General features: G+C 34.4%; 55 protein-coding genes, 2 pseudogenes and 1 riboswitch (2 of these 58 cut by a window edge). Of the genes and pseudogenes, 12 read left to right on the top strand and 45 right to left on the bottom strand.

Going from position 1 to position 57,671, the window contains the following annotated elements; translation table 11 throughout:
- Positions 1 to 54, bottom strand: partial view of a hypothetical protein gene (locus DN392_RS19665; RefSeq protein WP_142292442.1) — the beginning only. 312 nt of this gene lie to the left of the window's left edge; 54 of the gene's 366 nt are visible here — the first part of the coding sequence; the start codon lies at positions 52 to 54; the stop codon falls past the left edge of the window.
- A 132-nt stretch (positions 55 to 186) separates the two neighbouring features.
- Between DN392_RS19665 and DN392_RS19660 the strand changes: the two genes are divergently transcribed.
- Positions 187 to 762: a hypothetical protein gene (locus tag DN392_RS19660; RefSeq protein WP_088081789.1), complete on the top strand. Its 576-nt coding sequence runs from the start codon at positions 187 to 189 to the stop codon at positions 760 to 762.
- A gap of 208 nt (positions 763 to 970) precedes the next feature.
- Positions 971 to 1,091, top strand: a riboswitch (glycine riboswitch).
- 107 nt (positions 1,092 to 1,198) lie between these two features.
- Positions 1,199 to 2,566, top strand: a complete 1,368-nt coding sequence (locus DN392_RS19655; protein WP_048563066.1) for an alanine/glycine:cation symporter family protein — start codon at positions 1,199 to 1,201, stop codon at positions 2,564 to 2,566.
- 49 nt (positions 2,567 to 2,615) lie between these two features.
- Here the strand turns inward: DN392_RS19655 and DN392_RS19650 are convergent, their stop codons facing one another.
- Entirely contained in the window at positions 2,616 to 3,140 is a 525-nt protein-coding gene (locus tag DN392_RS19650) for a DinB family protein (protein WP_061672459.1), read from the bottom strand.
- A 14-nt stretch (positions 3,141 to 3,154) separates the two neighbouring features.
- Positions 3,155 to 3,922, bottom strand: coding sequence for a DUF3891 family protein (locus DN392_RS19645; RefSeq protein WP_046959363.1), 768 nt, complete (start codon positions 3,920 to 3,922; stop codon positions 3,155 to 3,157).
- Between the two features lie 204 nt (positions 3,923 to 4,126).
- On the opposite strand from DN392_RS19645, the gene DN392_RS19640 reads away from it, so the two are divergent.
- Positions 4,127 to 4,399: an HU family DNA-binding protein gene (locus DN392_RS19640; protein ID WP_001043960.1), complete on the top strand. Its 273-nt coding sequence runs from the start codon at positions 4,127 to 4,129 to the stop codon at positions 4,397 to 4,399.
- Between the two features lie 39 nt (positions 4,400 to 4,438).
- Here DN392_RS19640 and DN392_RS19635 read toward each other — a convergent pair whose 3' ends face one another.
- The 10 genes from DN392_RS19635 to DN392_RS19590 form a co-directional block, all read right to left on the bottom strand.
- On the bottom strand, positions 4,439 to 4,981 hold the full coding sequence (locus DN392_RS19635) for a cold-shock protein (RefSeq protein ID WP_088321184.1): 543 nt from the start codon (positions 4,979 to 4,981) through the stop codon (positions 4,439 to 4,441).
- A 35-nt stretch (positions 4,982 to 5,016) separates the two neighbouring features.
- Positions 5,017 to 5,766 carry a 4'-phosphopantetheinyl transferase Sfp gene (sfp, locus tag DN392_RS19630; protein WP_061672457.1) on the bottom strand — a complete coding sequence of 250 codons (750 nt, stop codon included), beginning with the start codon at positions 5,764 to 5,766 and terminating at the stop codon, positions 5,017 to 5,019.
- A gap of 58 nt (positions 5,767 to 5,824) precedes the next feature.
- Positions 5,825 to 7,267, bottom strand: coding sequence for an MDR family MFS transporter (locus tag DN392_RS19625; protein WP_000644770.1), 1,443 nt, complete (start codon positions 7,265 to 7,267; stop codon positions 5,825 to 5,827).
- On the bottom strand, positions 7,267 to 7,491 hold the full coding sequence (locus tag DN392_RS19620) for an MbtH family protein (RefSeq protein ID WP_000184070.1): 225 nt from the start codon (positions 7,489 to 7,491) through the stop codon (positions 7,267 to 7,269). Before DN392_RS19620 ends, DN392_RS19625 begins: the two co-directional genes overlap by 1 nt.
- Positions 7,488 to 14,648 (bottom strand): amino acid adenylation domain-containing protein, encoded by a 7,161-nt coding sequence (locus DN392_RS19615; protein WP_088321181.1) that lies wholly within the window; start codon positions 14,646 to 14,648, stop codon positions 7,488 to 7,490. The genes DN392_RS19620 and DN392_RS19615 overlap by 4 nt, the downstream gene beginning before the upstream one ends.
- 33 nt (positions 14,649 to 14,681) lie before the next feature.
- Positions 14,682 to 15,575, bottom strand: coding sequence for an isochorismatase family protein (locus DN392_RS19610; RefSeq protein WP_061672455.1), 894 nt, complete (start codon positions 15,573 to 15,575; stop codon positions 14,682 to 14,684).
- A gap of 30 nt (positions 15,576 to 15,605) precedes the next feature.
- Positions 15,606 to 17,222, bottom strand: a complete 1,617-nt coding sequence (locus tag DN392_RS19605) for a (2,3-dihydroxybenzoyl)adenylate synthase (RefSeq protein ID WP_000948425.1) — start codon at positions 17,220 to 17,222, stop codon at positions 15,606 to 15,608.
- A 12-nt stretch (positions 17,223 to 17,234) separates the two neighbouring features.
- Positions 17,235 to 18,434, bottom strand: a complete 1,200-nt coding sequence (dhbC, locus tag DN392_RS19600; RefSeq protein WP_064470571.1) for an isochorismate synthase DhbC — start codon at positions 18,432 to 18,434, stop codon at positions 17,235 to 17,237.
- 26 nt (positions 18,435 to 18,460) lie between these two features.
- A complete protein-coding gene (gene dhbA / locus DN392_RS19595) occupies positions 18,461 to 19,246 on the bottom strand; it encodes a 2,3-dihydro-2,3-dihydroxybenzoate dehydrogenase (RefSeq protein ID WP_088321179.1) in 786 nt (261 codons plus the stop codon).
- Between the two features lie 645 nt (positions 19,247 to 19,891).
- The gene (locus DN392_RS19590; protein WP_000748914.1) at positions 19,892 to 21,094 is read right to left on the bottom strand and encodes an L-lactate MFS transporter; all 1,203 of its coding nucleotides are present in this window, start codon (positions 21,092 to 21,094) and stop codon (positions 19,892 to 19,894) included.
- A 478-nt stretch (positions 21,095 to 21,572) separates the two neighbouring features.
- Here DN392_RS19590 and DN392_RS19580 point away from each other — a divergent pair, with 478 nt between their 5' ends.
- Entirely contained in the window at positions 21,573 to 21,758 is a 186-nt protein-coding gene (locus DN392_RS19580) for a YkvS family protein (RefSeq protein WP_000646791.1), read from the top strand.
- Between the two features lie 58 nt (positions 21,759 to 21,816).
- Here the strand turns inward: DN392_RS19580 and DN392_RS19575 are convergent, their stop codons facing one another.
- Positions 21,817 to 22,116, bottom strand: coding sequence for an ArsR/SmtB family transcription factor (locus DN392_RS19575; protein WP_000214798.1), 300 nt, complete (start codon positions 22,114 to 22,116; stop codon positions 21,817 to 21,819).
- 330 nt (positions 22,117 to 22,446) lie between these two features.
- On the opposite strand from DN392_RS19575, the gene DN392_RS30465 reads away from it, so the two are divergent.
- The gene (locus DN392_RS30465) at positions 22,447 to 22,620 is read left to right on the top strand and encodes a hypothetical protein (protein WP_001142749.1); all 174 of its coding nucleotides are present in this window, start codon (positions 22,447 to 22,449) and stop codon (positions 22,618 to 22,620) included.
- Between the two features lie 123 nt (positions 22,621 to 22,743).
- On the opposite strand, the gene DN392_RS19570 is transcribed toward DN392_RS30465, so the two are convergent.
- The 4 genes from DN392_RS19570 to DN392_RS19555 form a co-directional block, all read right to left on the bottom strand.
- Positions 22,744 to 25,833, bottom strand: a complete 3,090-nt coding sequence (locus DN392_RS19570) for an AAA family ATPase (RefSeq protein ID WP_061672176.1) — start codon at positions 25,831 to 25,833, stop codon at positions 22,744 to 22,746.
- Positions 25,830 to 26,987, bottom strand: a complete 1,158-nt coding sequence (locus tag DN392_RS19565) for an exonuclease SbcCD subunit D (protein WP_000765140.1) — start codon at positions 26,985 to 26,987, stop codon at positions 25,830 to 25,832. Before DN392_RS19565 ends, DN392_RS19570 begins: the two co-directional genes overlap by 4 nt.
- A 15-nt stretch (positions 26,988 to 27,002) precedes the next feature.
- Positions 27,003 to 27,242 carry a DUF2584 family protein gene (locus DN392_RS19560; RefSeq protein ID WP_000667351.1) on the bottom strand — a complete coding sequence of 80 codons (240 nt, stop codon included), beginning with the start codon at positions 27,240 to 27,242 and terminating at the stop codon, positions 27,003 to 27,005.
- Positions 27,243 to 27,425: 183 nt separating this feature from the next.
- Positions 27,426 to 27,683: a hypothetical protein gene (locus DN392_RS19555; RefSeq protein WP_001145039.1), complete on the bottom strand. Its 258-nt coding sequence runs from the start codon at positions 27,681 to 27,683 to the stop codon at positions 27,426 to 27,428.
- A gap of 316 nt (positions 27,684 to 27,999) precedes the next feature.
- Here DN392_RS19555 and DN392_RS19550 point away from each other — a divergent pair, with 316 nt between their 5' ends.
- Positions 28,000 to 29,055, top strand: a complete 1,056-nt coding sequence (locus tag DN392_RS19550; protein ID WP_000134919.1) for an enoyl-CoA hydratase/isomerase family protein — start codon at positions 28,000 to 28,002, stop codon at positions 29,053 to 29,055.
- A 227-nt stretch (positions 29,056 to 29,282) separates the two neighbouring features.
- Entirely contained in the window at positions 29,283 to 29,915 is a 633-nt protein-coding gene (locus tag DN392_RS19545) for a LysE family translocator (protein ID WP_000572322.1), read from the top strand.
- A 70-nt stretch (positions 29,916 to 29,985) separates the two neighbouring features.
- Here the strand turns inward: DN392_RS19545 and DN392_RS19540 are convergent, their stop codons facing one another.
- The 8 genes and pseudogenes from DN392_RS19540 to DN392_RS19505 form a co-directional block, all read right to left on the bottom strand.
- On the bottom strand, positions 29,986 to 31,446 hold the full coding sequence (locus tag DN392_RS19540; RefSeq protein WP_000633366.1) for a CoA-acylating methylmalonate-semialdehyde dehydrogenase: 1,461 nt from the start codon (positions 31,444 to 31,446) through the stop codon (positions 29,986 to 29,988).
- 36 nt (positions 31,447 to 31,482) lie between these two features.
- Positions 31,483 to 32,373: an NAD(P)-dependent oxidoreductase gene (locus DN392_RS19535; RefSeq protein WP_000719430.1), complete on the bottom strand. Its 891-nt coding sequence runs from the start codon at positions 32,371 to 32,373 to the stop codon at positions 31,483 to 31,485.
- A gap of 16 nt (positions 32,374 to 32,389) precedes the next feature.
- Positions 32,390 to 34,099, bottom strand: coding sequence for an acyl-CoA dehydrogenase family protein (locus DN392_RS19530; protein ID WP_061672174.1), 1,710 nt, complete (start codon positions 34,097 to 34,099; stop codon positions 32,390 to 32,392).
- Positions 34,100 to 34,253: 154 nt separating this feature from the next.
- Positions 34,254 to 35,162 (bottom strand): methylisocitrate lyase, encoded by a 909-nt coding sequence (prpB, locus tag DN392_RS19525; RefSeq protein ID WP_000312649.1) that lies wholly within the window; start codon positions 35,160 to 35,162, stop codon positions 34,254 to 34,256.
- A gap of 18 nt (positions 35,163 to 35,180) precedes the next feature.
- Positions 35,181 to 36,617, bottom strand: coding sequence for a 2-methylcitrate dehydratase (gene prpD / locus DN392_RS19520; protein WP_000598116.1), 1,437 nt, complete (start codon positions 36,615 to 36,617; stop codon positions 35,181 to 35,183).
- Positions 36,618 to 36,715: 98 nt separating this feature from the next.
- Positions 36,716 to 37,837, bottom strand: coding sequence for a citrate synthase (gene mmgD, locus DN392_RS19515; protein WP_002108333.1), 1,122 nt, complete (start codon positions 37,835 to 37,837; stop codon positions 36,716 to 36,718).
- 396 nt (positions 37,838 to 38,233) lie between these two features.
- A pseudogene (locus DN392_RS19510) lies at positions 38,234 to 38,424 on the bottom strand (hypothetical protein); the annotation flags it as partial.
- Positions 38,425 to 38,492: 68 nt separating this feature from the next.
- The gene (locus DN392_RS19505) at positions 38,493 to 39,638 is read right to left on the bottom strand and encodes an MFS transporter (protein WP_061672173.1); all 1,146 of its coding nucleotides are present in this window, start codon (positions 39,636 to 39,638) and stop codon (positions 38,493 to 38,495) included.
- Between the two features lie 236 nt (positions 39,639 to 39,874).
- Here DN392_RS19505 and DN392_RS19500 point away from each other — a divergent pair, with 236 nt between their 5' ends.
- Positions 39,875 to 40,156, top strand: a complete 282-nt coding sequence (locus DN392_RS19500; RefSeq protein WP_000270181.1) for a hypothetical protein — start codon at positions 39,875 to 39,877, stop codon at positions 40,154 to 40,156.
- 72 nt (positions 40,157 to 40,228) lie between these two features.
- Here DN392_RS19500 and DN392_RS19495 read toward each other — a convergent pair whose 3' ends face one another.
- On the bottom strand, positions 40,229 to 42,736 hold the full coding sequence (locus DN392_RS19495) for a transglycosylase domain-containing protein (RefSeq protein ID WP_061672172.1): 2,508 nt from the start codon (positions 42,734 to 42,736) through the stop codon (positions 40,229 to 40,231).
- Between the two features lie 465 nt (positions 42,737 to 43,201).
- Between DN392_RS19495 and DN392_RS19490 the strand changes: the two genes are divergently transcribed.
- Positions 43,202 to 43,411, top strand: a complete 210-nt coding sequence (locus DN392_RS19490) for a KTSC domain-containing protein (protein ID WP_000977083.1) — start codon at positions 43,202 to 43,204, stop codon at positions 43,409 to 43,411.
- Positions 43,412 to 43,479: 68 nt separating this feature from the next.
- Here the strand turns inward: DN392_RS19490 and DN392_RS19485 are convergent, their stop codons facing one another.
- From DN392_RS19485 to DN392_RS19465, 5 genes are all read right to left on the bottom strand, one after another.
- A complete protein-coding gene (locus DN392_RS19485; protein WP_000990230.1) occupies positions 43,480 to 43,692 on the bottom strand; it encodes a YqaE/Pmp3 family membrane protein in 213 nt (70 codons plus the stop codon).
- 208 nt (positions 43,693 to 43,900) lie between these two features.
- Entirely contained in the window at positions 43,901 to 44,560 is a 660-nt protein-coding gene (locus DN392_RS19480; RefSeq protein ID WP_001069866.1) for a DUF6944 family repetitive protein, read from the bottom strand.
- A gap of 210 nt (positions 44,561 to 44,770) precedes the next feature.
- Entirely contained in the window at positions 44,771 to 45,478 is a 708-nt protein-coding gene (locus DN392_RS19475) for an SDR family oxidoreductase (protein WP_001189474.1), read from the bottom strand.
- Positions 45,479 to 45,610: 132 nt separating this feature from the next.
- Positions 45,611 to 45,790 (bottom strand): hypothetical protein, encoded by a 180-nt coding sequence (locus DN392_RS30925; RefSeq protein ID WP_239661032.1) that lies wholly within the window; start codon positions 45,788 to 45,790, stop codon positions 45,611 to 45,613.
- Positions 45,791 to 45,852: 62 nt separating this feature from the next.
- Positions 45,853 to 46,188, bottom strand: a complete 336-nt coding sequence (locus DN392_RS19465) for a hypothetical protein (protein WP_001066867.1) — start codon at positions 46,186 to 46,188, stop codon at positions 45,853 to 45,855.
- A 209-nt stretch (positions 46,189 to 46,397) separates the two neighbouring features.
- On the opposite strand from DN392_RS19465, the gene gerPF reads away from it, so the two are divergent.
- A complete protein-coding gene (gene gerPF / locus DN392_RS19460) occupies positions 46,398 to 46,613 on the top strand; it encodes a spore germination protein GerPF (protein WP_001141565.1) in 216 nt (71 codons plus the stop codon).
- Positions 46,614 to 46,830: 217 nt separating this feature from the next.
- Here gerPF and DN392_RS19455 read toward each other — a convergent pair whose 3' ends face one another.
- From DN392_RS19455 to DN392_RS19440, 4 genes are all read right to left on the bottom strand, one after another.
- The gene (locus tag DN392_RS19455) at positions 46,831 to 47,166 is read right to left on the bottom strand and encodes a YolD-like family protein (RefSeq protein ID WP_048566466.1); all 336 of its coding nucleotides are present in this window, start codon (positions 47,164 to 47,166) and stop codon (positions 46,831 to 46,833) included.
- A 524-nt stretch (positions 47,167 to 47,690) separates the two neighbouring features.
- A complete protein-coding gene (locus tag DN392_RS19450; RefSeq protein WP_000864290.1) occupies positions 47,691 to 47,909 on the bottom strand; it encodes a hypothetical protein in 219 nt (72 codons plus the stop codon).
- A gap of 489 nt (positions 47,910 to 48,398) precedes the next feature.
- Complete coding sequence (locus tag DN392_RS19445) at positions 48,399 to 49,250, bottom strand: peptidylprolyl isomerase PrsA (protein ID WP_000727489.1); 852 nt, start codon at positions 49,248 to 49,250, stop codon at positions 48,399 to 48,401.
- A 177-nt stretch (positions 49,251 to 49,427) separates the two neighbouring features.
- Positions 49,428 to 50,441 carry a glycoside hydrolase family 25 protein gene (locus DN392_RS19440; RefSeq protein WP_048566467.1) on the bottom strand — a complete coding sequence of 338 codons (1,014 nt, stop codon included), beginning with the start codon at positions 50,439 to 50,441 and terminating at the stop codon, positions 49,428 to 49,430.
- A gap of 268 nt (positions 50,442 to 50,709) precedes the next feature.
- On the opposite strand from DN392_RS19440, the gene DN392_RS19435 reads away from it, so the two are divergent.
- The gene (locus tag DN392_RS19435; protein WP_000729007.1) at positions 50,710 to 50,904 is read left to right on the top strand and encodes a hypothetical protein; all 195 of its coding nucleotides are present in this window, start codon (positions 50,710 to 50,712) and stop codon (positions 50,902 to 50,904) included.
- 876 nt (positions 50,905 to 51,780) lie between these two features.
- On the opposite strand, the gene DN392_RS19430 is transcribed toward DN392_RS19435, so the two are convergent.
- The 7 genes from DN392_RS19430 to DN392_RS19395 form a co-directional block, all read right to left on the bottom strand.
- Complete coding sequence (locus DN392_RS19430) at positions 51,781 to 52,392, bottom strand: hypothetical protein (protein WP_061672177.1); 612 nt, start codon at positions 52,390 to 52,392, stop codon at positions 51,781 to 51,783.
- 106 nt (positions 52,393 to 52,498) lie between these two features.
- Positions 52,499 to 53,035, bottom strand: a complete 537-nt coding sequence (locus tag DN392_RS19425; RefSeq protein WP_001278094.1) for a C1q-like domain-containing protein — start codon at positions 53,033 to 53,035, stop codon at positions 52,499 to 52,501.
- A gap of 191 nt (positions 53,036 to 53,226) precedes the next feature.
- The gene (locus DN392_RS19415; RefSeq protein WP_000417667.1) at positions 53,227 to 53,538 is read right to left on the bottom strand and encodes a hypothetical protein; all 312 of its coding nucleotides are present in this window, start codon (positions 53,536 to 53,538) and stop codon (positions 53,227 to 53,229) included.
- Positions 53,520 to 54,542 (bottom strand): anti-sigma factor, encoded by a 1,023-nt coding sequence (locus DN392_RS19410; RefSeq protein ID WP_048566468.1) that lies wholly within the window; start codon positions 54,540 to 54,542, stop codon positions 53,520 to 53,522. The genes DN392_RS19415 and DN392_RS19410 overlap by 19 nt, the downstream gene beginning before the upstream one ends.
- Positions 54,532 to 55,032, bottom strand: a complete 501-nt coding sequence (locus DN392_RS19405) for a sigma-70 family RNA polymerase sigma factor (RefSeq protein ID WP_088321177.1) — start codon at positions 55,030 to 55,032, stop codon at positions 54,532 to 54,534. The genes DN392_RS19410 and DN392_RS19405 overlap by 11 nt, the downstream gene beginning before the upstream one ends.
- Before the next feature lie 605 nt (positions 55,033 to 55,637).
- The gene (locus DN392_RS19400; RefSeq protein ID WP_000500107.1) at positions 55,638 to 55,889 is read right to left on the bottom strand and encodes a DUF3947 family protein; all 252 of its coding nucleotides are present in this window, start codon (positions 55,887 to 55,889) and stop codon (positions 55,638 to 55,640) included.
- A gap of 342 nt (positions 55,890 to 56,231) precedes the next feature.
- On the bottom strand, positions 56,232 to 56,630 hold the full coding sequence (locus DN392_RS19395; protein ID WP_088321175.1) for a CHRD domain-containing protein: 399 nt from the start codon (positions 56,628 to 56,630) through the stop codon (positions 56,232 to 56,234).
- Positions 56,631 to 56,830: 200 nt separating this feature from the next.
- Here DN392_RS19395 and DN392_RS19390 point away from each other — a divergent pair, with 200 nt between their 5' ends.
- Positions 56,831 to 56,968 carry a DUF3956 family protein gene (locus DN392_RS19390; protein WP_000443219.1) on the top strand — a complete coding sequence of 46 codons (138 nt, stop codon included), beginning with the start codon at positions 56,831 to 56,833 and terminating at the stop codon, positions 56,966 to 56,968.
- Positions 56,969 to 57,088: 120 nt separating this feature from the next.
- On the opposite strand, the gene DN392_RS19385 is transcribed toward DN392_RS19390, so the two are convergent.
- Positions 57,089 to 57,367: a hypothetical protein gene (locus DN392_RS19385; protein WP_000539239.1), complete on the bottom strand. Its 279-nt coding sequence runs from the start codon at positions 57,365 to 57,367 to the stop codon at positions 57,089 to 57,091.
- 236 nt (positions 57,368 to 57,603) lie between these two features.
- Positions 57,604 to 57,671: pseudogene (locus DN392_RS31410) on the bottom strand (DUF6944 family repetitive protein); its annotated part runs 93 nt beyond the window's last position; the annotation flags it as partial.

Below are 57,671 nucleotides of genomic sequence, written 5' to 3'. Positions count from 1 at the left end.
TCTTCTATTCATTTTCACTAAAAACCCTCTTTTCTCACATATTACTTTCATTATTTTACCAATCTTAATTATTCACGTATATAAAAAATATAATTTAAATTAATTCCAGACTATATTCTCTATTATTAACAATATTATTGTTATATATTATAATTAGAAGATATTTATTTTTGGAGGTATTACCCATTGAAGAAATTATTTTTTAATAAATGGACAATCGTTATTTCTATTTTTATTATTACCTGTACGATTTTCTACACAACTAAAGATAAAAATAATAACGAAAAAACTACCGTAGAAACAATTGATACAAAAAGTTTTAAAACTAAATTACAACCAAAAATTGATGAATTAACTACAAATTATAATGACATCATCGAAAAAGATTGGTTGCCTACCTGGGAAGAGATTAACACGAACGGAGATTCAGTAGACAGAGATAAACTATTAGTCACAATGACTGCTATTTCCAAACAATATGAAAAAATCATGAACGAAATAGACACTGTGAAAATTAAAGAAAATATATCGGAAGTACAAATACAAGAACAACTAATTTATTTCACAACTGAATTTAAGACTGCTTCTAAATTTATGAAAAACGCAGCAAATTTAATTATAGACGGAGCAAATAACTCTACTCTATCCAATGAAACAATTGAAAATACTAAACATGCTTTAGGACTTGCGGACCAACATATTGTCCTCGCTTTATCTACGTTAAATGAAGTTGAAGTTAAATTAGGACTTGCAAAAAAATAAAACTGGTTACTATTTTAAAATAAAAAAAGATTGCAATTCATATTTTGTCTGTCTATAATGTTTTTATTGATTTACAATCAATATTTTTATAAATTTTATAATTCGGATGAACCATTCAGGAGAAGGTCTATTGATCTACCGACGGGGCAAAAAGTTGCTGAATCAACTTTGAAACTCTCAGGTCTTGTTTACAAGTAGAACTGCATGGGGACGAATCTCTGGAGAGACTCCCTCTCGCTTTTATATAGCGCGGAGGAAAAAGAGCACCGAAGGAGCAAATCCGCTACTATAGCGGATAATCTCTCAGGTAAAAGGACAGAGACAAGCGAAAGAAAATGCCGATTTGTATCGGTTTATTTTTCTATCCCTTGTTTCTCCAGAGACCATTTCATTTACTTGAAGTGGTTTTTATTTTTTCATAAAAAGGAGAATACAGATGGAGACAGTAAGTACAGTATTAGAACAAATCAATCACTATGTGTGGGGATTACCAACGTTGTTGTTACTCGTTGGTACTGGTATCATTCTCACAGTGCGTTTAAAAGGGTTGCAGTTTAGTAAACTATTATACGCTCACAAACTAGCTTTTAAAAAATCAGAAGATACATCTTCCTCTGGAGATATTAGCCACTTCCAAGCACTTATGACAGCTATGGCAGCAACGATTGGTATGGGGAATATAGCCGGTGTTGCAACTGCTGTAACGATCGGTGGACCCGGTGCAATCTTTTGGATGTGGATTACTGCTTTGTTCGGTATGGCAACAAAGTATGCCGAAGCAATTCTTGCGGTGAAATACCGTGTTAGTAATGAAAAGGGTGAATACTCAGGTGGACCAATGTACTATTTAGAACGTGGTTTAGGTAAGAAATGGCTTGCTGTTTTATTCGCTATATTCGGCACAACTGCTTCTTTCGGTATCGGTAATATGGTGCAATCTAACTCAGTTGCAGAGGCAATGCGAATTAATTTCTCTTTCCCTCCTGCTTTAACTGGTATATTCATGTCGTTTTTAATCGCCATTGTTATTTTAGGTGGTGTGAAAAAAATCGGGAAAGTGACAGGATATATCGTTCCTATTAAAGCTTTCTTTTATATCATTGCTGGGCTTATTATTATTTTCTATCACTACGATCAAATTCCAGAGGCATTCTCACTTATTTTTTCTGGCGCATTCAATGGGACTGCAGCTGCTGGTGGTTTTATTGGTGCAACAATTGCATCTGCAATTCAAATCGGAATGGCGCGCGGTGTATTTGCGAACGAAGCTGGTTTAGGGAGTGCCCCTATTGCAGCAGCTGCCGCAAAAACTGATTCACCTGCAAAGCAAGCTTTAGTTTCTATGACTGGTACTTTTCTAGATACGTTTATTGTATGTACAATTACAGGGCTAGTATTAATTACTACAGGTGCATGGAAATCAGGTAAAACTGGCGTTGAAGCGACAACACTTGCGTTCCAATCTGTATTTGGCACTGCTGGTAGTATGATTCTTGGTATCGCAATTATATTATTTGCCTACTCTACTATTTTAGGATGGTCGTATTACGGCGAGAAGTGCGTGGCTTATTTATTTGGAGAAGGTGCTGTTAAATATTATAAAGCGATCTTTATCGTCATGATTGCTATTGGGGCTAATTTAAAACTAGGTATCGTATGGACATTTGCTGATATTGCAAATGGACTCATGGCGATTCCAAACTTAATTGGCCTTATTGGGTTAAGTGGTATTGTTGTTGCTGAAACGAATCGCTTTTTACAAGCAGAGAAATTGAAAGAAAGTCATAAAAAACAGGCAAGTTAGTCACTATAAAAAGAATGGCTTATCTATAATAAGCCATTCTTTTTTTCACCTATTTCACTTCCTTCTGCACCATATGTAAATACAGTACAAAATCCATCATTGTCGACGAATGACCAAGTTGACGAATCATCGCTGTTATATTTCCTCTATGATATGTCCCATGATTTACGACATGTTGTACTAACTCTAAAATTGAAGTTTCTAATTTCCCTGCATATGGATTCTCGATAACAAATACAGCATTCACGTCTTGTATTGTAATTAAAAAGTCTTTATATTGATTTGCCATGTTTTCAAACATTTTTTCTAATTCATGTAACGATTTAGTTTCGATTTGTTTTCGTAAATTTTCTCGGTCTTGTATTGCTTCATTCATACTTTTACCATGCAATATATGTAACCACACTTGATCTGTAATATAAATATGCGTAAAAGTATCCTTAATTGATGGAAATACACTCTGTATCTTTTCGCTAAAGATTGTCTCATAGCTTGGTAACTCTTTTAATCGATTGAATAACCGTGTATTAGCCCAATCATGGTAATCAAACTGTTTTAACATGTACTCTTTCAATCTAAATCGCCTCCTTATTGTACGAAACGAATGTTTTGTTTCTCCATTTCCGATTCTCTATCAGCTTTTACAATCCCTTTTTCTTCAATTTCACGTTTATTTATTGTTTTATATTTTACATACGTATGAAATTCCGTTTGAAATGGAAACGGTGTAATCCGAATTGTTTCCTCGTCCACCCATTCAGCTTGAATAGGTTTCTCCACCTTACTATTAAACATTTCTGTTCCTTCAAAACCATCTTTAAACAAATCAATTTCATCTTCCTTTTCTGCACCAGGTTTATTCATACACACATATAAAGAAAGCTCATCGCAAAACTTTAATAACCTATAATGTTTATCGAACATCGCAAATTGTTCTTTTGTTAACGTTTTCAATATTCTTTTTTGTCGTTCCAATTCCCCTGTATAAAATGAAAGCATCTCTTCATCTTCATCATTTAATGGAAATGATAAAAAATGTTTACTACAAAGTAATGCTCCGTATGGATTCGAATCTTCAATTTCATTCAAACCAATCGTATAAAAAACAAAGCGCAATGAACTTGGACAATCCATAAATGTATATGGAATATTTTTAGCATCATTCAAAATTGGTACTTTATCAAGTTCTATCCATCCTCTATCATGCTCATATATTGCATTAATTGTCTCTTTTAAGTATGTTTCATCTTCAAAAAAATCTTCTTTTATATGCTTTGCAATCTCTCCAGCTAAAAAACCATGATCATGTTGACGAATTAATATACTTTCATTCTCATTCTTTTCACGAAAAATCATTTATAGACTCCCCCTCATCCTCATATTACAGCGTTTTCTATACATCAATTCTTAATTAATCCCTAATTATTAGCAGGGATTCAGTCTCTTACAACGAAATTAACATAACTATATAGTATTCTTTCTAACCATATAAATAGCTTTCTCTATACTATCCATTATACTAAAACATTCATTCTAAAAAACTTTTTATGAGGTGAAAACATGAACAAAACAGAATTAGTTAAAAACGTGGCACAATCCGCTGATATTTCTCAAAAGGAAGCTTCTGCAGCGGTACAATCCGTATTTGACACAATTGCTACTGCATTACAATCTGGCGATAAAGTTCAATTAATCGGCTTTGGAACTTTTGAAGTGCGCGAAAGATCTGCTCGTACAGGACGTAATCCACAAACTGGCGAAGAAATTCAAATCGCTGCTGGTAAAGTTCCAGCATTTAAAGCGGGTAAAGAGTTAAAAGAAGCTGTGAAATAAATAAGAAACCAGCCATTTTATAGGCTGGTTTCTTATTTTCTATTTAAGCAGATTTTTTATATTCTCTGCATGATATACTTCACAAATATAAAATATGCATTTGCAATTACTTACAATTTGATATTTTCTAGTTGGATACACATTCGCCGTAACAGAGCATCCATCAAACAATTCAATAATATTCCCAGATGGCTGATATCCTTCGTATAATACGTTTCTTCTTGCTTCCATCTTTTCTATAAGTTTTTCAACTGGAATATTTCCACTCTCTAATTCACTCTTAATTGTATTTGGTAAAAACGAAGTGTCCGCAAAAATTAGATTCTCAGATAACACTTTTCCTTTATAACTAACATTGGATACACGGTAAAGAAATGTCCCGTTTATATCAAAGAAATTCTTTGCTTCTTTCGGGATGTACTGTCTATCAAGTACCTCTTGTTCGAGAACATCAAACTGAACTGTATCATTCAAAAGCTTTTCTAAGGCATGAATAGATGATGTATCTCCAGAAAATAAAATATTTTTAATTGCTTGTACATTATAAGTGAATTCATTTGTTCTATTTTCCGCTACTAACATGAGGAACACCTCTTCTATAAGATTTTTTATTTAACTTATTTATAATTTAAAAGCGCTACTGCATCTAACTGTGTGATTTCAGTTACTTCTTTACTAAATATTGCAATTGAAGCCATATAATCTACACTAGGCCTTATATCTGCCATCATTGTATTTTCTACTAATTCTTGCCTATCCTTAAAAACTAACAAATTTGGAGGATCATTTGGAGCTGATACAGTAATACCTACTGGTGAAATCATTAGTCCTTCACCTGTCGCTTTTAGTACCGCTTCTTTTCGAGTCCAATATGTTAAAAAACCTTCTATTTTCTGTTCATTAGGTAACTTCATAACTTGTGCTATTTCAATGTCTGTTAATACGCCCTCTGCCATTTTCATAACATCTACATTTGGATTCATTTGTTCAACATCAACGCCTACAGGTGCAGACTTTGTAAATGCAACAACAACCCACTCACCCGAATGTGAAACAGATATTTGTGGCATTCCTTTTGGTAATTGCGGTCTGCCATGCTGTAACTTACATACTGGGCACATCCTATCAATTGGCACTTGAACTGGTAACATAGAAAGTATTTTACCAAGAACTAACCTACTAATTACACAACCTATTATAAATCGTGCACGATCTGCCGAATAATGATATGAATTTGCTTTCTCTCGTTCAACATCGTTTAGTAAATTGTAATGCCATGATTGTAAATCTGAAATTCTTGCCCACCATATTTGACAATCATTCTCAGTCAAAGTTGGAATAGAATCTACAACTTTACTTTCTATCATGTAAACTCTCCTTTATACAATGAATATCAATTTTCATTAAAAAAGCTTACGTAAATTGTTATTCATTGACAAGTACTTTCTCTTTTTTTGATACAGATAACATTTTTTCTTTCTTCTTTGACATTACTTCTTTATCAGAAATACGTAAAGAAAATAGTAATGCTATAAGTAAAAATGTTGCAGATCCAATTAATGCAGCTTGATATGGTAAGAAATCTGACTGTGCATTATTCTGTATTTCATTACTTCCAAATCCAGATAATATGCTAGCTAAAACAGCAACTCCTATCGCTGAACCTATACGGTTTTGCACATTGAATATAGTAGTCGCTCTCCCCATAGAAGGTGGCGTGATATTATTAAATGCAGAAAATTGAACTGCTCCAACAGACTGACCTAAGAAAATACCGATACCAAACAATAATGCCCGAATTTGCCATGGGTTCGTATCGTGATTTACAAAACTTAATAAAACAAAAATAATCGCCGTACAAATTAATCCAATAGAAATTACCTTTCGAGCTCCTAATTTCTTATATGACCATGGCACAATTTGTGAGGATATCATTAACCCAATTGCCTCTGGGAATGTCGTAAGGCCTGATTCCAATGCGGAAACTCCTATTACATTTTGATACATAAGTGGAAAAACAAATAACATTCCTAGTAAACCAGCGGATGAAAACAATGAAATAAGACTCATTTTTCTAAAGACTGGTTCTTTTAATAAGCGTAAATCTAACATCGGTTGCTTTACTCTAAGTTCTACAATGATGAACAATGTAATGAATACAATCCCAGCTATTCCAGTACTTATAATCTCTGGAGAAACCCAGCCTTTTGACGGCCCTTGACTAAGTGCATAGATAAGCATCGCGAATCCTGGTGCTGAAAGAATAAAACCGAGAGAATCAAAGCGACCAGCTGATTTTTCAATATGCTCTTTTAAAAATAGTAGACCGAATAGTAACGCTACGATTCCAAACGGTAAATTAATATAAAATGCCCAGCGCCAAGACAATTGATCTACAAAGAAACCGCCAATAATTGGTCCGATAGCTGGTGCGACAGCAATTGGTAACACAATAAACCGTGAAATTTTCGGCCTTTCCTCTGGTGAAAATGTTCGGAATAACATCGCCATCCCAACTGGTGTTAAAAGCCCCCCACCAGCACCTTGAATGATACGAAAAATATTCAATGAAGTAATATCGTTCGCTATTCCACATAATACAGACGCAGTTGTAAATACGAAAAGAGCGGTTAGAAATACTCTTTTCGTACCGAAGCGATCTCCTAACCAACCAGAAATCGGAAGGAAAACAGCTAAGCTAACTAAATACCCAGCATTAACCGTCCCCATTGCAGATGGTGGCACTTGTAATTCTTTACTTATCGTTTGCAGTGCTACATTCACAATCGTTGCATCCATTGCAGCCATAAACATCGCTGTTATATATACGATACTTACAACTACTTTTGGATTTATTTTTGCCTTCATTATCGTTTTCCTACTAATATTTTTTCGCCAACTTGATTACTTTTTGGATTCAAATCTTTCCAATTATTTTCAACATATTGTAAACAATCATTCCTACTAGCCTCTTCATGTACGACATTCCAACCAATAGGTACATCAAGAAAGACAGGCCAGAGCGAATACTGGCCCTCCTCATTTTTTAGTACTTTATATGTGTAATTATCATTTTCAAATGGATTCGTCATACTGTACTTACCCCTTTCTTATTCTGCAAATATTTTGCTAACACTTGTCCAATTTCTGTAAGTGGTCCTGGTTGACATAAATCTTTATGTCTACAATCAATATTGTGTTGCACAATTTGCCCATCTAAATAATTTAGCCACGTATTTGGAGAGATAGGATCAAACCAGTCTGGTATAACAGTAGATCTAAAGAATAAAATATCTCCGTTATAAACTTTCGGTACATATTTCCCTAACAATCCTACCGAATTTACATATGTTTCTTTCAAGTTCAAAATAGTCTCTTCTTCAAGACTTGCTAATGCACTTCCATCTTTACGAAGTATTTCTACTGCACTTTCCATCGTAAGTGGTTTACCATCCATGTTATCTGGATCGTATCCGCCTAAAGCAAGTAATGCGATTAACGCTTCTTCTTCAGTAGGTGCTTCCGTATTTGGTAAGAAGTGACCTGGATAAGAATCCAGCATAACGAGTAATTCTACTTCTTCCCCTTCACTTTGTAGTTGCGCCGCCATTGCATGCACAACATTTCCTCCGAGCGACCAACCGAGTAACCGATATGGTCCGTGAGGCTGTACTTCACGAACGTGTTTTAAATAATCCGCTGCCATCTCCTCTAAACTTCTTGGAAGTTCTTCATTTTTAGCGATACCACGTGCTTGGACACCGTAGATTGGATAATCTGTTCCTAAAGATTTCATAAGTCCTGCATAGCACCAACTTAATCCACCTGCTGGGTGTACACAAAATAGTGGTAATTGGTCTCCGCCTGCTCGTAATGGAAGCAACACATCAAGTGCACTTTGTCCATTTCCCACCTCAAGTCTTTCAGCAAGACCTGCAATAGTAGGCGCTGCAAATAAAGTTCCGATATTTAGTTCTACTCCAAGTGCTTCTTTAATACGACTCATAAGCTGCACTGCAAGAAGTGAATGGCCACCTAAATCAAAGAATCCGTCATCAATTCCAATTTGCGGCACACTTAAAACTTCTGTAAACAAGTCACATAACATTTCTTCTTGCGGTGTTCTTGGTCCACGACTAGAAGATGATGCGATAAATTCTGGAGCCGGCAATGCCTTTCTATCTAATTTACCGTTTGGAGTTAAAGGCAACTCATTTACTACTACAAAAGCGTATGGAACCATGTAATCTGGTAAACTACCTCCAGCATATTTACGCATTTCATTTGAATCAATCATTTCATTATTTGATGGGACGATATAAGAAACTAACCGTTTATCCCCTGGTTGATCTTCCTGTACAATAACGGCTACTTGCTCAACTTTAGGGTGTTTCATTATGACCGCTTCTATTTCCCCTAATTCAATTCGGAATCCACGAATTTTTATTTGGTGATCTGCACGCCCTATATAATCTAGCGTCCCATCTTGACGCCAACGAGCTAAGTCTCCTGTACGATACATTCTTGTACCTGGCTTACCAAATGGATCTGCGATAAAACGCTCAGCAGTTAAACCTGCTCTTCCTAAATAACCACGAGCAAGCCCTGCACCTGCAACATACATTTCTCCAACTACTCCAGGTGGCACTGGTTGTAAATAGTTGTCTAATACGTATACTTTAAGGTCAGGTATACTGCACCCAATTAAACTATTCGCTCGTAACGAAACGATATTCTCATCTAACTCAATATAACTAACATGTACTGTCGTCTCCGTTATACCGTACATATTAATAAGCTTTGGTGCGTTATGAAGATGTCGACTATACCAATCTTCTAATCGACTTAGCTCAAGTGCTTCTCCTCCAAAAACGACATATCGTAATGATAATTTTTGACCAATCTCTTCATTTTCACGATCTACTTGTATCAATTGATAGAACGCTGATGGAGTTTGATTTAAAACAGTAACCTTTTCCTTAACAAGAAGTTGTAAAAATTCTTTCGGCGATCGACTTACAGTATGTGGTACTACGACTAGACGCCCTCCATATAATAAAGGACCCCAAATTTCCCAAACCGAGAAATCAAAAGCATATGAATGGAACATCGTCCAAACATCTTCTGCGTCAAATTGGAACCAATGATCAGTTGCTCCTAAAAGTCTTACTACGTTTTGATGAGGTATCATAACGCCTTTCGGTCTACCTGTTGAGCCTGACGTATAAATAACGTAAGCAATATGTGAAGGAGATAATAGCTTCATGCGCTCCATTTCATCAATATTATCTTCACTATACTTCTCAATTTCTTTTATTGTCTTCACATCATCAACTAAAATTTTCAGTTCCTCATCACATTCAATTTCCACATCTGAATTTGTTAACACACATGATGGTTTCGCATCGTGGAGCATAAATGAAATACGATCTGACGGATAATCCGGATCTAATGGAAGATAACCTGCTCCCGCTTTCAGAACAGCTAGTAAGCTTACAACCATATTTAAAGATCTCGGCATTGCTAAAGCAACGAGTTGATCAGGACCAACTCCTTTTGCAATTAGCAATCGAGCTATTTTATTCGCTTTTTTATTCAACTCTTCATAAGTTAACTTTTCATCTTCAAAGACGACAGCAATAGAATTCGGATTTATATAAACCTGCTTTTCAAATAATTGTGATAATGTCATTTCTGGTACAATTTGAAAACCACCATTCCACTTTTCTAGCACTGTATTTCTCTCTGCTAATGTTAAAATTTCTAATGTGCCAATTGATTGATCCGGATGTTTCGCTGCATCATCCAATAACAGAATGAATCGTTCTACTAATTGTTGAACCGTTTCACGTTTATACAAATCGGTACTAAACTCTAGTAACCCCTGTAAGCCATCTGGCGTGCCATGAACTCCGTTACTCTCGCTAATTTCAAATGTTAGATCAAACTTCGCAGAGCCCACACTTTGGATTTCAAGGTCTGCTTTAATATCTGGAGCATCAAAGTTTGCTTCTGGCGTATTTTGGAAAGCTAACATAACTTGAAACAGCGGATGACTATTTCGAGTACGTACTGGGTTTAACACTTCAACGAGTCGTTCAAATGGAACATCTTGATTTTCATAAGCTGCAAGATTTGACTGCTTCACTCTATTCAATAATTCTTTAAAACTTGGATCTCCTGATGTATTTGTGCGTAACACTAATGTATTTACAAATAAACCAACTATGTCAGAGAGTGCATCATCGTTTCTTCCAGCAATCGGACTACCGATTGGTATATCAGTACCTGCACCTAATCTTGTAAATAGCGCACTAAGTCCTGCTTGCAACACCATAAACAAACTAACTCCGTTTTTCCGTGCAAGCTCTACTAACCTACTATGCATACCCGCATCTATTTGAAAATGAATTGTTTCTCCGCGATAACTCGTTTCAATTGGACGCTGGTAATCTGTAGGTAACTCCAGCTGATCTGGTAAACCTTCTAGCTCTTTCTTCCAAAACTCTAATTGTGTTGAAATAAGACTCTCTTCTGTAGTTTCATCACCAAGCAACTGTTGTTGCCAAAGTGCATAATCTGTGTATTGAACTGGAAGTGCCTCTAGCTGAACTCTGTTACCTTGACATCGTGCTTTATATGCCGCTGTAAAATCTCTCGTTAACGGTTGTAATGACCAGCCATCCCCTACAATATGGTGCAATAGAATTAGTAATACATGTTCGTTTTCATTCACTGTAAATAGTTGCAGACGGACTGCTGGTTCAACATCAAGGTTAAAACTATATTTTACCGCCTCTACAAGCACACTTTCTAATTCATCTTTACATATTTTTGTTATTATCATTTCTAGATTTAAATTTTCCATATCTAAAATTTTCTGATAGGAACTACCTAATACGTTAGGGAAAATCGTTCTAAGCGTTTCATGTTTCTCAACTACATCATAAAAGGCACCTTGCAATGCTTCCTCGTTCAACTTTCCAAAAATACGAACGACTAATGGAATATTATAAGTAGGACTTGGACCTTCTAAACAATTTAAGAACCATAACCTGCGCTGTGCAAATGAAAGTGGAACTTCATTTGGTCTACTTACTTTCTTAATAGCTGGTCTTGCAGTTTTTGCTTGATCCAATTGTTTCGCAAGTTCAGCAACAGTTGGCGATTCAAATAGTTTTCCTATTCCTAATTCAACACTTAACGTTTCACGAATTCTTGCCATTAGACGAGATGCAAGAAGCGAATGGCCACCCATTTCAAAGAAATTACCATCAATGCTAATGCGAGAAACACCGAGTACTTCTGCAAATAAATCACATAATATTTCTTCTTTCGGATTTCTAGCAACTCTCTCCTTGTTCATTTCATTAAAATCAGGAGCAGGTAATTTCTTTCTATCAACCTTACCATTTGGCGTTAATGGTAATTCTTCTAGCACAACAAATGCCGATGGTACCATATAATTCGCTAAACTTTCTGAAACATAAGTACGAATTTCTGAAAGGTTAATCCCTTCATCCCCTTCGGCAACGATATACGCAATGATTCGTTTATCATTTGGGCGATCTTCTCGTACCATTACTACAGCTTGTTGAATATACTCATGTCGTTGTAAAACCATTTCAATTTCAGCTAATTCAATTCGGAAACCACGGATTTTTATTTGATGATCTGCTCGGCTCATGTATTCCAGCACACCATCGTTACGCCATTTCACAAGATCACCTGTGCGGTACATGCGCTTCCCTCGTTCTCCAAAAGGATTTGCTACAAATCGTTCAGCCGTTAACTCTGGTTTTCCTAAATAGCCGTTCGCAAGTCCTTCCCCTGCAATATATAGTTCGCCAATTACTCCAGGTGGTACTGGTTGTAATCCTGCATCTAATACATACACATCTGTACTCCAAATCGGTTTTCCAATAGGGGGTATACCAATTTCATTTTCGTCGATGTTCTTGAAAGTAGACCAAATAGTCGTTTCAGTAGGTCCATATAAGTTTGTAATAGAGCAACCTAATTCTTTTAATATATTTGCTAAATGGGCCGGAAGCGCCTCACCACCAACGAGCACATTTAGCCCTTGTAGCCTTTCTGGATATTCAGTTACTAACGCCTGCCATAACGTCGGTGTAGCTTGCATAATTGTTACTCTTTCTTCTTGTAACAATGCCGTTAACGCAGAAGGTTCTTGGATTACCTCTTTTTGTGCGATTGTTATACTTGCACCACTAATAAGAGGTAAATAAATTTCTAGTGCAGAAATATCAAAAGCAAACGTTGTAACTGCTACTAAATGATCGTTTTCGTTTAGTGAAAACATATCGTCCATAGCCAATAAAAAGTTACTTAAAGCTTTCATAGGAACAATTACACCTTTTGGATTTCCGGTTGAGCCTGAAGTATAAATTGTATACGCAGGCTTTAAAAGTGATTCTTCATTTCTAAATGGTAGATTCCTATGAGAATATGCTTTTAATGCTAGTTCTGTTTCTTCTCGATCTAATTCGATTTTTTTTATATCATTTTCTATAACTAAAGTAGATGAAACAGATGAATGTGTGATGATATAAATTGGTTTTGCATCATTTACTATATAATTTATTCGCTCAGCTGGATATTCTGGATCTATCGGTAAATACGCTGCACCAGCCTTTAAAACTGCTAGCATACTAACTACCATTTCTATTGACCTTGGAAATACTAAAGCTACAAACTGATTTGGCCCTATTCCTTCTTCTACTAAATAGTGCGCTAGTTCATTCGCCCGTTCATTTAGCTCTTTATACGTAAGGTCTACTCCGTTACACGTAACCGCTATTTTATTTGGATTTTTTTGTACTTGTTTTTCAAATAATAAAGGTAGAGTGATTAAATCCTCAGCTTCCTTAGTTTCATTCCATTCGAATAAAACTTTATGATTTTCTTCAGGAAGAGTAATGTTTATATTTCCAATCGACACGTCTTTTTGATAATCATTTATCACTAATTCTAATACATTCATAAATCTCTCTTTATGCAATGCTAGTTCCGAATCACTATATACCTCCGGGTTCGCATCAAAATGAATCATTAACTCATTTTCATCGAAACGTTTATAAACATTTATCGATAAATCATCGACAGGTCCTGCTGATAAATTATGTGTAATACCACGATTCCCAGCAAAATTAAGCCCATAATCAAAAGGCATCACATTCACTAACGGCCCGAATAACCTTTGATTTTCACCTAGTAACTTTAAGTCTCTTCTTAATTCCTCATGACGGTATTTATGATGACGACGTACTTCTCGAATCTCTTTAGAAACTTGCTGTAATAATTCCGCAAGAGTTATATTTGGAGTTACAGTGAGACGAAGTGGTGCTAAATTCATTACCATACTCGGTGTATAAATAGATGCAGAACCTAGTCGCCCCATCATCGGTAAACCTAAAACAATATCATTTGCACCTGTTAATTTATGCAGATAAATACTTGTTACAGCGACAATAAATTCCGGCCAATTTGTTAACGAAATATTAATATCTTCTAGTAAAGTTTTCGTACTCAAACTGGATAAATAAGCTGTTTCTCGTAAAAATCCATTTGATGTTCTTGGCGCTCGTTCTGCTAAACTTATGGCATCCGGTTCATCTGCAAACTTTTCTAACCAAAAAATACGATCTTCCTGAAATTGTTTAGACTCACGATACTCCATATCTTCTTGTACAATTTTTGCAAGAGAACCAAATGGCTTTTCATTCTTTCTTGTTTCTTCTATAAGTGATGTATACTCTTTCGCTACCTTTTGGCTAAGAAGTGAAAATCCATAGCCATCCATCACAATGTGATGGATGCGCTGATACCAAAAGAAACGATTATTTTCAACTTGAATAAGTGCTTCAGTAAATAATGTATCTGTTTTCAAATCGACTGGCATAGATAAATCATTTTTCATCCATATTTTAGCAGCTTCTTCAGAATCTTCTTCTTTACGAACGTCAATAAAATGCATATGAAAATTTGACGATTTCTCAATAACTTGCCACGGGCCAATTTCATCCTCTTCGAAACGAACATGTAGTGCTTCTGCTTCCATTACAACTTTACGTACTGCTAATTCGAAAATTTCTTGATTAATATTTCCGTTTATTTCAACATATTCCCCAGTATTATAAATCGGATTAAGCGGATCTAATTGTTGTGCAAACCACATACCAGTCTGCGCAGATGATAACGAATGACGAACCTTTTGACTATTAGGCATTCTTTACTACCCCTTTATTATGTAGTCTATTTGTTACAGCACCTGTGCTGTCTGTGAAGATAGTAAACTGTACCAATCGGAAACAGTTGGACGTTCTGCTAAATCTGCAAAAGTTATTTCTTTCCCTTCGCGACGCCACTTCTCTACTAAACTCATAATTCTGACCGAATCAAGTCCTCTATTTAGTAAGTCCTCATCAATATCAATACTCTCTACTGGCTCACGAAGTAGTTGTGCAACTAGTTCATGCACTTCCTGTAAAGTGATTCCTTCACTCTCATCACTTTTTACACTTTGTAAATCTTTTAACAGTAAGTTTGTTGATGTCGTTACTGCACATCTATTAGATGCATACTCCAATGCTTGTTTATGATGGTCTAATGAAAAATCAGCAACTGCATCTGCTACAAAAAATGGCTCTATACCATCCATAAATGCTTCGCAAGCTGTTAAAAGGCAGCCGATATGCGCATAAATACCGCAAATAATAAGTTGATCTCTTCCCTGTTCATTTAAAATTTCTAATAGATTTGTCTTTTTAAATGCACTATATCTCCATTTTGTTAAGAATATATCATCCTCATCAGGAGTAAGTTCACCGACAATTTTCTTTTTATCTGGTCCAGCAGGAATACCGTCCCCCCAGAAATCTTGTAATAACCCTCGTTGTTCTAACGTTTGTCCACCTGGTTGTGCTGTATAAACAACTGGTATACCAAGTTCCTTACATTTTTCTCTTATCACCTTAATATTTGAAATAAGTTCTACTTTTGGTGATTCTTTATCGCTATATGCATCAAGAAAATATTCTTGCATGTCATGGATTAGAAGAACCGTACGTTTCGGATCTGGTTTCCAGTTCACTTTATTTTTTGGTAGTTCTGATTCAACTGGCATTTTGTATACTGAAATAGATGGGATAGCCATCTAATCACTTCCTTCCAATTTTTATATTTATTATCGTTTTACCTTAATAAGTTTTTCCGCAATGACTTTACGTAACTCTTTTTTGCTTACCTTTCCAACACCTGTTTGCGGGAATGAATCAATAAATTCAATTCGATCTGGAATCTTATAAGCCGCTATACCCCGTTCTCTTAAAAACATTTTTAATTCACTTACTGTCGGAGCTTGTCCACGAGCTATTACAAATGCGCAAGTACGTTCTCCTAAATAATCATCAGGCATTGATACAATGGCTACATCATGTACTGCATCGTGTGCTAATAGATGATTTTCAACTTCTTCCGCAGCAACTTTCTCACCACCACGGTTAATTTGATCTTTATCCCTACCTTCTACAATGATGTAACCTTGTTCATTTACTTTTACAAGATCACCTGTGCGATAAAATCCATCCTTTGTAAATGATCGTGCATTATGCTCTTCTACTTTATAATAGCCACGAATTGTATATGGCCCTCTTGTTAACAAACTACCTACTTCACCAGGTTTTACATCGTTATCATTTTCATCAACGACCCTTACTTCATCGAATGTAGACATCGGTCTCCCTTGTGTATGAATGATGATTTCTTCAGGATCATTTAATCTTGTGTAATTTACTAACCCTTCTGCCATACCGAACACTTGCTGTAACGTACATCCAAATGTAGGGTGTATACGCTTTGCAACCTCAGCGCTAAACTTAGCACCACCTACTTGAATCACTTCTAAGCTCGATAAATCGTTATTACGAGAAGAAGCTGCATCAAGCCAAATCATTGCTAATGGTGGAACTAGAGCAGTAATCGTAACTTTTTCTTTTTCTATAAGAGCAAATGCCTCATCTGGGCTACCACCAGTTGCTAACACTACTTTTCCACCCGTATAGAAAGTTCCAAATGTCCCTGGAGAACTCATCGGGTAATTGTGCGCTACTGGAAGAACTGCCATATAGACGCTATCCGTATTCAAATTACAAATTTCAGCGCTAACACGTAAACTATAAATATAGTCATCATGTGTTCTAGGAATTAATTTAGAAAGCCCTGTTGTCCCTCCAGACAATTGGAGAAACGCAACATCACTTGGCTGAACTTCTGGTAATGGAACGGGATCTATATACAGATCACTTATGTTCACAAATTCTTCTTCTTCTCCCACTACAATTACATGTTGTAAAGTTGGCACTTTCACTTTTACTTCTCTTGCTAGTTTTCGATAATCAAAGCCGAGAGCCTTATCTGAAATAACGTAAGCACTCGCCTCACCAAACTCACAAAAATAACTAATTTCACTGCTTCGATGTGAAGGTAGTGCAAAAATAGGAAGTGCTCCAATTCGAAATAGCGCAAAGCATATTTCGAAAAACTCGATAATGTTGGGTAACTGTATTACAACTCGATCCTCTTGCTTTATTCCTAAATTCAGTAAACCTGAAGCTAAGCGATCTACTTTTTTATCAAGCTCACTATACGTCATATGCATATTACCACTTACAACTGCAATTTCATCTCCATACTTTTCAGCACGTTCTCTTAACAACGAACCAAATGTTTCTCCAAGCCAACATCCTTCTTCTCGATAACGATTTGCAAATTCTTCTGGCCATTCCGTGAAACCTGATAACATTATTTCTTCCCCCTATTTTTCATTCAGCGAATTATCTCTTAATCCTAAAGCCTTCAGCATTGTTTGGAACTTAGCTGATGTTTCTGCTAACTCATCTTCTGGTTTTGACTCAGCAACAACTCCTGCTCCTGCATATAAACGAAGTGTATTTTCTTGCACTTCAGCACAGCGAATTGTAACAATCCATTCACCATCTCCATTTAAATCGCTCCATCCTAGCATTCCTGTAAAGAATTCACGGTCAAATGGCTCAATTTTTTGAATCGCCTCTCTCGCTTCTTCCATCGGCGTTCCGCAAACTGCTGGCGTAGGATGAAGAGCAATTGCTAATTCCAAAGAAGTAGTATTCGGATCCTTTAGTTCACCTTTCACTTCAGTAGACAAATGCCACATCGCTTCACTATGAATAACGGATGGTTTTTCCGGAACATGTAATGTATGACAGTATGGACGAAGCGCAGCAGCAACAGCTTCAACTACTACCGCATGTTCATGTAAATCTTTGGGAGAAGAAAGTAATTCCTCTGCTCTTCTTTTATCTTCTACTGGATCATCACTACGCGGTCTTGAACCAGCTAATGGATTAGAAATAACTTGCATACCATTTCGTGAAACGAGTAATTCAGGACTTGCTCCAATTAATGTCTTATTATTCTCGTTTTCATCTTTTGGTAAATTCACAGCAAATGTATAACCATGCTTATTATGCTCTGCTAATTCTCGAAGAAGTTTTTGCTTATTAATCTTTTCGGAAGTTTTAACATCTAACGATCTGGATAGAACGATTTTCTTTAAATCTCCGTCTTGTATTTTTTCAATTCCTTGCTTCACACCATTCATATACACTTCAGGATCTGGTACAGGTGTCATTTCAAATGTTAAGTTCTCAATTGTTTCAAGCTGATTTGTTGGATCCAATTGTAAACGATCAGAGATTCTGCTATATTCTGGTACGATAAGTTGAACTTCTTTTCTACGATCAAATGGCAAGGCACCAACAACGATAGGATTCGGATTTCCAGCTTGTTTTGCATTGCTTAATACTGCCTGTACTAGTTCTGGAAAACTTTCAATTCCACGATGTTTTACTGTAGTAAACTCTCCTTCTGTCAATATTGTTCGAGTTGGTGAAGCGAAAAAGAATGAAGATTCAGTCTTATAATCTTCTAATAATTGTTCTGACAGTTCCTTTACAGCCGTAAGTTCATTCATAATATAGTAGCCCCCTATTTTTTTTATTAAACGCCTAATGTAGCTCCTCCATCGACACATAAATTGTGCATTGTAATGTGGCTTGCTTTATCAGAAGCTAAAAACAATACCGCTTCGGCAACTTCTGAAGGCTGTGCAATTTTTTGTAATGGTATACCGAGTCTATATGTACTTTGAGAACCAGCAATGATATTTTTTTCTCCATTCTCATCAGCCCATAATAACCGTTGCATTTCAGTTTCAGTTGAACCTGGAGAAACTAAGTTACAGCGAATGTTATATGCTGCAAGTTCTAATCCTAAGCACTTCATAAACATCGTCGTTGCAGCTTTTGATGCAACATACGCAGCCATCTCCATTCTCGGAGTATTTGCCGCATTTGAGCCAACTGTAACAATTGCCCCTGACTTTCTTTGCATCATATATTTACTTACTGCTCGGCACATATAGAAAACTCCTGTAGAATTTACAGAGAATGTTTTATTCCAATCTTCATCACTTAAAGAGTGAATCGCTCCCATACGTAAAACCCCTGCAACATTTACTAATATATCTATCGGTGCTATATCATTTTCAATCCGTTCTACTACTTCTTCAACAGCGGCACTATCACTCACATCTAAACGAAACGTTTTCACACGTGTTTCATTTAATTCATTTTGATTTAAGAGTACGTTTAACCCCTCTTCAGTTTGATCAGCCCCAATAACTGTAGCTCCTCTTTCTAAAAACATGTTTGCTACAACACTACCTATACCTTGCGCTGCACCAGTTACTAAAACCGTTTTCCCATCAAATTCCCCTATGTTCATTTCCTCTATCCTTTCATATAAAAATTAATCCAGTTTAACATCATCATTGATAACGATTTTCATTATCAATGATGATGTTAAAAATAATACACTTACTAAACTAATTGGTCAAGTGTACTTTTCATCAAAATATTATTCATTGATAATGTTTTTCATTTAACATTCTTACATCGAAATGATAATCTTTCTCAATAAACTTGTCAACCTATTTTTATTTTTCAGATAAAATATCTTAGTGATTCTCAATACAATTACATCTAAAAGCATTAATAAGTACTTACATTACACATTTAATTCATACTCCTCTTTTTAAACTTGTAGAAGACTAACTGTAGATACCTTCATTTACAAAGCCTTATCAAAAACTCAAGTATATATTTTCTCAACATTTTTCTGAAAATACCGAGAAAATATATCTTGCAATTATTGATGTATGTCTTGTTTATATTTTAAGATTTAATACGTATTTCGGATATAATGTATCATTTTTCAATATTCCAATATAATCCAATTGGGTATTTCACTCGCTTTTTTGTCTCGAAAATCCCAAAGATTATATAACCTCCTTGCAATCATTCATAAAAAAAGCACCCTATTTAATAGGATGCTTTTTCGTATTTATAGTGTGATAGAAGATTTATATACTTATGCTACGCTGCGATACTCTTCTTCTTGTTCTTTTTTCTGCTTAGGTGCTTGAATTAAAATTGCGATAACAAATGATACGACACATAATACACCGATCACCATGAAGGTTGGTTTGAATCCACCTAGAAGTGCACCGATAAAGGAACCTGCAAGTGCTCCAAATCCAAATCCTTGATACACAATTCCGTAGTTCTTACTATGGTTTTTCATACCGTAGAAATCACCAACGATAGCTGGGAAAATAGTGATATTTCCACCAAAGCAAAACGCTACGCTTGCTACACATACGAAGTAGATACCATAATTTAAATCTACGAAACTTAAAACCAAGACTGAAGCTGCCATAACAACAAATGTACCAGTAACGATTTTTAAACGGCCGATTTTATCTGATAACGGTCCTAAAATAATACGACCTAATGTATTGAAGATTGCAACCATAGCCACCGCATTAGCTGCTGTCGCTGCGCTAAGCCCTACAAGTTGAACACCAATGTCTTTTACCATACCAATTAAGTATAAGCCACTCATACATGATGTAAATAACATAATAAATAATAAGTATACTTGTTTTGTGCCTAACATTTCTTTCGTTGTATATTCCTGAGTTTTTGTTTCATGAACTGCTCCTTGATCTGCAGCTTGATGGATTAAACAAGCGCCAATTACAATCATAGCTGTAACAATTAAACCCCAGTATATAAACGCTTGTGATACACCAACTGATTCAATTAACTGTGCGTTAACATATTTAAAGATTAAGCTACCTGAACCATATGCAGAGACAGAAATACCAGCAATTAAACCTTTACGCTTTGGAAACCACTTTATTAAATTGGATAGTGAAGTGATATATGCTGTACCATCTGCATAACCTACAACAACCCCTGCTAGTACATAAAGCAATATTAATGAGGAAGCTTGTGAACTAAGTATTAATCCTAGTCCTAATGCTAGTCCAGCTATCATAATAAGTTTACGAAGTCCCCATTTTTCTTGCAATTTACTCGCAAATAAAGTCGAAAACGCTAAGGAAAGACTAGTAATTGAGAAAGTTATAGCAACTGCGTTAAGACTCCAACCATATTTACTAACTAAAGGCTGATTGAATAAACTCCATGTATATATCGTCCCAAGTCCCATTTGTACTATGACTGTGCCAAGGACAACAAGCCATGGATTAACTTTTGATTTTTTCATATCATTCCGCCTCCTCTTTCTATTTTAATGCTATTCGCTAAATTTTCTTTTTTTATGTTCATATTGGCCACCTCATTTGATTTAACACCTTCATTGTATAAGATCTTTCTGTTTATGTAAGCACTTACAAGATAGAGCGTCAAAAATATGGAATCAGTTACAGAAAACGAAGGACGAAATACAAAAAACGAATTATTAAATACGTAAATAGTTATTATTATGTTTTGCATCCATACGACTTACAGCTGTTTTATCATCTTCTTTTATAAAAATTATGTCTCAAGTTATATGATGGCTAGATTACAAAAATTCGATTTTCCTATACAACAAAAAAACTATTTTTACACTATAGTGCACTTTATTTTTTATAAAATAAAAAATATTTTATTGATAAATAAAACTAAATATTCACTAATATATCTATACGTGGTTTAATATATATAATAAAAAATATTTCTGTCTTTAATGAGGAGGTACTATGAAAGCAAACGTAGGGGATACTATACTTTTTCAACGAAATAATTTAAAGATTACAGGATCTGTATTAAAACTTTATACTGAATCGGTCTTAGTTGAAATTACAAATGTAAGCGGTGGTACTTTTGAATTTGATCGAACGATTGTAAATCATAAAAACTATAAAATTTTAAATACGAATACATAAAACAACAAAAAATAGCCCCTGCTCACCAGCAGGGGCTATTTTATATGAAAATAATTCATTAGTTTATATATCCTAAAACACTTACAATCTTACTCGCTTTTAAATTATTAATATGATAATAAATTTCTAAACCTCTTCTCTCAGCTCGTAACACTTTACCTTTCATTTTTGATAAATGTTGCGAAACAGTCGATTGTGGAATATTTAGTAATTCTGTTAATTGTGTTACATTACAAGTTTTTCTCGTACTTAATTCATTTACAATTTGTAATCGGATTGGGTGCGCCATAATTTTCAAAATATCTACATCTTCTTCTGAAACTAAACTTTTTCTCATTTCACTCGTATATGTTGTCATAAGACATTCCCCTTTTATATGAATTCCTCTTATTTAGATCTATTTCCAAAATATTTAAAACTCCGATGTGAAACCTTTATATAAAAATAATAGAATTTTAAATTTTTAAAAACAGAACGAAATACAATTCACTTTATTTATTTGGTACATATACATAATACAATGTTAATATGTGCTCTATGTGAAGTTAGCATATATTTATAATGAAGATTTTTCAAACAATTCACATCTAACTATATACTCCCTCCTAACACTATCCAGTGATTTTAACATATTTTAGGCGTTTGTATATACTATCTACAAAATAAATGTTGTTTAGGGGGATTTCAAATGCCAACAATGTTACAAGAAGAAGTTGAAGAAGCTCGTGAAACATATGTCAGTCGTATCATATTAGTCAGTGGATCAGCTTTATTTTTAGTAGGTGGTGTTATATCGGCAATTTCGGCTTTTAAAGCTTATAATCGTTTGGAAAATACTCCGCCTTCTCCAGATAACTCGTAGGTGCATTGTCTAATTCTGAATAACAAACAAATGCCACCTCTATAAAGAGGCGGCATTTGTTTTATCATAATTTTTATACTAGAAACTCGCAAACAATGCTTTAAGTATGAATTACAATTAAACTTACTTCACCACAAACCGAGTCTGACTACACCCATCCTTCTGCTTCGTTACTTCTAATACAGCTGGCATTGCGTTTTTCAGCTCTTGAACGTGTGATATAACACCGATAAAGCGGCCTGATTTTTGTAAGTCAATTAAGGCGTCAACTGCTTTTGTTAATGACTCCTCGTCTAATGAACCGAATCCTTCGTCGATAAACATCGTTTCGATGGAAATACCGCCTTCATATGCTTGAATGACGTCTGCCATTCCGAGCGCTAAGCAAAGCGATGCATTAAATTTCTCGCCGCCAGATAGTGTTTTTACATCACGTGTTTGGCCAGTGTATGCGTCGTATACATCTAATCCTAATCCACTTTGACGATTTCTCTTTTCAACTCGTTCACTTCGTTTTAAATAAAATTGTCCATTTGATAATTTACGTAATCGTTCGTTTGCAATTTGAACAATTTGTTCTAAATACTCAATTAAGATGTAGCGTTCAAATGATATACGGCTTTCGTTATCACCTTTCATTACTTCATATAAATCAACAAGTTCTTGGAAAGCTTTTTCTTCCTCATGAATTTGCTCATCAATACGTCTAATATTTTCATGTAAATCAAAAATATATGTTACCGCATTTTGCGCACGTTGACGCTTTTCTTTAATGATATCAAGATTTATTTCTAAATCTTTTATATGTTCACCTAACGCTGTAATATCCATATACTCTTTATCTTTTAATTCAGCATGTAACTCTTCAATTTGTTTTGCAAGTACTTCAAGAGATGAATAATAGCTTTGAATTTCTTTTTGTAACATATCCATCTCGGTATCACTTAATTTGGCCTCTTTATACGTAATTTGAGCTGTAAATCCGCTCTGTTCAAGCTCTTTCATAAAGCGCGCGAAAGTCTCTTCTTTCTTCAATTTTGCACTTTCAAATTGATTTGAAGCACCTTCTTGTTCTGCTTGAATACGTATATTTTCATTTTGCCAATGTTGATACGCTTCCTGCACTTTCCTCCATTCGTCTTCCATTAATTTGAGTTCATGCATAGCTTGGTCAAACTGAACTTTCCAAGCCTGTACTGTTTGTAAGCTTTCAGGAATATTCTTCTTATCATGTTCATATGACGTACGAAGCTGCATACACTCCATTTCTGTTCGGTGCTGCTCTGTTTCTACCTCACGCTTTTGTTTCTGAAGTGCATCTACTTTTCCTTCTACACTTTTTATATTCACAGCTGTTTGCTTACGCGTTTCTTCGCTTGCTTTTAACGTATTTACTTCAATTGCTAATTGTTTTCCTTTTTGAACAAGTGCACTGTATGTTTCAACTAATTCCTCTGAGCGATAGCCTCGCTTCTTAACCTCTTCTATTACCTGTTCATATTGTAGGTGATAGAAATTCCATTTCTCCTCTAGTTGAACATGTAATTTTTCAGCAACATTTTTCTTTTCTCTTAAATCATTTAACTCTTTTTCATCGATTACATCACTTTGCTCTGTAGCTTTTTTCGGATGGTTCGTACTACCACATACTGGACAAGATTCGCCATCATGTAGATGAAGAGCTAATATACCAGCTTGTTCACTTAACCAGCGACGTTCCATATTTTCATATGCGTTAACTGCCAATTGCATCTTATTATATGCCGCTTCTTTTTCTTTCTCGAATTTTTGCTTTTCTTGCCAAACATCATATGCTTGCTTTAAAACTTTTGCATCTTCTCGCATATTCGTTAGTTCTTCTACTTTAGCTACATATTGCTCAAGTGCTTGTTCTAGTTGTTGTAATTCACTAGACATTAACTGTTTTTGATTTGTATGCTCTTCTAATTGTCGATCTAAGTTTTGCATACTTTCTTTTAATTTTCCTATTTGAATTTCTGCATTTTGTAAATTCAACTGTTTCTCAGCTAACGATGCAATAATCGATTGTAACTCTTCTAATCTTTGAACAAGTTTTTTTGCATCTTCTCTCTTAGGTTCTTTATTCTTTACTGCTTCATATTTCCCCTTAGCAAGTTCAAAATTACTCATTATATTTTCTTTTTTGGCGATAATTTGTTTTAACAAACTTTCAGCTTTCTGCTCATTTTGCATCGCTTCTTCGTGCCATTGTTCAAATGGTAATAAGCGCTTCGCTTGTTCCCCACGTTTAAAAGATTTTTCTTTCACTTCAATAACTGTACGGTTTTCTTGTAAAGTGTTATATTTCTCATTCTTTTGTTGTAAATCTATAAACTTCTCATTTACAGACTTCGCTGCGTGAAAACGTGTTTCAGCATCCTTTAATTGCTTCGTTTGAACATCTTGTTCTACTTGTAATTGCTCAACTTCTGCCTTATACACAGCTGTTTCTTGTTCTAATGCTTCTACTACTTGATGCGTATTTACATGCTCTTGTTCCACTAATGTCTCTAATAATGCTCCATCTCGGATCGGTAATTTAAAAACATTACGAAAATGTAGCTCTCGCTCTTTTTGTTTTTCTTGTAAGACGTCTTTCCATTGTTTTCGTTTTTGATCAAGTAACTCTCGCATTAACTTATAACGATCTGTTTTAAAAATACGACGCAAAATTTCTTCTTTGTTTTCAGTCTCAGATGTTAATAGTTTTCGGAATTCCCCTTGCGGTAACATAACAATTTGGCTAAATTGATGTTTACTTAAACCGATTAAATCTTCCACTTTTTTATTTACATCCGTTACATGGAAACGATCAACAGCTGGAACCTTCTCTTCATCAATTACTTCATATAATTCTACTGCATGTCCCGTAATCGTCTTGTTCCCTTGTTTTTTATGTCCCAGTTGTCGTTTTATTTCATAACGTTTCCCTTTTAATTGAAAGGTTAGTTCTACACTTGTATACATATTATCATCAGCAAATTGACTGCGAAGCATGCTCGTATCACTACGTTCTTCTCCGCTTGCCTCACCATATAACACATAACAAATCGCATCAAAAATCGTCGTCTTTCCAGCTCCTGTATTCCCAGAAATGGCGAAAATACGATGATCTCCAAGATCGTTAAAATCGATTACTTCTTTCTGTTTATATGGCCCAAATGCTGTCATAATTAGCTGAATCGGTCTCATCCTCGTTCACCTTCCCGTTCTTGCACTGTTTGTAGTACTTCTACAAATAGACGTTCTTTCTCTTCTGATAAATCTAAGCCTTTCATTTCTTTATAAAAAGCCTTTAAAAGAGATAAATCATCCGTTTTATGTCTTGAAACAGTTACTTCATTTGACTCTGTGAACTCTCGTCTTTGAATAGATCTTTCAACATGCATTGCATTTGGATATACAGAGCGTATTTTTTCCATTGGCTGCAAGACAGGATTTTCATCTAATAATTTTACAAACACGTAATCTTCACTTACTGGATGTTGTAATAATTCATCTATTTTTGCTTCTACTGTTCGCATTTTACGGCGTGGTGCAAGTAACCTTTTTTCAATTGTTGCTTCACCTGTTTCGTTCAGTTCCACAATATAATAACCTTTTTTATGTTTTTCTTCAGAAATAGAATACGCAAGTGGCGAACCAGAATATCGAATGGTCTCATTACGTACGAAATGCGCTTGATGTAAATGTCCAAGCGCTGTGTAATGAAACTTATCAAAATAATGACTATTTACGTATTCAGCACCACCAATTGAAAGTGGTCGTTCTGCATCACTTGTATTCTCCTCCGCTTCTCCCGCAGAAGTTACAAATGCATGACCAACAAATACGTGTCTAGCTTCTTTATCCATCGTTTCAGAAAGCTCATTCATAAAAATACGCATCGCATCATCATGAGAACGTACATCTTCGTTTTTCAAAACATGTCTAACTATGCTTGGATCTGCATATGGAATGAGATGGAAGTGAACCTCGCCATATTCATCATTTAATATAATTGGCTCATATGGAAATTGAAATTGTCCCACAATAAATAATCCTTGTTTCTTCATTAAACTACTTCCAAAATGAATACGATCTGGACTATCATGGTTTCCTGCAACCGCAATAACTGGTGTTTGTAAATCAATCACTATTTTTTGTAAAACATCATTTAATAAGTCTACTGCTTCCGTAGGTGGAATTGCTCGGTCATATAAATCCCCTGCAATAATTACCGCATCTGGTTTTTCTTCTTCAACAGCTTGTACAAACTGATCTAATACAATCTTTTGATCTTCAGTCATATACACGCCATGAACGAGCTTTCCTAAATGCCAATCCGCTGTATGAAATAACTTCATAGTTTCCTGCTCCTTTTAATTTACTGATTTTAGTGATACGAGTTGATAGTTTATTGTAGTTTTTCCGTTTTCCCACTCTAACTTTTGTATCATTGCACTACCAATTCTTTCTTCATTTGATTTATATAAAGGCAATATTTCTTGAACTGTAAATAAGTGATAACCATCCAATGTTAATTGAAATATGTTTTCTTCTATATGTAATCTTACTTCTTTTTCATTTGAAATAATTTTTGTGTGCATCTCAAATTTCATGACAGATACAACCCCTTTTTCTAATCTCTACATTATTAATAGTATATTGGCTATGCAAGATTGACAAGTAAATACACGGCAAAGTACACACTTTTCTACTACTATATGTTTTTTATTTTTACATATAATACGGTATGTGAAATTTTATTTATTTTAAAAATAAAAATGTCTAATGTGACATCTTTATTTTTGTATAAAGTCTTTCATTACATAATATAAAACTGTAATGAAAACGATCGCTACAAAAAATGAAAATACTGCGATAATGTACCCATCCTTATTTAATAAAATGCAAAAAGAAATAGATATGATAAAAATCGGAAATACAAGTCGTACTTTATCCTTCACTTCCTCTGTCGTATCTGTATGATGAAAATACTGCGTTATCCCTATCATTAAAGAAGACAAAATAATCACCGACAATAGTAAAGGTACTGGCATTCCGATTTCTCCTTTCTCTATTTCTAATGAAAAGCAATTTTTCTTTCATCATAATCGCTTCAAATACTCTTTTTGAAGTCATTATATACAATTTACACATATATAATAGCGTGTTTATCATGATAATTTCAAATAATTACAATTACAGTAATGTTGTAATATTCATTTTCAACCTCAGAAATCCTGCAAATATATCTCGTCAAAATATGCGATATACAAATTAACACGTACCGTCAAGTTTAGACAAAATTTATAAAGGACATTTCAATACGTATCAAGAATTAAGAATAAGAAGATATGTAAGGGAGGATGAATTATGACTGAACACGTTTTATTTTCTGTTAGTGAAAACGGCGTTGCATCAATTACTTTAAACCGCCCAAAAGCGCTTAATTCTTTATCTTATGACATGTTGCAACCAATTGGGCAAAAACTGAAAGAGTGGGAAAATGATGAGCGAATTGCGCTTATCGTATTAAAAGGAGCTGGCACAAAAGGTTTTTGTGCAGGCGGCGACATTAAAACTCTTTATGAAGCGCGTTCAAACGAAACTGCATTGCAGCATGCGGAACGTTTTTTTGAAGAAGAGTATGAAATTGATACATATATTTATCAATATAAAAAACCGATCATCGCTTGTTTAGATGGAATTGTAATGGGCGGTGGTGTCGGTCTTACAAATGGTGCGAAATATCGAATTGTAACTGAGCGTACGAAATGGGCAATGCCAGAGATGAATATCGGCTTCTTCCCAGATGTCGGTGCTGCTTATTTCTTAAATAAAACTCCAGGGTTTGCTGGCCGCTATGTTGCTTTAACAGCATCTGTTTTAAAAGCTGCTGACGTATTATTTATAAACGCTGCTGATTACTTTATGACATCTGATTCATTACCAATTTTCCTTACTGAACTTGAAAGTGTAAATTGGCATAAAGAAGATGATGTACATACTAATTTAAAAGAAGTCATTCGTACATTTGCAACTGCTCCAAACTTAGAAAGCGAACTTGCTCCTTCATTAGAAGAAATGAATTCACATTTTGCATTCGATACAATTGAAGAGATCATCCATTCATTGGAGAAAGATCAAAGTTCCTTTGCTTTAAAAACGAAAGAAACGCTATTATCAAAATCTCCTATTTCGTTAAAAGTAACATTAAAACAGTTTATTGATGGAAAAGATAAGTCCGTTGAAGAATGTTTTGCTACCGACCTTGTACTTGCTAAAAATTTCATGAGACATGCGGATTTCTTCGAAGGAGTACGTTCTGTTGTCGTTGATAAAGATCAAAATCCGAATTATAAATATAAGCAGTTAAGTGATGTTTCAGAAGAAGATGTAAATCGATTCTTTAACTTACTTAATGCATAATAAGGTGAAACATTAATAAGTGGGGGTTCATTACCCGCTTATTATTAGCCCTCACCGATCGTCCGGTCATGCGGGATAAAATTGAGGCTATATAGTAGTGGAATTCAACTACTATATAGCCTCTTTCTCATTTAATAATTTTTAATAAAATTTAATTTTATTAAATTAAAATGTGTGCTACACTATTTTTAATCAAATATTCTAAAAATAAAAAAGGAGGAGCGACTATGATTGAAAATTATTTTCTTTTCATCATTATGTCTATTTGTCTTATTATTTTACCCGGTCCTGATACTGCAATGGCGACGAAAAATACATTGGTTGCCGGTAAGGTCGGTGGAGTGAAAACAGTGTTCGGTACATGTATTGCACTTTTAATTCATACTTTAGCAGCAGTAATCGGACTTTCCGCAATTATTGTAAAGTCAGCGCTTTTATTTTCTATTTTCAAGTACGTTGGAGCTCTATATTTAATTTATATTGGCATTAAAGCCCTTTTAGCGGTAAGAAACAAAGAAGGCTTTGATACGAACGATATATCTTTAAATAATGAAAATGAACACACTTCTTGCTTTCGCCAAGGGTTTCTTACGAATTTATTAAACCCTAAAGTTGCAGTCTTCTTTTTAACCTTTTTACCGCAATTTTTAAATCCAAATCATAATACGTTTATCCAACTTCTCGTAATGGGTCTTACTTACCTCGTTTTAACAGTTATTTGGTTCGCTTTTTATATATTTTTAATTGATAAAATTAGTGCTTTTATGAAAAAACCGAGGACGCAACGTTATATTCAAGGCTTAACAGGAATCGTCTTAATTGGTTTTGGTATTAAACTAGCTTTTGAAAAAAATAATTAACAAGACGAAAACCACCACTATTAATAGTGGTGGTTTTCATTTAACAACTGATTTGGCTGTTCACTCTATATTAAAACCAGCGCTCAGTTACAACTTTTTTACGTGTATAGAATTGAACGCCATCTGTACCATTTGTACCTAAATCACCAAAGAAGGAAGCTTTATTTCCTGCAAATGCGAAGAATGCCATTGGTGCTGGAACGTTTACGTTTACACCGATCATACCAGCATCGATATTATCACGGAACGTTTGTGCATGTTTACCATTTGACGTATAAATAACCGCGCCATTTGCAAATTTAGATTGATTTGTTAATTTAATACCTTCTTCTAAATCTTTAACTCGTACAATGCTTAATACTGGAGCAAAAATTTCATCTTGCCAAATTTTCATTTCTTGATTTACACCATCAAAGATTGTCGCACCTACAAAGTAACCTTCTCCAACTTCTTCCTTAACTTTACGGCCATCTACTAATAAAGTTGCTCCATCTGCTACACCGCTATTAATATAGCCTAATACGCGCTCTTTATGAGATTCACGAATTAATGGTCCAACATAATTATCTTCGTGGAAACCGTCACCTACTTTTAACTTCTTCGTCTCTGCTACTAGTACGTCGATGAATTCATCAGCGATTTCATCAACTACTGCTACTACTGAACATGCCATGCAGCGCTCTCCACTACTTGCGAATGCAGATCCAATTACACCTTGCACTGTTTTCTCAAGGTTGCAATCTGGCATTACAATCGCATGATTTTTTGCACCAGCTAACGCTTGTACACGTTTTCCGTGTTTCGTACCTGTTTCATACACGTAACGAGCTACCGGCTCAGAGCCAACGAACGAAACAGCTTGAATATCTTTACTTTCTAAAATGCTATTTACAACATCTTTTCCGCCTTGTACTAAATTTAATACCCCTTTTGGAAAACCAGCTTCATAGAATAACTCTACAAGTCGCTCTGCTAAAAGTGGCGTTCTTTCAGATGTTTTTAATACGAACGTATTACCGCAAGCAATTGCAAGTGGGAACATCCATAATGGAATCATCATTGGGAAGTTAAACGGTGTAATACCAGCAACAACTCCAATTGGATAGCGCCAAATCGATCCATCAATGCCGCTAGCAATATTCGGAAGAGCTTGTCCCATCATTAAATTTGGTGCTGATGTTGCAAGTTCTACCGCTTCAATCCCGCGCTGCACCTCACCAGTTGCATCCGTTAATGTTTTACCATTTTCTAGCGTAATGATTTTAGCAAGCTCTTCTTTGTTTTCTTGTAAAAGCTGTAAATATTTATATAATTGTCTTGAACGATTCGGAACTGGTACTTTAGACCATGTTTCGTATGCTACTTTTGCCGCTTCAACAGCTTTTTCAACATCTTCTTTCGGAGATAGCGGAACGTAAGCGATAATTTTTCCAGTCGCCGGATTTGGAACTGCTTCTACTTCTGTACCAGTAGATTCTACCCACTCACCATTAATATGATTTTTTACTCGTTTAATTTCAGTTGTAATCATTATATTCTCTCCTTTTTTATGATGTACATAAGTCTATTATTTTTGATTAGAAATTAACTGTTCACTAACTTTCTTATATAAAGCAGCCATATCGTTTTCACCATACCCTGCCTCACTTGCTTCTTCATATACGTTTAATAGCATTTCGCTTACTGGTAAGTGAAGTTCGCTTTCTTTCGCTAAATCTACTGCAAATCCTAAATCTTTCTTTAATAAATTCACAGTAAAGCCTGGATCGTAGTTTTCAGTTGCAATGAAACTTTTATAATTACGCTCATAAATTCTACTTTGACCGTAACTTACATTTAAAATATCAAACATTTTATCTAAATCCATATTATTCTTTTTCGCTAATGTTAAAGCTTCACTCACACCAGCTGTATAAAAACCAATTAATAGGTTATTAATTAATTTAACTGTTGTGCCACTATCAATCTGCTCACTAACATGGAAAACATTCGCGCCTAGTACGCCCATGATAGATTCCGTTTTCTCATACACTTCTTTCGATCCACCAACCATAAACGTTAATGTACGGTTTTCAGCTCCAATTACCCCACCACTAACAGGCGCTGCTAAAAAGTCTACTTTCTTTTCCTTTGCAGCTTCCTCTAACTGTTTGTTTAATTGTGGAGATACAGTACTGGTATCAATTAAAACTACATTCGAGTGGCTATTTTCAAATAATCCTTCTTCCCCAAAATACACCGCTTCAACAGCGCGAGGTGAAGGTAAACTTGTAAAAATCACATCGCATGTTTCTGCTAGTTTCGAGATTGATAAGCCAATAATTCCTCCTTCATTTTCAAAGGAAGCTTCGGCCTCTTTATTTAAATCCACACCGTATACTGTGTAACTTGATTTAACTAAATTTTTAGACATTGGAAGACCCATGTTACCTAAACCGATAAAGCCAATCTTTTTCATATCGCTTTCCTCCTATTTACACAATATACTTTCCGCGATTTATAATAGCTCTCGCAATTTCTCTCTTTTTCGTAAACACGTTCGTGTATAAAGGCACTAATAATTGACGAATTTCAGCTAAAATTACGTGTCTATCTTGTTCTTCTGTGACAGCCGCTGAAAGTATAGAAATCGCTGCTTCTTCTACTTTACGATAGCCTTCTTCACAAATAACGTCAGTTATCATTTGTTTCGTACGCTCTTTCTCTTCACCATTTTTACTAATTGCTTTCCTCGTACGTAAAAATGCTGATTCCATGACGTACACGTCCGTTAACATATTTGATAATACACGTGAATATTCTTGTTCTTGGTCAATTTTTAACCCTGAAGTTTTAGAGAGCGTTTTCAAAGATTGTTTCAACAATTTTTTCGATAATAAAATGTAACGATGGTTTCTTTCAACATTTGCTACATCAACTTCTACTACAGTATCTTCAATTTGTTCCATTTGCTTCATTAACATTTTAGCAACTGTTAATCTATTAATTTCGTTCGTTCCTTCAAAAATACGACTAATTCTAGCATCACGATATAATCGTTCTACCTCGTACTCTTGCATATAACCGTAACCACCATGAATTTGTACAGCTTCATCTACGATATGACCAAGTGTTTCAGAAGCATTTACTTTATTAAGTGCACATTCAATTGCAAATTGAGACATTTTCTTCATAAGATCTTCATCACTCTCATGAATTGCTTCATCAATGACACCTGCTGTACGGTAGGCTGCACTTTCTGCTCCATATGTAGCAATGATCATATTTGCAATTTTCTCTTGAATCATCGTAAAATCTACTAATTCCGTTTGGAACTGTTTTCGCTCTTTTCCATATTGAACCGACAAACCAATTGCTTGTTTTGCTGTTCCAATATTTCCAAAAGCCAGCTTTAGTCTAGCGAAGTTAAGAATATTAAGAGCTACGTGATGCCCTTTTCCAACTTCCCCTAAAACATTTTGAGCAGGGATGACAACATCTTCTAAAATTAGGGTAGCCGTTGAAGAACCTTTAATCCCCATTTTCTTTTCTTCTAATCCAATGGATACACCTTCACATGTTCTTTCGACAATAAACGCTGTCATTCCTTTATTTGTCTTCGCAAAAACAACGTATACATCTGCCATATGAGCATTTGTAATCCACTGCTTCTCACCATTTAACTTCCAAGCAGTACCATCTTCATTTAATACTGCACTTGTTTTTGCACTTAAAGCATCAGAACCAGCATTTGGCTCAGTTAAAGCATAGGCCCCAATCCATTCTCCAGACGCAATTTTCGGCAAATATTTTTCTTTTTGTTCTTTCGTTCCGTAATATATGTAAGGCAATGTACCTACACCAGCGTGTATATTAAAGGAAACACTAAATGCACCAGCGTATCCCATTTTTTCTGCTACAAGCCCTGAAACTGCCTTTCCTAACTCAAATCCGCCGTACTCTTCTGGGACTTCGATACTTAATAATCCAAGTTCTCCAGCTTTCTCAAATAATTGACGAGAAATTTTATAGTTATGTTGTTCTATATTCTCCATTTGTGGAACAATTTCTTGTTTAACGAATTGTTCTGTCGTTTTTGCGATTAAATCTTCATCTCCTGAAAAATCTTCTGGCGTAAAGAAAGTATAATTCACATCTTTATTAAGTGAAAAAAATTCATCCCACGGTAACTTTGTTTTCTCCATCTGAATCCCCCTATCATTTCGGCCTTACTTGCTACTACGTATGCTCGTCTACGATGAGTGGAATTTCTTATTTTTGAAAACAGAAGGCGATGAATTGTCACATCAAGCAGTTCGTTTTGCCAAAGATGTATTCTCATCGCCTTAGTTGTTTTATCTATTGATCCTCTGATAATACTGTTTTTGCAATTCCAGTATCTAGTTCTTCAAAGTCATGATATGAAATTGTTTCATATAACTCACTTCTCGTTTGCATACTTGAAAGTGCAGCTTTTTGAGAACCTGTTTCCTTAATTAAAGTAAACACATTCTCATATGCTTTCGCTGCAACACGAAGTGAAGTTACAGGATAAATAACCATTTGGAAGCCCATATTTGCAAATTCCTCTGCACTATAATACGGCGTTTTCCCGAACTCAGTCATATTCGCAAGTAAAGGCGCATTTACTTTACTATTAAATAGACGGAACTCTTCTTCTGATTGAAGCGCTTCAGGGAATATTGCATCTGCACCTGCTTTTACATAAGCGTTCGCTCTTTCGATTGCTTCATCTAAGCCTTCTACACCGCGAGCATCTGTACGTGCCACAATATATAAGCTTGGTGCAACTTCTTTAATCGCTTTAATCTTTTGAACTAACTCTTCTGTAGTAACGAGTTTCTTACCATTTAAATGTCCACATTTCTTCGGTAATTGTTGATCTTCAATTTGAACAGCTGCTACTTTCGCTTCCACCATTTCTACTGCTGTTCTCGCTACGTTTAATACACCGCCAAATCCTGTATCAATATCAACAAGAACCGGTAAATCTGTAGCTCTTACTAGATCTCTTGCTCTCTCTGCTACTTCAGTAGACGTCACGATTCCTAAATCTGGTAGCCCTTTACTTGCAGTGTAAGCAGCTCCCGATAAATATAAAGCTGAAAAACCTGTATTTTTCGCAACAAGAGCAGCCATTGCATCATGAGCACCTGGAATTTGCAAAATTTCATTTGCTTCTACTAAAGCTCGGAAGCGATTCGCAAGCTCCTCTTGTGTTGACTGTTTATTCACAACCCAAGCCATTCTAAATTCCCCCTATTATTAATTTAAGAATAGATCTACAAATTCGTTTACATTCATATTTTCTAGTTTTTCTTCATTTAGACAAACTTCATGAATTTGTTCTTGTTGCTTACTAGAATAATGACCTGCCATATTTGCAGTGAATTTTTGAACAACTTTTGGAATTGCTTCGTCTCTACGGAAACGGTGACCAAGTGGATATTCACATTCCACATTTTCTGTTACAGTGCCATCCTTGAAATGAACTTGAACAGCGTTGGCGATTGAGCGCTTGTTCGGGTCAAGGTAATCTAAACTGTACTGTTTGTTTTCAACAACAACCATCTTATTACGTAATTCATCTACACGTGGATCATTTGCTACTACATCCTCATAATCATCCGCAACAATATCTCCTTTTAATAAACCAATTGCCGTAATGTATTGTAAGCAATGATCACGATCAGCTGGGTTATTTAATGGACCTTCTTTATCGATAATACGAATTGCTGATTCATGAGTTGTAATCGTAATACGATCAATTTCATCTAATCTTTCTTTAATTTCTGGATGTAATTTCACAGCACACTCTGCAGCTGTTTGTGCATGGAACTCTGCTGGATATGAAACTTTAAATAATACATTTTCCATTACATAAGACTCTAATGGTCTTGCTAACTTTAATTCTTGTTTATTGAATAATACATCTTGGAATCCCCAGCCTGGTGCAGATAATGCTGTTGGATATCCCATTTCACCTTTTAGAGCAGTCATTGCAAGATGAACACCTCGGCTTGTTGCATCACCTGCTGCCCATGATTTACGTGAGCCTGTATTTGGTGCATGACGATATGTACGAAGACTAGAATTATCAATCCATGCATGTGATAATGCATTAAAGATTTCTTCACGTGTTCCGCCGAGCATTTTTGCAACTACAGCAGTTGTTGCTACTTTTACGTATAATACATGGTCAAGACCAACACGATTCAAACTATTTTCTAAAGCTAGTACACCTTGAATTTCATGTGCTTTAATCATCATTTCTAATACTTCACGTACTTTTAATGGTTCTTTTCCTTCTGAAATACGAACACGGCTAATATAATCTGCAACTGCTAAAATACCGCCTAAGTTATCAGATGGATGTCCCCACTCTGCTGCAAGCCAAGTATCGTTATAGTCTAACCAACGGATCATACATCCGATATTAAATGCACCTTTCACTGGATCAAGCACATATGACGTACCTGGTACACGTGTACCATTCGGCACGATCGTTCCTGGTACAACTGGTCCTAGTAATTTCGTACACTCTGGATATTGTAGTGCTAAAATTCCGCATCCAAGTGTATCAAGTAATACGTAACGAGCAGTACTGAATGCTTCTGCGCTATTTACCTCTTTATTTAATACATAATCCGCAATTTCTTCTAATAATGCATCTTTTTGTTTAATTTCATTTGTTTTAATCATACTATTCTTCCCTTTCTGTCGAAAATTCGTTATTATTAATGATGGGTGTCGGTCAAACACCCATCTAGCGGGCGGCGCTAACAACTCCCCAGTTGTTCTTATTTACTAAGTACATGTCGCTCGCCAACATAATTTACACGTGGACGGAACAATCGATTGTTCGCATGTTGCTCAATTACGTGCGCACATAGTCCTACTGTTCTAGAGCTAAAGAAGATTGGTGTGTAAAGTTGAATTGGAATACCAAGCATCCAATATACTGGAGCTGCATAATAATCAAGGTTCGGATAAATTCCTTTTTCCTTCTCCATAATCTTTTCTCCAGCTTCACACATTTCATATAGTGTATAATCACCTTTTACATCACATAACTGCTTTAAAGCTTCCTTCATCATCAGTGCTCTTGGATCCATCTTCTTCATATACACACGATGTCCAAAGCCCATAATTTTTTCTTTGTTATATAGTTTCTTCTGTAACAACTCTTCAAACTTCTCAACATTACCAGCTTCTAAAAGCATGTACATAACCGCTTCGTTTGCACCACCGTGTAAGCTACCTTTTAAAGATGCAACTGCACCTGTTAAAGCACCATATAAGTCCGATTGCGTTGATGCAATAACGCGCGCTGTAAATGTAGAGTTTGGCATTTCATGTTCACTATATAAAACAAGGGAACGATCAAAGATCTTCTCCTCAAGTTCAGTTGGTTTTTTACCTGTTAACATATAGAAGAAATTCGCGCTATATGATAATTCTTGAAGAGGCTGAATTGGCTCTTCATTATTTAAAATATGATAGCTATTCGCTACAATGTTTGGTACTTTGCTCAATAATTTGTACCCGCGGCTTTTGTTTACTTCTAACGAGCGGTTTTCGATATCATTATCGTAACCAGCTAATGCGGACACACCTGTACGCAATCCATCCATCGGGTGCGTTTCTTTCGGTAATGCCTTTAATACGTTGAATACACCTTCTGGTACCGCGTATTCTTCTTTTAATTTCTTTTCGAGTTTTGCTTTTTCATCCTCATTTGGTAGATGTTCTTCCAATAAAAGGTGCACAATGTCTAAATACTCTTTTGTTTTTGAGAGTTCGATTAAATCATACCCTTGAATTACAATTTCACCTTTCACTGTGTCAAGAAACGAAATTTTCGTCTCCGCTGCCACTATACCATCTAATCCCGGGGAAAATTTTTCTTCAGCTTTCATCATTATTTCCTCCAATCCTAATAGATCTTCGTGCACATAACTGTAAGCCTTTACAAAATCGTGAAACTACATTTCTATTTCAATGTATCAGAGTTTTTAGAAGATTTCAATTTATTTTATAATGATAAGTTTCCTATACTTTTACCGATGTAGCAATACAATTTTCTAAAAATAATTTTCACATTTTATAAAGAAAGGACTGACTTCTTTATGCGTCTTATTAAAACAAAATATAAGGATGGATCAGAAAATCCCACAGAATATATCATTCAACCAATTTTTTTAAGAAAATAAAAAAAACGAGCTGTACACATATACAACTCGTTTCTACATGATATCTATTTCACTATCTCATCAATATAATTCTTATATAAAACTTATTTATTTTTAAAAAAGTTATTATTTCACATAATTAAATTGAATTTCTTCCGTTTCCTCATAGTAACATTTAACTAAATGATAGTTTTTAAAGTACCAAAGATTATAAACATCTCCCAAAATAGAATGACTTTTTTCTCAACTGACACGATTTCCCCATCTGATTTCTCAGAAACTATCCCTAAAGAATAGTCCGGCTGAATTGAACTATTATTATGTTATCCTTTAACCATTGTAAATCGTTAAGTTCAATTGAAATTTTCATCTTTGTTACTCCCGTTTACGCAAATTCTTTTTTACCTAATCGCTGTTTTACAAAAATGACAAAAATAATGAAAGCGATTAGTCCTGAAATTGCACTACCTGCAAATAAAATACGGTAACCAAACATTTGCGAAACAACTCCAAGTAAAATCGCACCAAGTCCAATCCCTAAATCAAATGCAGTAAAGAATGAAGCGTTAGCAACTCCTCTCTTACTCGGGTCAACAATTGTAAGCATCGCTGCTTGTAATGCGGGCTGTGCTGAACCGAATCCAACACCGTATAATGCAGCTGCGATAACTACCCCTATTAAACTATTTGAAATCATTAATACAACTATCGCGATAACAGTAATACATAATGCCGGGAGTATGATAAATACTTCTCCATACTTATCTAATAGTTTTCCTGAAATTGGTCTTACAATCGTTAAAGCAACTGCATATACAAGAAAGAATGTCCCAGGATTCACATCGATTGAAGATGCAAATAGCGGTAAAAACGTCGTAATCCCTCCATATGCAAATGATAAAAAGAAAACTACAATTGTAATGGATAGAACCGATTTTTCAAACAACTGCATTTTCCCTTTTTCTTTTTGTGGTGTGAATGGCGTTTTCGTCATGGACGATAATAGGACTGCCATAAAGGATAAAAGGGTTGCCAACAAGAATAGGCCGTGAAATGAATAATTTTGTACAACCGATAATCCAATCATTGGGCCGATTGCCATTGCAATTGTCATAGCCATCCCGTACCAACCCATACCTTCACCACGGCGTGAATCTGGAATAATATCAGTTATCGCTGTTCCAACAGCTGTTGTAGAAACAGCCCATGTCCCCCCATGAATAACCCGTAAAACAGCTAAAAGAACAATAGTCGATGCTAAATTATAAGAATACATCGTTATCCCAAAAAAGACGAGTCCGAAAATAATAAAAGATCTTCTCCCATATTGATCTAACATTCCTCCGATAATCGGTCGTATTACAACTGCTGATATGGTAAACATTCCCATCATAAGTCCAACTTGTGATTCATTGCCGCCTATCTCTTTAATAAAGAGCGGGAGCGTTGGTACAAGTAAATAAAATCCTGTAAATAAAAATAACATTGCGAAAGTCATTTGAATAAATGATTTCGTCCATAATCGTTCCATTAAAATTCCTCCATAAACACGTATATTCTTGCAATTAACACCTCCATTTTACATTTTCTTAGTCCCTTTTCCCTCCGTAAATAGACGTAACTTTTTATAATAATGGTCCACCATCAATATAAATTGGTCTTACAACTTTATAAGTATACATTAGCCTAAAGTCCTATCTATATGTACCTTTATACGCGTGAAAAGAATATACTACTTTATTATCACAACTTAGGAGTGATTATGTTATGTGGGTATCTTCAAGAGTAACAGCCGTCGTTCCTTCGACTCCTGGGATACACGTTCCAGCCGTTCATACAGCTAGTTCCGATGTAGGAATTGAACTTCCTGCAACTTGGCAACAATATCAAATTCCAGGTCAAGTTACTCCCTCATTTTGGCATCATGGCGCACATCCAAGTAGTACCACCTTTCAAAGCCAAAGTTATCCTCCATTACCTCAGGCTCAAGTTTTTTATCATTTCCCTTCCGTTTATTTCCAAAATTTCTATGGTACTTTTAACATTTAAACGAAAAAAGCACTTAAGATTTGTAATGTTTACAAATCTTAAGTGCTTTTTAATATTATTCATAAAATTTTCTTATTGCCCATTATTAGCAGGAGCCTCTCCTGCATTCCCGCCAGTATCTGGTTGTGTGGTCGCTGGTGGCGTTGTATTTCCTTGACCCCCTCCATTATTTGCTGGAGGTGTCGTATTTCCTTGGCCTCCTCCATTATTCGCTGGAGGTGGTGTATTTCCTTGGCCTCCTCCGTTATTCGCTGGAGGTGGTGTTCCTTGGCCTCCTCCATTATTTGCTGGAGGTGGTGTATTTCCTTGGCCTCCTCCGTTATTCGCTGGAGGTGTCGTTCCTTGGCCATTTCCATTATTTTGTTCATTTTGTTTCTTTTCTTCTTCTTGTTTCTTTTGCTCTTCTAGTTTCTTTTGCTCTTCTAGTTTCTTTTGTTCTTCTTGCTTCTTAAGATCCTCTTGTTTCTTTTCTTCTTCTTGTTTCTTTAATTCTTCTTGCTTTTTCTCTTCTTCAGTTTTTTGCTGTTGATCTTGTTTTGGTTGTTCCGTTGTATCCGGTACGCTCGTATTTGGAGAAGAATCACGTTTTTCACCTTTTATACGTAACTCACTGCCTTCTTGAATTACACTACTAGGCATTTTAAAGCGTGATTTATCCGTAGCCATTTCACTCATCATTTCTTTAAAGATCAGTTGTGCAATTTTCGTATTTTTACTACTAATATACTCGTCTTTACCATCTTTCATATATCCAGTCCATACTGCCATCGTATATTGCGGCGTATAACCTGCAAACCAACTATCACGAGTTGCACTTTCCGGAATATTAAATTTCGCTAATTGTTTTGAATCATAGTTTGTTGTACCTGTTTTTCCAGCTACATCTAAAGAACTTATATTTGCCGCTGTACCAGTACCTGATGTTACTACTGAGCGAAGCATATCAGTAATCATATATGCTGTAGAGTCAGCTATAACTTGTTTTGGTTTTTGCTCAAAACTTTGTGATTTTCCGTCTGGATAAACTATTTTCTTAACAAAATGCGGTTTTGCATACTTTCCACCATTACCAAATGTCGCATAAGCACCTGCTATTTCAGTTGGTGATACTTCGTTTGTACCAATCGCTGTAGATTCTTTCGGTGCTGAATCAAATGTAATACCTAATTTCTCAGAGAACTCCTTTGATTTATTAAGTCCTACTTCTTTTGCAGTTTTAACTGCTGGAACGTTACGTGACATTTTTAACGCTTCACGCATAGTAATTGGGCCTAAATGACTTCTGTCAGCATTTCGAAGTTCTTGTCCAGTTGAATATTTAAATGGAGAATCATCAATTTGATGATACGTAGCCCATTTTAAGTATTCAATTGCAGGACCATAATCAAAGATTGGCTTCATAGTTGAACCAGCTGCACGATCTAATTCAATTGCCATATTATGCCCTTTAAATACTGCTTTATTTTCACCGCGTCCACTACCTATAGCACGAACCTCACCTGTTTTCGTATCCATAAATGTGAAAGCACCTTGGAATTTATCATTTGGATAATTAATAATATTTGTATTTAAAATATTATCAGCTAATTTCTGTGCTTTTGGATCCAAAGTTGTATGAATTTCTAAACCATCTGAGCCAATATTAGCATCGGGCAATTCTTTTTCTACTTCTTTCACAACTGCATCCATAAATGCAGGATATGGCATTGCTTGAAGTTCAGTTGCAGGTTTAAGACCATCCGTTACTGAAACTTTCGATGCTTCTTCCATTTCTGCTTTTGTAATATAACCATGTCGATTCATTAATCCTAGTACAACATTTCTTCTTTCTGTTGCCCTTTGAACATTTTCTGTTTTCGTTGGATCATAGTTATTCGGCGCTTTTGGTAAACCTGCAAGCATCGCAACTTCTGGTAATGTTAACTCCTTTAAATCTTTATCATAATAGTTTCGTGCTGCTGTTGCGATACCATATGAACGGTTTCCTAAATTAATTTTATTTAAATACATTTCTAAAATTTCATGTTTTGAATACTGTTGTTCTAGCTTATACGCTAAATATATTTCCTGAACTTTACGTTTTGATGTTTTTTCCATCGATAAGAAGTAGTTTTTAATAACCTGCTGCGTTATTGTACTTCCACCTTGTGAACCGTAATCTCCTTTAAGACTCACCAAAACAGCACGGGCAGTACCTTTAAAGTCTACTCCGCTATGCTCATAAAAACGTGCATCTTCAGTTGCTAAAAATGCATTTTCTACTAATTTAGGAATTTGATCATACGTAACATTCGTCCGTTTTTCTTTCCCGTATTCATATACCAAATCGCCATTTTTATCATAAATTTTTGAGGATAACGGATTAACAAGTTTTGCTTTCTCAAGTTTTGGTGCATCCTTAATCATTACGAAGAAGGTAGCAACCCCCGCCACTAAACCAACAATACCAAGTAATAAACAAGTAATCAAAAACTTACGAAAGAATGATGTTTTACCTTTTGGTTTTTGTGTTTTAGACGCTGGCTGTTTTTTCTTTTTAACTTGTCGTCGCTCCTCTCGAGAACGATAATTTTCTGACATGTTACTTTCTCCTGCCTTTCAATTCTCCCGTTGATTTACTTAAAAATATTGAGGTCACTTTCTAAAATGAATTTAATTAAGAAAGTATATTGACCTGGAGCATTCAATATTTTCCTAATTCACAGATTATAAATTTTAGAATTCTTCTTATACAAACTATTTTCACTTCTATTTTCCTAATAATGCTGCCCCTTGAAGCATAGAATGTAAAAAGTGAATTTTTCATACCTCGTATAAATAATATACCTTTTTTTCAAATGGTCAATATTTTCTTATTTATAAATCAAAGGTGAAATAAAAATAGCACAATGATATGTACTTCGTGTGAACTTCCTTATCATTACGTATAACGAACATTTAATATATTGTATATAAGTATAATACCCCTTTAATTATAAGGATTTCAACACCACAACCACAACATCTACAAGAAATTATTAAAAATGAAAAGTGAGGAGTTGCATAATGATGAAGCTATCTCCCGTGAGTTCCAAAAATATTGTTGCTGTTGGCTATAATCCTTTTTCTATGATTTTACGCATTCAATTAAAGAATGGAATGTATGATTTCTTTAACGTGCCTGAAAACATTTACACCGGTTTATTAAGCGCACAGTCTAAAACGAATTATCACAATACTTATATTAAAAATTCTTACCGCTATACTAAAATTTAAACTTAGACAGAATGAAAAAAAGAAAGGAGGTAGTCCCCCTTTCTTTTTACAATCATTTCACGACTTAGCTATCTTCTATTCCTCTTATTCATTTCATCATATGCTTGAATTTGTTTTTTTAATCTCCGGTCTGCTTTTTTATCATGTACAACTAATATCGCATGTATAACTCCTGGAACCCAAAATATTAATGTTAATAGGAAGTTAATTATCGCTTGAAATGGTTTTCCGCAAAATAATACGGCTACTGGTGGTAGTAGAATTGCCAGTAAATACATCATCTCTTGAAAACTCCTTGTTTTGTATTTTTTATCTCTCTTCTTATCATACGCTCACAAAACCAATTATTTTTATATTTCATACATTCCAATTAAGCATAAAAAACTTTTCTACTCTTATATATTCTATTCCAATGCCTAAAAACCTACTACTTTAATCTTACCACGTATGTAAAATTGAAATCCCCCTTCCTTTATCAAATGTGTATTTTCATATTTTTATTTTTTCTAATCTTTCTTCTTTCTCTATTATAGTTAATCCAATCGCAGAAATAATAGTTCCTATTGCTTGTATCCAAATACCAATGAGTGCTATTCTCTTCTCATCTTTCTTATCAACCATACTGCCCTCATTTTCTATTTCATTCTTTGATACATTAATAATACCTTGATACGCTTGAAGTCCCGCACCTAAACTTTGCAAAGAATTACCTAGTATTATAATTCTCTGTATTGCTTTCATCTGAAGCAAAGCTGCTTCTACTCCTAAAAAAGCACCAATCGATTGTAAACTGTTCCCGACAATTATGAGATAATCATTCTCTTTCAATTGTTTATTTATATTAAAATATGTTCCTATTACATTTGATATATTCCCTAATGCTAATAATTCAATGCCCATTTTATCAAGCATTTCACTTTTATTCTCCAAACACATATTTTGATTTTCTCTTTCAGCTTCATCTCCGGTATCATTACTCGCTATTATTTGTAATATATAACCGAGGGCTTGTAATGAGCTTCCTACAATTACAATCTTCGATTCAACTTTCTCTTCTCCAAGAAATCCTCTTGTCGCCCCAATAGCCGCAGTAAGATTTCCTCCTACTTGAAACCATGCTCCTGTCACTTTTAAACCGCTTGGATTCATTTTTATCACCTATTTAGAAATTTTCTAGTGCTTTTTTTCGCCATACACAAACGGCATCCTTTATCTCATATTTATTTTCTATATGTAATTTTGTGCATTCTAAAACGTGTTAATCATACAAAAAAGCACCTTTAAGGTACTTTTTTTAGACAAAGCGTATATCACTGAAAATATGCTAATTAAAAGATACGTATACAATTCAAAATATATTTACATACATTCTGGGCATGTCAATGAAGCTCCATTTTTATCTATTGTTATATTTAATATATATTGAATCGCGTGATGTGACCACATTTCAGGTGTGGGTGATTCATTTACATACTCTGGTGCACATGAATACAGCATTGGGGTCCTGATACTTCCGCCCGGATCTAAAGCAACAACAGCCATACCATAGGGTAATTCAAGTGCCATAGATTTCGTGATACCTTCAATTGCAAACTTTGAGGCACAATATGGCGCCAGCTCAGCTTCTCCCTCTCGGCCCCAACTAGAACTCATATTAATAATCATTCCTTCTTTCCTAGCTACCATCGCTGGGACAAATGCCCTAATTACATTTACTACACCATTTACGTTTACATTCATTACATTTTCGAATTCTTGAGCTGTTACTTTCCACAGTGGCGCATTTTTATTAACAATCGATGCATTATTTATTAACAAATCAGGTGCTCTATATCTATGAAGTATATAATTCGCCCAATTACTTACTTGCTGGGAGTCTGAAACATCGATTATTTGAAAATCATGTATATTACCGTAATATTTTTTCAATTCTTCAATTTTATCTTTTGAACGTCCACAGCCATATATATTCCATCCCAATTCATGAAATCGATCAACCATTGCACGACCTAATCCTTGCGTCACTCCTGTAATCATTACAATTTTTCCAGTTTCGTTTCGCTGCATATACCTCTCCTCCTTTATAAAATTTTACACTCTCCCTTTTCATTCAGCCATTTACTAAAGTATCAACTCATTTCATACTTTAGTAGGAGTTTTTATGTAAGCAAAAAGAGTAACCATAACAGTTACTCTTGCTTATATATCAAAAAAGTCATTATTTATTTCGTTATTGCTTTTATATTTCAGCTTCTCTTTCCCGCATTTCTCACACCGATACATAAAAGCTACACCAAGATTACTTCTTTTCAAATCTTCATTATCCTGCATCTTAATAAAACCATTTTTATGCTTACAGTGAGATTCATCTGAAAAAATTTCAAACTAATTTTTCATCATAGAACAGTTCACCTCTATGAAAGAATCTTCATCTAGTCTGATTACCTATTTTTATTTAAATTCTCAATCTCATTTTGCAACTTTTTGAATTGTTCAAAATGCATAGTGATAGATTGACTATTTCCATAATCAACACTATGCTTCACAAATAAAACACCAGTGTCATGAAAAATTGCTTCCAGTTCTTTTCTGATGGATACTTTCATTATATGTGCTGTTTTAATAGCCGATAAAATTGCAATTTCATTAAACTTTAATTTTATTTCATTTGGACAAAATGCTTCTTCAACCAATATAACTTCATTGCTATAAATAAGTGCAACAAGATTACTTGATTTTGCATCTGTTAAATCTACTTTTTTTATAACATTATTCATTACATTTTGCCTCCTTTGATTTTATATATATCAATTATACAATTGTTTTTTTAAATTAATCGACCTTACATTAATTTTAACATACTTTTATTGTAGGATTAAGCTACACTTCAAACGTTTTACTATTCCACAATTTTTGTTACATGAACCATTTGGACTATAAGACCATATAGTAGTGTTAACAAATGATTGTAAAGCGGGTGAAAACTATGCCCTCAGTTGTAGGGAATTTAGTTGTACAAAATAGTAACGGTTCATTTAATTTAGGCGATTTCTACAATGTTTCTCCGAAAGAAAATACGAAGGCTTATAATGGATCTGGTGCTTCAAATGTTGGTTTTGTTGTTAATACTTTTAATGGTGTGAGCGCGACTAATACTTTTGATTCTGACCTTGCAGATCAAAACCAAGTAGGTACAGCTTAGTCCTATTTTTTCATCGTACTGTTTAGGAATAATAAATTTGTCTATACTATAATCAGGCTGTTACACAGCTATTATTGATTTTTGGAGTACCCTATCTTTTTCTCCCTTTCCCTGGGGCTTAGCAGCTAGTATGAAGCTAGCTGCTTTTTCTTTTCATTATTTATATCCCTCATCTAACATAACGTAAAGGAAGCTAAAATTGAAATTCCAGCTTCCTTTACGTTATTTCAATAATATCAGAAGTATTAAATACGTAAGTTTTATAAAATGCGTCAGTACATATTACAATGCACTTTAGCGGGTTTATATGCACTACTGTCATATAACTTGTAAGGATGTAACCATCTTCAAAATATGTCACCAATATTTCTTTCTCAGACAATAATGACGTTAATAATTTATCAGAAATTCTCTCTTTTGCTTCGTTTGTTAAGAACGGTTTTTGTACTTTAAACTTCTCTCCAACAATCTTTCGCATACTTAATAACTGTTCCGACATTACTGTAAATGGAACCCATTCTCTTTCTATTTTCTGCACCTTTACATCATTCATTTATTTATCTCCTTGATCATTTATCCATTTTATTTCACACATATTGTTCCTCGATTATTCGTTAATAATTGCTAGGCTCATATTTATCCCGCATTAACAGGTAGTGAAGCTCCTACCTCAAAATCCGCTATATGCGAGGAGGTAAGACGAAAATCAACTGCCCGTAAACGCTTAATTGGTGAAAGCTAATAAATAACGGACGATGAACACCCCGCTAATTAAAGTTTCACTTTATTTCTTATTCGTATACTATCTGCACACACAAGAACATTCGTTCTAATTATACACGAACCTACGTTCTTTTGGAATGATTTAAATTATATTTTTATCCATCATTTATTTTTTCTTCATCAAATGAGCTTTTCACTTCTTATATAAAAGTTTTAATTTTTCAAGTTTATTAACCAACTATAAATGAAAGCATATATTATAAAGAACGAACTCACAAAATTTCTATAGAAAAGAGAGCAATGTAAACACTCTCTTTTCGTACATACTGTTTAAGAATACATATTCTCCCCTTACTACATATATTTTGGTTGTACTATTATATGTAATTCCCTCTCCGTTACTGCTTTTTTTGGGTTACGAAAATACTCTAATTCGTATTTTAATACTTCATACTCAACCATCCCAATCTTAATCCCTTTCGTTTCCTTTAAAATAGCTAATAAGTTACTTATATCTTCATCATACGATTCAAAAACCTTCCCTCCATCTTCTCTTTGAAAAATTACTTTCATATTTTCTCCTCCTACGTAATATATTTATCTATTAAATAATTTGTTTAAAAGCATTCTTTCTTTATCCTAAAAGTTTCATACTAAAAAGAACATCCTTTTTAGTAGAATGCTCTGCTTTTCACTTCATTTCACATCAATATTTTTTCAATACTATTGTATGTTTCATTCTGCAAATTATGTTTATCCACTTCAATAAAGAAAAACTTAAATCAATTCAGGTTTTAATTAGCCCACGCCAATCAGACTACATGCAAATAGTGGGATGAAATTAATAAATCCACTTTATATTTAATGAAATTAAGCAAACGAAACATTATAATATCAACATTCTATGAAGCATTGATCATTCCAATTTAAAACAATTACATAAATTCCCATTGTAATTCTTAATATTTAAATGTAATATTATATTGTCTTACTATCTATTTATAACTCACACACTAACTAGAAAAGGGAACCTATAAAGGTTCCCTTTTCTAATTACAGTCATTATTTCTTTTCTAGAAATTCAAATGTATTTTTAAAGTCTTTATCGTTCACTTTAATATCAGCATCTTTCAGTAAATCATTGACTACTTGTTGTTTCCATTTTCCAGTCGTATCTTGTAGTCTTTGCTGTTCTAAATCTTTACGAATTTGATCTTTTACTTCATCAAATGGCTTCAATTCTTTTTTATCTGTCACTTTAATAATATGGTACCCGTAAGTTGTTTTTACCGGCTCACTTACTTGTCCTGCATTTAATTTATATGCAGCTTCCTCAAATTCTTTCACCGTTTGTCCTGGAGCAAAACCAGTTATTTCTCCGCCTTGTTCTTTTGAACCAGTATCCTCTGAGTATTGCTTGGCTAAAGCTGTAAAATCTTCACCATTATTTACTTTCTCTTTCACTTCTTTAGCAGTCTTTTCATCTTTCACTAAAATATGACTTACCTTCATTTCTGGTTTATAGTTATCTTTTACATCTTTTTCTGTGACAGTCGCTTTAATCGCTTTCTCAAATGCAATTTCTGGCTTCATTTTTTCTTTTAATTCATCTTCATTCTTCAAGCCAACTTGCTCTAAAGTCGATTTGAAGTTATCACCCATCTTTTCTTTTGCTTCTTCTACTTGTTTTTTTGCTTCCTCATCTGAAACTTTATATTTATCTAACAACGCCTTACTTAACACCATTTGGTATAAAGTACTTTCCCCATATTTTTGTCTTAATTCTTTACTTAACTCTTTTTCTGTAACATTGCCTACTTTTGATGTTACTACGTTGTCTGAGGAACCACATGCCGATAATGCCAGTACTACGCATGAAATAATTGTTCCTAAAAATAGCTTTTTCTTTTTCAATTCAAAATACCTCACTTTTATTATTATATAAGAATAACTATACAATGTACTTGTGTTAACAATGTGTTTTCCACATGTAATTCATTTCATTTGAATAAACTATGTATCTTGTTCTTTTTTGTTCAAATATTAAAGGTCATCTTACTATGTATCAGTAAAATGACCCTTTACGTATTCCTATAGACTCTTAATATTTACATGTTCTTCCGGTATCCAATTATTTTGCCCGATATCTACCGCATTTTTGGCTCTGCCCCACACACGAAAAGATTTTGATCCATCAATATTTCCTTTATAATTTATACATTCAGGCTCTGCATAGTAATTAACTCCATACCCAACGGGATATTTTGAAGATGCATAAAACCATTTCACATCAAAATGTTTTACATATACCCACTGTTTATCATTGCCTAAGCAAATCATATCTTTATTTGCGCCTCCCCAATAACCATGTAAGACTAAATATGGAGTTTTTTGAGTGATTGTACCTGTAAACTGAGGATTCGCAGGATTTTCATATAGATTTATGCCATATCCATCAGAATATTTCGAAACCGCAATACCAATACCAGTTGATTGTTGTGTATCCTCTTTGCCGGATTGAACAGATTGATTTACTTGATCCGATCCTATAAACCAAGAAAGCGACTTTTTTCCTATTAATTGATTTAAATCACATTTCCCAATACCAGGAACATTTCCCGAATCAGTATATTGCCAAATATCACACGGATATGCTGGCTTATTTCCTCCATAACGAGGAATCCATACAAAATCAACTTCAATATTACGTGCTCCAAATGATACATACGTGTGATGCCCCACGTATAGCCCTACTTTTTTCGCACCTAAACGGCGTAATTCATCTATAAACGCTTGTGTCCCCCCTTGCATATCCATCATCGTTTGAATTTCTACGTCCACCACCCAAAACTTAGCAGATTTATCGCCACGACTCCAAAAATCTTGTGCCTCTTTCCTTGCATCAGCAATAGATATAAAACGACAAAATGCATAATTACCAAATGGAATACTGCGTTTCTTCATTTCATTCACATAATTTTGATACATAAAATCTACCGTATTCGAACCATCTTGAACTCTAGCAATAACTAAATCTAGCTGAGATGCTGCAATATCCCAATCAATAGTGCCATTCCATTTTGAAATATCGATAATATACCCCAATACAATTCATCCCCTTTTTAATATCATATTCAAAGCTTGTCTTATTAAAAGCCCCTTATGCCTAATACTAGCTATCTATACTATAAATAAAGAAAATCTATATTTTTTTCAAAATATACGATCTTTTAATTAAGTTTCTACTAATTTTTCATAATCTAATCACACCATTAAACTCCATATCATTATCAACTCAACTAAAAATTTCATATTATATATTAATCTAAACAAAAAACGCAGTATACAATACTGCGTCTTAGGAGCTGATTTTATGAAAAAAAAACCTATCGTGGTCAAAGTTCCACCAAACTCAAAACTAAAAATCACATTTTTCGGTCCTTTTAACGAGGTAATTACAAATGTTTCTATAATTAATCAACTTTCCACACCTAAGTGTCAAACTATTACGCAATATCCAAACTATAAGAAATACGAAACTGAAGTACGATCATTATCCAATTGTTAATCATATTTTGATTAGCTAAACGACTTCAGTAAAAGACTAAAATTACTCATTTCATGATATTCTATTGATAATCTATTGATTTTTCACACATTTTTGTTAACCGAGCATATATTATCGTATGGAGATTATCCACTCATAAAACCTATCTTTCTTTAGAGCGTACTGTTTATGTATGCTCTTTTTTTATTTATCCCTCATCCTGTATATATAAACCTGTTTACTTTTATATTTCACAGGCGATCCCCCATCCTGCTTACTTATAAACAATTTAATCAATGTGAACTCAATAATACTCCTTTATTTATTATACTTTCACTCCTCTGTTACATTATTGTATTCACTCAAACATTATATTCATCTAATATATATCCCTTCTAAATTGACCATAGATGTATTAAAATCTTTATATACTCAAGGAGGTCAAATATGTTCAAATTGCATCCAATACTTCTCATCTTAGGATTTATTTTATTTTTATATAGTGTAATCGCCTTAATGTTATTCCTTTCCATACAATAGCAATACCTACACAAACCTTTGTTAAATATGTAATTTCTATATAGTAAAGAAAAAACGTAATTATACGGACATAAATCAAGATATCTTTTCTATTACGTTAGACAGCTAGCAAATGTAATACCAAAGAACTTTTACAACCATGTTACTCGTTTCGTTGTACGCTTTTTATTACCTGCAGAATATCTAATACTCATAATAAGCTAGCACTTTCAACCTTACTTCCTAGCATGTGAAATTCTCATGAAACAAACTATATTTAACCGATTTACTTATATATTTTAGAAAAACAATAATAATCCCCCACCATTTGGTGAAGGGGATTAACTAAACCTACTGAAAAGTGTTGTATTGTCTTCGTTATTCAGTTGGTGAAGGGAATCTTGCCGCTTCAAAGTGAACCGTATTCAAACCATTAACATTTTGTACAATTACTCCAGCAACACTACTCTCAGCAAAAACTTCAACTGAATCCCCTGCTTCTAATTGAAGAATAGACGTTACTGAAACATCATTGTTAAAAAATACACCGGTCCCAAAGAAATCATTATCAATTGCTATTGCTGGATTTCCATTCACACGAATCTCAACTCTAGCTCTGTAATTTACATTAAAATCATTTGGAGAGAATGTTATATTCCCTAATACACTATATACCCCTTTAGTCTTCGGAATAAAAATAGATGTTGCTGCATTATATTCATTCGCTAAATCAAACTGTTCATTTTGAAATAATACTTTAACTGAAGTATTTTCCGGAACAGATTGATTCATTGTATTAACAGCTCTAAATGCAGACGCCCTTACAAGCTTTTCTTTCTTATCATCACAACAATTCACTTTTACATACTTTCTATCACATTGACTATTTTTTCTAAAGCAATCATGACTTTTCTTTGTGTAATCTTTACAATACTTACAGTAATAATAAGACGTAGTAAGTCCCCCTTTAAATTTATTATTACATACTATGCAATATAGATTAGAATAGTTTGGACAAACTGTTACTATTTTCAATAGAATAAAATATCCCCACCATTTCGGTGAGGATTATTCTTTCTCTTTTGTTTACTCGACTTTATTTAATTGGAGAAGGGAATCTTGCAGCTTCAAAATGTGAGCCGTCTTCTGAAGGACTTAAAACTCCGTCTATGCTACTTTGTGCATAAACCTCAACTTGATCTCCTTCATTCAATTGAATAATCGTCGAAACACTTACTACATTTCCAAAACCTATTGGACCGAAAAAGTCATTATCTATAGCTATTGCTGCGTTTCCATTTACACGAATTTCTACACGAGCTCTATAATTTAAGCTAGGATCGTTTGGAAAGAAACCAATCGTTCCAATAATAGAGTAAACTCCCCTAGTCTTCGGAATAAAAATAGACGTTACTGGATTATACTCATTTGCTAAATCAAATTGTTCATTTTGGAACAATACCTTTACAAAAGTATTGGCAGGAACCGTTTGATTCACCGTATTTCTAGCTCTAAATGCAGATGCCCTAACAAGCTTCTCCTCGTTGTCATTACACTTACTCGTGCTCTTACAACAATCATGCTGTTTCTTTTTGTACTCTTTACAATACTTACAGTAGTAATAGCAAGACATACTAGTTCCCCTTTCATGCTTATTACTACATATTATGTAAGAGGGATTCGTAATGTTTGGACGAGCTATTGTTTTAGCACTATACTTGTCGCCTATTTATATACACTTGAGAGGAAAACATATTAATAAAAACACAACCTAGATGTATCGTGCAAAAAAGAGCAAATCTACATTCGCTCTTTCCCACATATTTACGGCCCAAAACTTATCATCCAACCTAACATAAATCCAAATAAAGCAAACAACAGCATAAAAACAAATAAACTACATGCCCACAATGCATATTTTCGACTTTTGCTTTTTGTGATCATGCCTATGACTGAGCACACCACTCCAATACCAACTATTTGCAAAAAACCTTTACCTATAAATGTTTCTTGAATAAGCAATATAATGTTCAAATACAATAACGCTAGTAAAGCAATAATGAATGAAATAGTCCCCATCCACGATTCCTGTTTATAAATATGATTCTTTCTTTTTTTTAAGAATGCCAATTCCATAACCTCGCTTCACCTACTTTCAATTTTCTAACTTTTTCGTGGCTCATCAATTTTTCAACTTCTACTTTAGGCCCAGTTACAACTGCCCCGTATGTTTTCACCCCATTTTTTTCAAGGAAAGAAATACGCTTTGACAACTCTAATACTTTCGCTCTAGATAGCTTCACTGCTAAATCTTCATGCTTCTGTAATGACTTTAACACATCAATAAATTGTTCCTCATGAGGTGAATCACTTTCAAAAGCACCACTTGGCCTTGAAATCATATCTGCTGGAAAGCCAATCGGGGCTACATACATACCCTCTTCATTCGTTTGCTTCTCCTCTAATCCTGTATTAACGGCATACCACACAATATCAATAGTAGGAAACATATTCGTTACCTCTTGTACACTTAATAATTCTCTAAAAGATACAAATGCTTCTACAACAGATTCTTGCGGAAGACCCTTTAATACTTGCGCTTCTTCGCTACTATTATAGGACGCATTATAATTATTAGGATGAGACAACACCTCGTTATCTATATATGGGACTTCTGGAATTTTTTCATCTGTTGTATATTCACGGCTTACTTTCGTTGCTCTACTTAATACATAATCTGTTTTCTCTTCTCCTATTCGAATATCTTTCTTTCCTACCCTTTTATACAAATCAAAATGCAATTGCAAACTAAGCGGCAGCAATGTTTGCTCCATGTCCCTATCTTTCAAAAATACATTTGGTTCTGTTACACTTAACGTTTGATTTACTACATTCCGTATCTCCATTGCGTTTGTAGGTGCCACTGTATAATATAAGAGTGTAGATATATATATAATAGGTTGAATAAGTAGTAAAAAAGTAAATACAATCAAAACATTCGTAATACGCGCTCTTTTTTTACCTATTTTCAACACTTGCTCCTGTTTTCCATCAGGAAGTGAAGCCGGTCTTTGATGAAGAGCTTCTTGTAACAATTCTTTATAATCATCTTGTTCAGAATGAGGTTTATCATTTGTCATTTTGACTCTTTTCCTCCTTTAACAATTCTTTTAATCTCTTTCTCCCGCGAAATATGTGACTTTTATACGTGTTTACCTTTAAATCTAATACAGTAGCACCCTCTTCGTACGTTAATTGATGTACGTCACATAATAAAATAGATTGTGCCTCTACCACTGGTAAAGTATGAATAATATGAATTAATTTTTCGTAACTATTTTTTGCGACTACATACTCTTCTGTAGATTCCCCTGCTTGTATTGTCTCTAATTCTTCCGTTCCTACAAAAGTTACTTTTTTCTCTTTCCTAACAAAATCAATAAACGTATGATATGCCACTTTAAATAGCCATGATTTTACCTTTTGGTTTTCATAGTCTTCTAGATAAAGATACGCCCGATAAAAAGTCTCCTGCATCAAGTCCTCCGCTACGTGATGGCTACGAGAAAGGGAAAATAAATACCGGTACACATCGTTTATATAAACCTTATATATTTCTTCAATCTCCATCCCCCTCCTCCTTTCATATATAACACGAATAAACAAATTAAAAAGTTGCATTATTTTCCCTTTTTTCTTTTTTATTATATAAAAGAAATATCATTTATACATTTTAATAACTATTTACAATTATAAATAAAATATGTGATGTTATGGCTGTAAATATCTTTCAAGATTAGAAAAAACGGGTCAAATCTTCTTTGTAGGTTAATAGTTATAAGACAATCGTCCTATTCGATATAACCACAAATAGGACTTCATTGCTACATCTCGATCTAATCCACGTAAATAAATGTTCATGTATCCTTTCATACAGAGCCACTAACCATCATTTTTCATGATAAAATAATCCCTATTTTTTCTTTAATCGGTATCATCTCATCAAAAAACACTTGTAATATGTACGGAGATTATCTCATCGACTATTTACAAATTGTAGTTGAGAACTATTTGACGCTTACATATCCCCCTCTCCATTTGCGGGTAATAAGACTCCCAAAAAATTTCGGAACATGCAAGAAAGATAGGTAGGAGCCGGATCGTCCGTATATGTCCAATTGGTGAGGACTAATAATCGGTTTGGGATACCTGCCCCTACTGATTAAACTTTCAATTTATAGATTAAATACAGTTCCATACGGGATAGTAAGAAAAGAACTTCCATACGGTGTGATTTGATGCACTGGGTAAAAATACTCCATAGATGAATAATACGGCTGGATACCTTGTTGCTGCATTTGCATTTGTTGTTGCATTTGTAACGCTTGTTGAACAGCTTGAACTGTACTTTGTGCTCCGCTAAACGTTATTGATGTACCATACGCTGGTCGCATACCTGCTTGGGTAGTAAAATATGAATAAAACATTATTTTCATCTCACTTCCGTAAAAGTAATTACAATTTATGTTATGATTTTTTATTTCAGTGGGTGTGGAGAATTAATCTATTAGCTTTGATTAAGTTTAAAGAATTTTTATTATCTGTTACACTTGCATATTTCATTTACAAGGTTCATCTACTAATACTAATTTAATTTTTGAAGGGGCATTTCATTAACAAATTTCTGATAACTATTTTTTAAATTCGACCACTTTCAAAATTTTAGAAATGAATGTTCAAGATTACTAAAAATAGATTACTTATCTATACAACCTTCACAAAATAAAAACACCCTAAATGGATGCTTTATTTTTCACTACTTTTATTCATTAACAATAATTCAATTGTCCTCGTATTTCACCATTAGAATGTTGTACTGTATGAACATTAATATATATGTTTCCAGATATGATTTCATTTACAAGAGTACCTAATGTTTGACCCACTAACGGCCCGACCAAATCTTCTTGAGTAATCATTCCCGTAAGAGTTGCACACTCTATTGAAACTGGATTTGTTATAGGTCCAAATAAAAAAGCTACAACAGGACCGTTCGTTCCTTTTGACCCAAGATGCAGATGGACAGCTACTACATCCTCTATATCGAATAAATCTAACTTGAATTTTAAGCTAAGCTTGTCCGGGCTTAATTTAAAGAAAGCCTCTCCTCGAGCATCTGTTTCTACTGGTGGAACTTCATTCCTGCCGCGTAACTTTGCAAAGAACATATTTACCACTCCTACGTTTTTATATACTCCTAATATATTCTTGTCCTTCATATATGGTGTTAATAAATCAGCTATTAGTCTACTTAATTTTTTTATACTATAGGTTAAATTATCAATTCTATTAAATCCATTAATTTGACTATTTCATATTACAATTTTATTCATATACTATATTAGATTACTCGAAAGGAGGCGAAAGTATGGAAAGCTGTGTTTTGTTCGTTAATGGACAACCTCTTTTAGTGGTCTCAGTCGCTGGAATCGAAATTGCTAGATTAGAACTTTCTCTTCAAGTAGCATTGACCTTAATAGCATTAGGAATTCCAATCTGTGCATAAACGTTAGGTATCTATTCAAAAGAGAGCTTAGGCTCTCTTTTTTATTTATATCTTTCCTTCACAACAAAAAAGACACCACTAAAAGCATGGCATCGCGTAAAATAACTGCTATTTGTTTAATCATTTCTTCACTAGCAACCCTAATTCATGTAGAATTTCTGAGAACGAATAGCCATATGCAAAACCTACAATACGAATCCCTGGAATCCATCTATGTTCTAAATTTTCATTGTATGTTTTCTTATAATACTTTAATTTAGAATCTATACTATATTTGTCGTCAATAATTACTTCATCGCTATGAAATCCATCCATTTCAATCTGAACAGCTACGTACTCTGCTCCCTTAATAAAGGCTTTATTATAACACTTTTCTAATTCTTCTAATGTCACTCCCATTATTAACCTCCTTTCCAAATGGGTGTTTTGTTCAATAAAAAAGAGCATCTAGATCAGTAGATGCGAAGATATATAAAAGGTAAGCTCTTTGAGTATTTAATAGATTATAAACTGGTTGCTTGTCCTACAATATATTATATGATTTTCATATAAAAATGGTTCATCAAAAAACAAGGTGAAAATTACTCATTGTCATTTTAGAAAATAGTTACATTTTAATTTTTTAAACTAGTCTATCAATCGCTCCCTTCCAACTCCTCATTTTCTTCACGTATTTGTCCAATTAATGAAATTACAGAACCTA

Source organism: Bacillus sp. BB51/4 (genome assembly GCF_008368845.1).
Classification (GTDB): Bacteria; Bacillota; Bacilli; order Bacillales; family Bacillaceae_G; genus Bacillus_A; species Bacillus_A wiedmannii.
This window is presented reverse-complemented; position numbering and strand designations above follow the sequence as displayed.

Coding starts and splice junctions, on each gene's coding strand:
- DN392_RS19655 (WP_048563066.1), top strand. CDS start 1,199: ATGGAGACAGTAAGTACAGTATTAGAACAAATCAATCACTATGTGTGG.
- DN392_RS19645 (WP_046959363.1), bottom strand. CDS start 3,922: ATGATTTTTCGTGAAAAGAATGAGAATGAAAGTATATTAATTCGTCAA.
- DN392_RS19640 (WP_001043960.1), top strand. CDS start 4,127: ATGAACAAAACAGAATTAGTTAAAAACGTGGCACAATCCGCTGATATT.
- DN392_RS19635 (WP_088321184.1), bottom strand. CDS start 4,981: ATGTTAGTAGCGGAAAATAGAACAAATGAATTCACTTATAATGTACAA.
- sfp (WP_061672457.1), bottom strand. CDS start 5,766: ATGATAGAAAGTAAAGTTGTAGATTCTATTCCAACTTTGACTGAGAAT.
- DN392_RS19625 (WP_000644770.1), bottom strand. CDS start 7,267: ATGAAGGCAAAAATAAATCCAAAAGTAGTTGTAAGTATCGTATATATA.
- DN392_RS19620 (WP_000184070.1), bottom strand. CDS start 7,491: ATGACGAATCCATTTGAAAATGATAATTACACATATAAAGTACTAAAA.
- DN392_RS19615 (WP_088321181.1), bottom strand. CDS start 14,648: ATGCCTAATAGTCAAAAGGTTCGTCATTCGTTATCATCTGCGCAGACT.
- DN392_RS19610 (WP_061672455.1), bottom strand. CDS start 15,575: ATGGCTATCCCATCTATTTCAGTATACAAAATGCCAGTTGAATCAGAA.
- DN392_RS19605 (WP_000948425.1), bottom strand. CDS start 17,222: ATGTTATCAGGTTTCACGGAATGGCCAGAAGAATTTGCAAATCGTTAT.
- dhbC (WP_064470571.1), bottom strand. CDS start 18,434: ATGAATGAACTTACGGCTGTAAAGGAACTGTCAGAACAATTATTAGAA.
- dhbA (WP_088321179.1), bottom strand. CDS start 19,246: ATGAACATAGGGGAATTTGATGGGAAAACGGTTTTAGTAACTGGTGCA.
- DN392_RS19590 (WP_000748914.1), bottom strand. CDS start 21,094: ATGAAAAAATCAAAAGTTAATCCATGGCTTGTTGTCCTTGGCACAGTC.
- DN392_RS19580 (WP_000646791.1), top strand. CDS start 21,573: ATGAAAGCAAACGTAGGGGATACTATACTTTTTCAACGAAATAATTTA.
- DN392_RS19575 (WP_000214798.1), bottom strand. CDS start 22,116: ATGACAACATATACGAGTGAAATGAGAAAAAGTTTAGTTTCAGAAGAA.
- DN392_RS30465 (WP_001142749.1), top strand. CDS start 22,447: ATGCCAACAATGTTACAAGAAGAAGTTGAAGAAGCTCGTGAAACATAT.
- DN392_RS19570 (WP_061672176.1), bottom strand. CDS start 25,833: ATGAGACCGATTCAGCTAATTATGACAGCATTTGGGCCATATAAACAG.
- DN392_RS19565 (WP_000765140.1), bottom strand. CDS start 26,987: ATGAAGTTATTTCATACAGCGGATTGGCATTTAGGAAAGCTCGTTCAT.
- DN392_RS19560 (WP_000667351.1), bottom strand. CDS start 27,242: ATGAAATTTGAGATGCACACAAAAATTATTTCAAATGAAAAAGAAGTA.
- DN392_RS19555 (WP_001145039.1), bottom strand. CDS start 27,683: ATGCCAGTACCTTTACTATTGTCGGTGATTATTTTGTCTTCTTTAATG.
- DN392_RS19550 (WP_000134919.1), top strand. CDS start 28,000: ATGACTGAACACGTTTTATTTTCTGTTAGTGAAAACGGCGTTGCATCA.
- DN392_RS19545 (WP_000572322.1), top strand. CDS start 29,283: ATGATTGAAAATTATTTTCTTTTCATCATTATGTCTATTTGTCTTATT.
- DN392_RS19540 (WP_000633366.1), bottom strand. CDS start 31,446: ATGATTACAACTGAAATTAAACGAGTAAAAAATCATATTAATGGTGAG.
- DN392_RS19535 (WP_000719430.1), bottom strand. CDS start 32,373: ATGAAAAAGATTGGCTTTATCGGTTTAGGTAACATGGGTCTTCCAATG.
- DN392_RS19530 (WP_061672174.1), bottom strand. CDS start 34,099: ATGGAGAAAACAAAGTTACCGTGGGATGAATTTTTTTCACTTAATAAA.
- prpB (WP_000312649.1), bottom strand. CDS start 35,162: ATGGCTTGGGTTGTGAATAAACAGTCAACACAAGAGGAGCTTGCGAAT.
- prpD (WP_000598116.1), bottom strand. CDS start 36,617: ATGATTAAAACAAATGAAATTAAACAAAAAGATGCATTATTAGAAGAA.
- mmgD (WP_002108333.1), bottom strand. CDS start 37,837: ATGATGAAAGCTGAAGAAAAATTTTCCCCGGGATTAGATGGTATAGTG.
- DN392_RS19505 (WP_061672173.1), bottom strand. CDS start 39,638: ATGGAACGATTATGGACGAAATCATTTATTCAAATGACTTTCGCAATG.
- DN392_RS19500 (WP_000270181.1), top strand. CDS start 39,875: ATGTGGGTATCTTCAAGAGTAACAGCCGTCGTTCCTTCGACTCCTGGG.
- DN392_RS19495 (WP_061672172.1), bottom strand. CDS start 42,736: ATGTCAGAAAATTATCGTTCTCGAGAGGAGCGACGACAAGTTAAAAAG.
- DN392_RS19490 (WP_000977083.1), top strand. CDS start 43,202: ATGATGAAGCTATCTCCCGTGAGTTCCAAAAATATTGTTGCTGTTGGC.
- DN392_RS19485 (WP_000990230.1), bottom strand. CDS start 43,692: ATGATGTATTTACTGGCAATTCTACTACCACCAGTAGCCGTATTATTT.
- DN392_RS19480 (WP_001069866.1), bottom strand. CDS start 44,560: ATGAATCCAAGCGGTTTAAAAGTGACAGGAGCATGGTTTCAAGTAGGA.
- DN392_RS19475 (WP_001189474.1), bottom strand. CDS start 45,478: ATGCAGCGAAACGAAACTGGAAAAATTGTAATGATTACAGGAGTGACG.
- DN392_RS19465 (WP_001066867.1), bottom strand. CDS start 46,188: ATGAATAATGTTATAAAAAAAGTAGATTTAACAGATGCAAAATCAAGT.
- gerPF (WP_001141565.1), top strand. CDS start 46,398: ATGCCCTCAGTTGTAGGGAATTTAGTTGTACAAAATAGTAACGGTTCA.
- DN392_RS19455 (WP_048566466.1), bottom strand. CDS start 47,166: ATGAATGATGTAAAGGTGCAGAAAATAGAAAGAGAATGGGTTCCATTT.
- DN392_RS19450 (WP_000864290.1), bottom strand. CDS start 47,909: ATGAAAGTAATTTTTCAAAGAGAAGATGGAGGGAAGGTTTTTGAATCG.
- DN392_RS19435 (WP_000729007.1), top strand. CDS start 50,710: ATGAAAAAAAAACCTATCGTGGTCAAAGTTCCACCAAACTCAAAACTA.
- DN392_RS19425 (WP_001278094.1), bottom strand. CDS start 53,035: ATGTCTTGCTATTACTACTGTAAGTATTGTAAAGAGTACAAAAAGAAA.
- DN392_RS19415 (WP_000417667.1), bottom strand. CDS start 53,538: ATGGAATTGGCATTCTTAAAAAAAAGAAAGAATCATATTTATAAACAG.
- DN392_RS19410 (WP_048566468.1), bottom strand. CDS start 54,542: ATGACAAATGATAAACCTCATTCTGAACAAGATGATTATAAAGAATTG.
- DN392_RS19405 (WP_088321177.1), bottom strand. CDS start 55,032: ATGGAGATTGAAGAAATATATAAGGTTTATATAAACGATGTGTACCGG.
- DN392_RS19400 (WP_000500107.1), bottom strand. CDS start 55,889: ATGTTTTATTCATATTTTACTACCCAAGCAGGTATGCGACCAGCGTAT.
- DN392_RS19395 (WP_088321175.1), bottom strand. CDS start 56,630: ATGTTCTTTGCAAAGTTACGCGGCAGGAATGAAGTTCCACCAGTAGAA.
- DN392_RS19390 (WP_000443219.1), top strand. CDS start 56,831: ATGGAAAGCTGTGTTTTGTTCGTTAATGGACAACCTCTTTTAGTGGTC.
- DN392_RS19385 (WP_000539239.1), bottom strand. CDS start 57,367: ATGGGAGTGACATTAGAAGAATTAGAAAAGTGTTATAATAAAGCCTTT.